Here is a 44,908-nt window from a genome sequence, read left to right as displayed (position 1 = left end):
GTCCAGGTCGTCCCGGGCAGCGTGGTGAGCGCGTGTTCGATGAGTACGAGCTCGTCGCCCTCGTTGGTGGTCGTTATTGACGGCGCGGTGACGCTGGACTGTCCATAGGCGGTGCCCGCCGCCGAGGTGGTGTCGATCGGGTTGTTGGTGTCGACGCCACGGTAGATCAGTGCGATCACGGTCTTGGAGTGGATGTTGAGACCTTGGTTGAAGGTGACGGTGGCACCGGTTTCGTTGCCGGTCGCGGTGCGCCGGTAGACGACCGTGACCTCCCCGGGATCGGTCGCCGGGTAGCTCCCGACCAGCGTGTAACCGGCGGGTGTCGTGGCGTCTTGGTTGTTCTCCTCGTTCACCGCGAGCAGGATCTGATCTCCCGCTTTCGGGGCCGGGCTGAAGGTCACGGACAGGCTCGTCGCGGTACCAACCGAGTCAGCCTTGGTAGCGGCACCGACAAGGGTGATCGGAGCCGGGCTCCCGACCTGCTCGATCGGCATGTCGTTCGGCCCGTAGATGAAACTGTCGGCACCGTCGCCGGTGACGAGAGGCACGTCGCCGGAGACCTGGTCGTAACTGAAGGCGCTGGCGGTTCCGTTCACGGTCTTGGTGGTGCGAAGACCGTCACCGTCATAACCGTAAGTTGCGGTGCTGGCATTGCGGGTGAATCCGGGTGAGCTCGTTCGCAGCGTTGTAGCTGTAGCTCGTGGGCGCTCCAACCGCCGGCGTGTATCCGGTGCGGTCGCCACGGGCATCGTAGGTGTAGGCAGTGCCGCCCGCAGAGCTTGCTGTTTGGGTGAGCTCGTCGGCCGGGTCATAGGACAGAGTCGTGCCGTCCGGGGTGCTGGTGAGGTTGCCGTCCGCGTCGTATGAATAGGCACCGCTGCTCACCCCTGGCGTGTTCGTCGTGTACTGAGCGAGCTGATCGAGGGCGTTGTAGCCGTAGGACTCGGCGGGTGGTGCGGTCGTCCCTCCGGCGGTGACACCGGTCAGGTCGTTGTTCGGGTCTCTGGTGTAGGCGTAGTCGGCGAGAGTCGAGCCTCCACCGGTATCGGTCAGGCCAGACATCGAGTCATCGGCCCGATAGGTATCAGCCTCGACAACCCCATTCGGATAGTCAGTGTCGATGAGATCCCCATCAGGGTCATAAGCGAACGACGTGGTATCACCCTCCCAGTCGGCAACCGAAACCAACCGACCCGCGGGGTCGTAGCTGCGAGTCACGTTCTTGCCGTTCGGGTAGGTGATCGTCGTCGGATCACCATCGAGGTCGTAGCCGTAGGAGCCGCTCTTTCCAGCACCGTTCGTTGTCGAGGTGAGCCAGCCCGCAAGGTTGTAGCTGTAGGTGCTGGTGCCGCTTCCATCGGTCATCGCGGTCCGCCTGCCATCGGCGTCGTAGCGGTAGACGACGGCGGGCGTGTTGTCGCTGTAGGCAACAGAGGTGAGCCGACCGGTTGAGTCGTAGCCGTAGCTGGTTGTTAACGACCCGGCCGTGCCCGGTTGGGCTAAGGTGCTCAGCCACCCTGCGGTGTTGTAGCCGTAGGAGGTGGTGATCCCGTTCGGGTTTGTCGCTGTCGGGGGTGTGGTGCTCGCGGTTAGCTCGCCGAGCGCGTTGTAGCTGTAGGTGGTGGTGCGCCCGAGGCCGTTGGTCTGGCCTGTCACCTGACCATCGCCGTTGTAGGTCGTTGAGGTCGTCGTGCCGTCGGGGCGACCTACTGAGATCTGCTCACCGTCCCCGTCGTATCCGTAGGTGGTGGTCTGTCCACGCGGATCGGTTGAGGACGTGAGGTTTCCGTTGGCGTCGTACCGATACGACGTCGCGTTGCCGAGCGCGCTGGTCTGTGACACGACGCGGCCGTCTTGGTCACGGGTGTAGACGGTGGTGTATGCAGCAGGATCCCCGTCCGGAGCGTTGCCGCGTGGACTGACCGATGAGTAGAGCCACCCGAGTCCGTTCGCGCACCCACTGGCACATGAGTAGGAGTACGTCGTCTCATCGCCGTCCGGATCGGTCACCGAGGTCACGTCGCCATCGCTGTCATAACCGATGTGCGTCTGGCTCCCGCGCGGGTCGGTGATAGTCGTGGGCATCCCGGGATTGGCGCTATCCGCGTAGCTGTAGGTCGTGGTCGCGGTGCGCTGACCGTCGACCGGTTGCGACTCGGAGATCAGGTTGCCGTTCGAGTCATAGGTAAAGGTCGTGGCGACACCCATGGGATCGGTGACGGTGAGTGGTTCGTCCAGGCTGTTGTAGGTCGCCTGTGTGACCTCGCCGTCAGGGTCAGTCACCGATGTTTGATTGCCCTGGGAATCATAGGTGGCCGACCAGACATGGCCGCCGGGGTCGGTCACGGTACTCACCTGGAGGGCGCCGGGGTTATAGGTGTAAGTGGTGGTTTCGGGGTTCGACGTGCCCACGCCGACCGTGTCCGCGATGAGCTCGTTGTTGCTGTAGGTCTCCAGACTCTGGTTCCCGTCAGGATCGGTCACCGTGACGGTGTTGTCGCCGTTGTAGCCGAAGGCGTAGCGGCGTCCGGCACGGTCGGTTTGGCCGATGACTCGGCCGGCGTCGTCGTAGGTGTTGGTTGCGACGTTGCCGTCGGGATCGGTGTGGGTCAGGAGCTTGTGGTCGGAATCGTAGGTGTACTCGTTCGTGGCGCCCGACGGGTCGGTCACGGAGGTGAGGTTCCCGTCGCCGTCATATGTGTAGGTGGTGACGCGGCCGGCTGGATCGGTCAGCTGCGTAACTTCTCCGGAGTCGTTGTAGGCGAGCCTGATGGCTCGGCCGTTGGAGTCGGTGATCGTGGCAAGCTCGCCATTCGTGTGGTGCAGCGTCAGAGTGTTGCCGTTGAGATCGCTCATCTCGACGAGTGTCCCGGCGTCATCGAAGGTGTAGATCGTCTGTGCCTGCTGGATGTAGGTGAACGATCCGTCTGCGCCTTGCGCAAGCGTGCCGAGGATCGGTTCCGGTGCGGTGTACGTGCCGTCCGCGTTGCGGGTGAAGGGAACGATGCCACCGTTGGTCTCCCCCAGATCGACGATGCTCGCCGTGTCCAACGAGCTCCCGGTCGCGACCGGGTCCACTGACAGAGTCAGCCCGAAATTGCTCGTCCAGCCGTACCCGAACGGACTGGGAAGCTCCGAGTCGAAGCTGTCATACGTGCGGTCGAGATCCAGCTGCGGCCCTCGACCGCCGATCGTCTCATCGGCCTGGGTCAGCAGCATCTGGCCGGTACTCGGATAGACCGGATCGCCGTCCGGGCAACCGCAACCTCCCGATGGGCCGTCGGATGGCGCCCACACGACCCCGGAGCGCGCCACGAATGGCGCGGAGAACTGTGCGGGAGTTGCCTTGACCTCCGCTACGTACGGCTGGCTGCTGCCCTCAACCTGTGCGGTGCAGATCGAGCCACTGCCACAGACTGCGGCAGTTGTCTCGCCGTTGGTCCGGTAGATCACGATCCAGTACGGAGTGAAGTCGACGTCTTGATCGGCGACCGCCGTCAGTGTCGCCTTTCCAACGCCCTGAGGGTGCACATAAAGCCTGACCGTCCATGGCGTCGGGCTGATGGTGATCGGATTGCTGACAGCGACCACCGTGTGTGAGGTCGGGGGCGCACCGTTGGGACTGACATCCGCGACGTACGTCTGGGGTGTCGCCGACCAGCCCACATCGGCGATCGTCGCGATGTCATGGACGGTGGTGCACGGAGTGTGGTCGCCGTCGCAGTAGCCGACGCGATCGCCGGTGGTGGTGTCGTAAATCGCGATGAAATAGGGGGTGTCGTCGATCGTCTGATTCGCCGTCGCTGTCAACACAGCCGTCTGCCCGCTGCCCACCGCTGCGGCAGTCGTCGTCAGTGTGACGGACCAAGCCGCCGGACTGATGATGACGGGGTCGCTGATGGCCACGACATCACTCGCCGTCGGCGGGTCGCCGTGCGGGCTGACGTCTGCTACGTAGGTTTGAGGCGCATCCGACCAGCCCACGCTGGTGGTCGCAGTTGTGTCATCGACGGTACACGGCGTGTGGTCGCCATCGCAGTAGCCCACGCGATCGCCGGTGGTGGTGTCGTAAATCGCGATGAAGTAAGACGGGGTCCCGTCGATTGTCTGGCTTGAGACCGCGGTCAGGGTCGCCTGCTGACCGCCAGTCAATGATGCGGTAGAGGCGGTGAGCGTGATCGACCACCCACCCAGAGGGGAGATCGTCACCGGATCACTGGTCGCGACCACGCCAGCCGAGGTTGGTGACACACCTTGGGGACTGACATCTGCGACGTATACCTCGGGGTCGTCGGTCCAGTCCACGATCGCCGTCTCTATCGTGGCGGTGACATTGCACGGCGTGTGGTCGCCGTCGCAGTAGCCGACGCGATCGCCCGTGGTCGTGTCGTAGATCGCGATGAAGTACGGGGTGTTCGTAATCGGCTGATTCGCCGTTGCTGTCAGCGTCGCCTGCTGCCCGGTCGTCAGCTGCTCGGTCGAACTCGTGAGAGTGACCGCCCATGGCTCAGGCGAGATGGTCACGGTGTTACCAGTGACCACCGCGCTGCCGTTAAGAGTAATCTCGGCCCGATACGTCTGTGCCGTCGCCGTCCAGCCCACCTGAGCGACATAGGCGGTGTAGTTATCCGCGCACGGCGTGTGGTCGGTGTCACAGAACCCAAGACGTACCCCGGTGGTGACGTCGACGATCGCGATCTCGTACGGCGTGTTGTTCAACGTCGATGAGGCCGTCGCCGTCAACGTCGCCGAGGATATCGACGTCACCTCGGCGCGATCAGAGGTCAAGGTGATCGAGGACGGAGGAGGCGGAACGCTGTCTGCTGGACGCGCTGTCCCGCGAGGCTGTGTGAGATCGGGCACTCGTGTGCCCGACCGCTGCTCACGTTGCGCCCTCGGCGCCGCGCTTGCGGCTGCGATACCGCTACCGGCGGCGTCGGCAGGCGTAGCCGCAACAACGAACGACGCGCCGACCACGGCCGAGACCGCAACCACGACCGTCGCGCCCCGAACCAAGCTGTGCTGCGGGCGAAAGGCGGTTCGAATCTGCGTAGCGTTCATGCGATCCCCCAAGCGTTCCGGACCCTGCGCGCGCCCTTCGTTGTGATTGCGTGCACGAAGGAAGTGGCTACGTAGTACCAGGGGGAGCGAGGCCAGACAACGATGGTCCGGCAGGCAAACGGGCTAACACGGGTAACGCCAGACGGCGCATGTGACCGACCACTCCGACGCGGACAGGGGCAGGAGCCCGCTGATTCGCGGCCGTGCGCACGGTCGCCGCTGACTCGGCTTCGCATGCCACGTCACGGAGTTCCTGGCCTAGGTTTGACGGAGTGATTGTCTCGCCGACCCTGCTCCAGCGTCCGGCCACTCGCCGACTGGGTGTGCTCGTCCTGCTCGGCGCGCTGCTGATCGTGCTGACACCCGCAATGGGCTCGACCGCCGCCAGGGCCAAGGGTCGCGCCGAGGCGTGCCGGCGGATGTCACACGGGTACTGCGTCGGGCGCCTGGTCGGCCCGCTCGCGGTGTCAGGTCGCAAGATCCTCGATAAGGGGCAGGGCGGCGTGCCGGTCCTGTTCCAAGGGGTGATGTTCGACGGTCCGGGATGGCTGAAGGGTCAGCCGTCGTACAACGTCCACGGCTTCCCGGACACCGGCGCGATCAACACGCTCAAGGCGTGGGGCGTCAACTTCGTGCGGCTCGCGTTGTCGTCGGACATCTACGACCAGACCTGCCACGAGGACTACGCCGGCAGCTACCCGGCGCCCGGCTATCGCGATGACGTCACGAACAGCATCAAGGCGCTGACCTCGGCGGGAATGTACGTCGAAGTGCTGCTCTACACCTCGAACCCATCGTGCAAGCTCAGCGGCGGCCCCAACACGAGCGGCCTCGCGCCGATGCCGGGGCAGGACGCCGTGACGTTCTGGCAGGCGATCGCGAAAGAGTTCGCGGACAACCCGCTCGTCGGCTTCTCGCCGTGGAACGAGCCTGAGGTCTGCGCGACGGGCGCGTCCACTGCCGAGCCGGTGACGTCGACGTGCAGCCAGAGCGACCTCGACGCGGGCTGGGCGAAGAGCCTGACGATGAAAGCCGACATCACCTATGCCGACGTCGGCATGGACCGGTTGTTCCAGGTGATCCACAAGGCGGCGCCGGCGAGCCTGGTGTTCCTCGACGCCAACGGCTGGGCCGCGCAGCCCGAGACCTACGCGTCGCTGCCCGCCGACATGGCGACGGCGAACGACCTCGTCGACGTGCTCCACCCCTACGACTGCCAGGACCGTACGCCGGCGGACAAGACCGCGAAGCAGAAGACGACCGCCGTCTGCGTCAACTCCTCACCCGAGCTGTGCGGCACCATCGCGCCGCGGCTCGCGACGTTCGACTCCGACCTGTACACCCACGCACGGCTCGCGCAACCGGTCGTGTACGACGAGGTCGGCTTCCCGGAGGGCGAGCAGGTGTACGAAGCGGCCCGCCGGTCGTTCGGGCGGACCGTCGAGGCGCCGATCAAGCTCTACCAGCACGGTCTCTACCTCAACAACTTCATCGCGTCGGCGGAAGCTCGCGGTGAAGGGTTCGCGGTCTTCACCTTCAACGACAGCGACACCGGCTCTACCTGGAACGGGCCGTATCTGCTCACGAAACAGCCGGTAGCACCCGGCGACAAGGGCCCGTGGCCGGCATCGGTCGACGGTGCCGTGGTCAAGCGGGCGGGCACCGGCGCGCCGGTGACCTGCCAGAGCCCGCCTTCCGGTTACGACACCTTCGGCTGACCCGGGCCGATGGCAGACCGGACGATGGACATCGACCGGCCGCGGGCGCGGCTGCGCGCCTGGCAGGCCGAAGCACTCGCGCGCTACCGCGAGGGTGCGCCGACTGACTTCCTGGTCACCGCCACGCCCGGCGCCGGCAAGACCACATTCGCGCTGACCATGGCGAGTGACCTGATGAGCCGACGGGCGATCGATCGGGTGATCGTCGTCGCTCCCACCGACCACCTGCGCACGCAGTGGGCACACGCCGCGGACCGGCTCGGTCTGCGCCTGGATCCGACGCTCGCCAACGACGCCGGCCCCGTGCGCGTCGACATGCACGGCTACGTGACGACGTACGCGCAGGTGGCAGCCCGCCCGGCGATTCACGAAGCCCGCACCCGCGCGAAGCGGACACTGGTCGTTCTCGACGAGATCCATCACGCTGGCGACGGGCTGTCGTGGGGCGAGGCCACGATGCTGGCGTTCGACACCGCCACCCGCCGGCTCGCGCTGACCGGCACGCCGTTTCGGACCAGAGCCGACGAACGGATCCCGTTCGTCCGTTACGAGACGGACAGCGACGGGGCGCTGTGCAGCATCGCCGACTACACCTACGGCTACGCCGAGGCGTTGCGCGACGGCGTGGTCCGTCCGGTCGTTTTCGCGGCCTACACCGGCGTCTCCCGCTGGAAGAACTCGGCCGGCGACGTGATCGCGGCGTCACTGTCCGAGACGTCGACGCAAAGCGTCGAGGCGCGGGCGTGGAAGACCGCGCTCAACCCGGGCGGCAAGTGGGTTCCTCACGTGATCGCGGCCATGGACGAGCGGCTCACCCACCTGCGCGCGACGACCATGCCTGACGCCGCCGCAATCGTGCTCGCCAGCGACCAGGACGACGCGAAGGCCTACGCCGACATCGTCGCTCGGATCACCGGCCACAAGCCGGCGCTGATCGTCTCCGGAGACCCGAAGGCGAGCGAACGCCTGGAACGCTTCACCGCTTCCGACGACCGCTTCGCGGTGTGTGTCCGCATGATCAGCGAAGGCGTCGACATTCCCCGCGCCGCCTGTCTGGCATGGATGACCAGCTACCGGACGCCGCTGTTCTTCGCCCAGGCCGTGGGTCGCGTCGTACGGTCGCGGCGCCCGGGTGAGGCGGCGACGGTGTTCTTGCCCGCGGTGCGGCCGCTGCTGGCGCTGGCGGCAGAGATGGAAGTGGCGCGCAACAGCGTGATGCCACCGCGCACCAGCGACGGTGACGCTCACGACCTCGACCCGTTGGTCGCCGACGAGGACCGCATCGCGACTCCCGACTCGTGGGAGGCACTGGACTCCGACGCCGAGTTCGCGCACGTGGTCGAGGGAGGGCGCGCGGTCCTCGCGACCCAGGTCGTTCACAACGACGAGGACCAGGACTTCATCGGGCTGCCCGGCCTGCTGAGCGCTGAGCAGACCGCCGCGTTGTTGGCGCGCCGCGACGAGGCGCATCGGCGGCGCGCGACGCAGGACGAGCTGTTCGGCGTGCCGCGCGACACTTCGTGGCAGTCGATCGCCGGGCTGCGTAGCGAGATCAACGACCTAGTGCGCAAGCTCGCGTCACGGCAGAAGCTGACGCCGGCTGTGGTGCACGGTCAGGTCCGCAAGGCGGTTCCCGGTCCGGCGTCGGCGCAGGCATCCGAAGAGGTCCTCGCCGCGCGCCGCGACTGGCTCATGGAGCAGCTCTTCTAGGTCTAGGTTGACCCGATGGGCCGATCCGACGTGCTGGTCGTCGCGGCAACGCGCGAGGAAGCGCGCTACGTGCCGGACGACCTGCCCCTGCTGGTCACCGGGCTCGGCAAAGTCGCAGCGGCCTCCGCGGTCGCCGGTTGGCTCGGCGCCGCCACGCCACTGGAGCCGGGCTTCGAAGTGATCAACGTCGGTACGGCGGGAGCCCTCCGCGACGGCGTGTCCGGGCTGCAGATCCCCGGCCGCGTGATCAACCACGACATCGCAGCCAACCTCCTCGCCGAGATGGGGGTGCGGGTGGAAGACGAGATCGTGCTGTCCGACCAGTCCGACGTCGTGCTGGCGACGGGCGACGCGTTCGTCGCCGACACGGTGACCCGAGCCGCCCTCGCGACTCGGGCGTCGCTGGTCGACATGGAAGGTTTCGCCGTCGCCTGGGCGTGCCGGCAGGCGCGGGTGCGAAGCGTGCTGGTCAAGCACGTCAGCGACAACGCGGACGCCACCGCGCTGGACTGGCCGGAGCGAATCGACGTGAGCGCGCGCGAGCTCGGCGCCTGGCTCGCCGACTACCTCGCTTAGAGCGCCGACTCCACGCGCTGCGCCGTCGCGAGCAGCAGCGGCTCCGCGCCGTGCGGCCCGACCAGCTGGAGGCTGGCGGGCAACCTCGAGCCGGCCGCCGGCACCGGCACCGGCTGTGCGGTGCACGGCGTGCCAGCGGCGTTGAAGACGGTCGCGTACCTGGTGACGTCGATCGTCAGCGGCAGCAACGTGGCGGGCGTGATCGCGTCGATCCGCGGCGGGAAGATCGGCATCGTCGGCAGGGCGAGCAGCTGCACCCGCTCGAAGATCTCGGCGAACGACCTGCGCCAGTCCGCCAGCTTCGTTCGCGAGTCCGCCGACTCGCCTCCCGACCCGGAACCCATCGCGATCAGGCCCGCGACGTCTTCGCCGATCCCCTCGGGATCGCTTTCCAGCAGCTCGTGGTCGGACTCCCACATCTCCTGCAGGTAGATCGAGGTCCACAGCTCGTTTGCCTGGGCCAGGTCGTGCCACCCGAGCTCGGTGATCTCGAAGCCGGCCGCGCGCAGCGCCTCATCGACCGCGGCCTCGATCAGTGGGTCGCTGTCCGTGCGGATCCGGCCGATCGAGGTGGCCGGCGTGGCTGCGGCCTCGAAGCCGGGCTCGAGAAGGCGCATGCCGGCAACGACTCCGGCCACGTCGCGCGCCATCGGACCGATCGTGTCGAAGCTCGGCGCAAGCGGCCAGACCCCGTCGAGCGACACTCGCCCGTACGTCGTCTTCAGACCTGTCGTGCCGCAGCAGGCGGACGGGATGCGGACCGATCCGCCGGTGTCCGAGCCGAGCGCGACGTCGGCCTCACCCGTGGCGACCGCGACCGCGGAGCCGCTCGAGGAGCCACCGGGGATGAGGGCGGGGTCGAACGGGTTCGCCGGCGTACCGAACCACGGGTTCGTCCCGAAGGCGAGCGCAGCGAGCTCGTGGGTGTTGGCCTTGCCGACGATCCGGGCGCCGGCCGCCCGCGCCCCCGCGAGGCACGCCGCGTCCTCCGCTGCGGGCTTCGCGATGCGCTCCAGCGCTCGGCAGCCTGCCGTCGTCGGCACGCCCGCGACGTCAATGATGTCCTTGACCGCGAGCCGCGGGCCTGCCCCGGTGGTGTCCAGCCGCGTGATGAACGTCGTCATGCGGTCAGTATTCAGACTCGCCCGCGCCGGGCGAATCAGGAGAACTCCCTATCCGCGAGGGAGCCCCAGCATCCGGCGGGCGATGATGTCGCGCTGGATCTCGTTCGACCCGCCGTAGATCGTGTCCGCCCGGCTGAACAGGAACAGCCGCTGGAGGCCGTCGAGCTCGTCGGTGTCGATGTCGAGATCGAGGGCCGCCTCACCGCGCACCGCCATCGCGAGCTCGCCGAGGCGCTGGTGCCAAGGCGCCCACAGCAGCTTCGAGATCGACGCCTCGGCACCCGGGACGTCGACGGCCAGCGTGCGCAACGCCGTGTAGCGCATCACGCGAAGCTCGATCCACGCCTGCGTCAGCCGGTCGCGGATCACGGGGTCGTCGGCGGCGCCGGTACGCCGGGCGAGTGCGATGACCTGGTCGAGCTCGTGGGCGAACCCGATCTGCTGGGCGAGGGTCGCGACGCCGCGCTCGTAGCCGAGGGTTGCCATGGCGACGCGCCAGCCGTCGCCCACCTCGCCGACCACGTTGTCAGCCGACGTGCGCGCACCTTCGAAGAAGACCTCGTTGAACTCCGCCGTGCCGGTCATCTGCACGATCGGCCGGATCTCGATGCCGTCCTGGTGCATCGGCACCAGCAGGTACGACAGGCCCGCGTGCCGCGAAGAGTCCGGATCGGTGCGCGCGACGACGAAACACCAGTCGGCGATGTGCGCCAGCGACGTCCATACCTTCTGGCCCGTGATGACCCACTCGTCGCCGTCCTTCACGGCCCTGGTCTTGACACCGGCGAGGTCGGAGCCGGCGCCGGGTTCGGAGTAGCCCTGGCACCACAGCTCGTCGCCGACCTTGATGGGCGGCAGGAACCGCCGCTTCTGCTCCTCGCTCCCGCACTCGAGCAGCGTCGGTCCGAGTAGGTTCTCACCGAAGTGGTTGATCCGGTGAGGGGCGCCTGCGGCGGCGTACTCCTCGGCGAAGATCACCTGCTGGATCAGGCTCGCACCCCGACCGTAGGGCTCTGGCCAGCCGATGCACGACCAGTCGGCCTCGCCGAGCACCCGCTCCCACGCGCGGCGGGTCTCGACACCCTCATGCTCGCGGCCCGGCCCACCGGCGTCGCCGAGCTCGGCGAACTCGCCGACGAGATGCTGCTTCAGCCAGTCGCGGACCTCGAGGCGGAAGGCCTCGTCGTCGGCCGTGAAACGAAGATCCACGTCGCTACCGTAACGTGCATCTGAAAGCCCGTCAGAAACGGAGTGGCGATGGACATCGAGCAGACGACGGTCGACGCCAACGGACTGACCTTCGGCGCGCTGACGTGTGGCGACACCGGGCCGCTCGCCTTGTGCTTGCACGGGTTTCCCGACTCCGCGCACACCTGGAGGCACCTGCTGCCCGAGCTGGCCGCGGCGGGTTACCGAGCCGTCGCGCCATGGACTCGCGGGTACGCGCCGACGATGGTGCCGAGCGACGGTGACTACTCGGCCGTCGCGCTGGCCTCGGATGCGAACGCGCTGCACGACGCGCTCGGCGGTGACAGTGACGCCGTACTGATCGGTCACGACTGGGGTGCCCTCGCGACGTACAACGCGGCCGCGAACCAGCCCGGGAACTGGCGGCGGCTGGTCACCCTGGCGGTGCCGCCACCCGGCGTCGCGACGAACGCGTTCTTCCGCTACGAGCAGCTCAAGCGCAGCTTCTACATCATGCTGTTCCAGACCCCGCTCGCCGACATCGTGGTGGGTGCCGATGACCTGGTCTTCATCGAGAAGCTGTGGGCCGACTGGTCTCCGTCGTACGACGGCTCCGCCGACCTGCCGCACGTGAAGGACGCGCTGTGGGCGCCGGCGAACCTCGCCGCAGCGATCGGCTACTACCGCGCGATGTTCACCGTCGGGGGTGGTGACGGCACGCCCACCCAGCCGACGCTGTATCTGCACGGCACCGAGGACGGCGCCTTCGGCGTCGAGGGCGTGGCCGGGACAGAGCAGAACCTCTCCGAGGAATCACGCGTCGACATCGTCGAAGGGGTCGGCCACTTCCTGCACCTCGAGAACCCGACCGAGATCAACAAACGAATCCTCGACTGGCTGGCCTGACTCCCGCGTGATCATGGCGTTGGGGAACCGGGTGTGTCCGCCGATCACGTCATGATCACGCCCAATGGGCCAGCAGCTCCTGCGTGGTGAGGACCGTCGCGAGGTAGGACAGCGTGTTGTCGATCACGGCATCGGCGTACGACGGCGGTACGCCGGCGACGGCGTCGCGCACGACCACCGCTTGAAAGCCCCGGTTGACCGCCTCCATCACCAGGTTCGTGATGGCGACGTTGACCGAGACACCGACGACCACGACCGTGCTCACACCGAGATTGCGCAGAACCGGCTCCAGATCGGTACCCGACATCGGGTTGAGCCCGTGCATCCGCGACAGCACCAGGTCGCTGTCGACGACGCCGAACTCGTCGATGACCTCCGTGGCGCGCGTGCCGAGGACGTTGGACACCGATCGGCCGAGCAACGCCGAAAACAACCGGGCGTTGCGGTTGGAGCCCAGGTCGTCGGTACGCCGACCGGCCACGCAGTGCACGACCGCCACGCCAGCCTCGCGCGCCGCCGCGCACACCCGGGCCCCGTTGGGGATCACGGTCGACGCGGCAGCAGCCGCCAGATCGGGCAGCAGCGCGTCGACGCCCAACACGCTGTTCTGGCACTCACTGGTCACGACCGCGGTGCGCGCCGGAGCCACGAGCGCCGCGACGTCGAGAGGCATCGCCGAGGCCGGAACGCTAGGCGATCTGCAGTACGCCGCGAGCCGCCAGCTCGCCTGACTCCATCGCGTGCACCGCCTTGGCCATGTCGGCGAGCGGGTACTTCGCCGACACCAGCTCGTCGAGCTTGAGCCGACCCTGCTGGTAGAGCTCGACGTAACGGCGGATGTCGCGCTGCGGCTGCGACGAGCCGTAGCGACAGCCGAGGACCCCCTTGTCGAGATACATCGAGGAGACGTTGAACGACGCCTCGTCGGCAAAGCCCGGTACGCCGAGCATGACCGCCGTACCGCCCCAGTCCAGGGCCTCGATGGCGGCGCGAATCAGCTTGACGTGACCGACGCATTCGAAGGCGAAGTCGACACCGGTCTTTGCGACGTCCTTGACCGCCTCGACGCTGTCCACGAAGTGCGTCGCGCCGAACGTCTTCGCGATCTCGGCCTTCAACGGGTTCGTGTCGACCGCGATGATCGTCGAGGCACCGGCGAGCGCGAGGCCCTGGATCACGTTGAGGCCGATGCCGCCGACGCCGATCACGAGCGCACTTGCCCCCTCCGGGACACGCGCCCGTTGCAGCACCGCGCCAACCCCGGTGAGCACGCCGCAGCCGACGAGGGATGCCGCCTCGAGCGGGACGTCCGTGGGGATCGGCACGCACTGGTTGGCCTTGACGACGGTGCGCTCGGAGAACACCGACGCGTTGGCAAACGCGTACGCCGGCTCACCGCGCCACGTGAACGGTTGCGGCCGCTCGCCGAACGTGGAACGGCACATCGTGGGCTTGCCGGCGTCGCAGTACTGGCAGGCGCCGCAGTTGCCGAGGGTCGACAGGACGACGTGGTCGCCTTCCTTGACCGTCTTCACCTCGGAGCCGACCGCCTCCACGACCCCAGCACCCTCATGGCCGAGCACGACGGGAGTGGGGAACGGAATCGTGCCGCTGATGACCGAGAGGTCGCTGTGACACAGACCCGCCGCGGAGATCCGCACCACGACCTCACCGGGACCGGGATCCTTCACCGACAGATCGTCGACGACCTGGTAGTCTTTGCCGTCGTATACGACGCCGCGCATGAGTTCGCTCCTCGCTGTCAGCCGGGCCAGACGATCGCTTGCATCTCGCTGTACGCGTGCAGCCCGAACGAGCCGCGGTCGCGCCCCACACCGCTCTGCTTGAAGCCGCCGAAAGGCGCCTCCATCTGCTGCGTGACCGTGTTGAGGTCGACCGTGCCGGCCTGCAGCTGACGGGCGACCCGATAGCCGCGTGCGAGGTCGGCGGTCCACACGTAGTTGATGAGCCCGAAGTCCGAGTCGTTCGCGAGGGCGATCGCCTCTTCTTCGGTCTCGAAGGGTAGGACAGCAACGACCGGTCCGAAGATCTCCTCGCGCACGATCGTCATGTCGTTGCGGCAGTCGGCGAACAGCGTCGGCGCCACGTAGAAGCCGGTGTCGAGGTCCGGCCGCTCGCCGCCGGCCAGCAATGTCGCGCCTTCGGCCTTGCCCTTCTCGATGTAGGCCTCGATCCGATCGCGATGCGCCGCTGAGATGACAGGGCCGACGACGGTGTCGGCGGCCGTCGGGTCGCCGACCTTGATTGCGGTCGCGTAGGCCTTCAGGCCCTCGACGACCTGGTCGTAGACGGAGCGCTCGGCGTACACCCGGGTCGGGGCGGTGCAGATCTGTCCCGAGTAGAAGGAGAAAGTCGTGCCGATCGCTCCGATCGCGGCCTGCAGGTTGGCGTCGGCGAACACGATCGCCGCGCCCTTGCCGCCCAGCTCCATCAGAACGCGCTTCATCTGCCCGCCCGCCGCGGCGCCGATCGCACGCCCGACGTTGGTGCTGCCGGTGAAGGAGACCATGTCGACGTCAGGTGAGTCGACGCTGGCCTCACCGACCTCGATCGACTGGCCGTTGACCAGGTTGACGACGCCGGCGGGCAGCCCGGCCTCCTCCAGCGCCTCGGTCATGAGTACGACGGACAGCGGATCCTGCGGCGCGGGCTTCACGACGAGGGTGTTGCCCATGGCGAGAGCCGGCGCGATCTTGCCGGACGGATTCGCCCACGGGTTGTTGTACGACGTGATGCAGGTGACGACGCCCACCGGCTGGCGGATGACGAGCGCGCCGGTGAGCCCGCCCTTCGACAACGGGGTGCTCTCGCTGACCGTCGGCGGCAGCGGGATCTGGTTCGACTCGAGCGCGCCCTGCGCATAGCGGCGGAAGCGTTGCATCGCCACGTTGACCTGCAACGACTTCACTGTCGCCGAGGTCGCCCCGGTCTCGGCCTGCGCGATCGCGGCGTACTCGTCGGCGTGCTTGCCGATCACCTCGACCACCCGATTCAGGATCTCGGCGCGCTCCGCCGGAGACGTTGCCGACCATGCGGGCAGCGCCGCCTTGGCCGCCGCGGCGGCGTCGTACACCTGCTGGCGGCTGGCTTCGGGCGCTCGGCCCACGACCTGCTCCGTCGCAGGGTTGATCACGTCGTAAAAGCCGCGCTCAGGCTCGACCCATTCGCCGCCGATGTAGAGGCGGTATGAACGCTCTTCAGTCACGCCGCGCAGATTATCTGACGGGTCGTCAGACCCGGCAGCCAATGGGCGGTGGGCGGGGACGTGGACGGCTGACGGGTCGTCAGACCCGGCAGCTGATGGGACGTGCACGGCTGACCGGACGCTTCCTCGTGGCCGGCGGCATCACACTGCTCGCGAGCTTCGGCGCCGCGGGCGTCGCCGCTGCGGCCACCACACCCGCGCCCCAGATCAGCCCGCCGCCGCAGTGCTTCGTGCAGCAGGACGGCGCGCTCCCGCTGTGCACCGAGAACCCCGACGGCACCTGGACCGTGACCTACCCGACCGGCGGCGGCAACCTCGACGACGGCAAGGGCAGCAACACCAACCAGGACATCGGCCTGGCAGTCGTCATCGTCTGCGTGGTGGGCATCCTCGCGATCGTCTACTGGCAATGGGTGCTGCCGCGCCAGCGCGACCGGCGGCTGCGCGGTACGCCGCCGACGGTCACCGGAGTGCCCGCCCGGCAAGCCACCGTCACGGCGTACTACCCCGAGGACCATTCGGCGAGCACACCGCCGCCGGCGCGTCCCCCGGCACCGCCGCCCGAGGCCTTCTCCCCGCCGGCAGCGACACCCGCTCCGGCACCGGTGATCCCGCCTCAGCCGCCGGGCGCCGACGGCCGCCTCTAGGGCGGGTCGACCTCAGGGGTGCTGGCTACTGGCCGAGATCACCTCGCCGGTGAGGTAGGACGCGTAGTCGCTGGCCAGGAAGACGATGATGTTCGCGATCTCCCATGGTTCGGCCGCGCGACCGAACGCTTCGCGGGAGGTGAGCTCGGCCAGCAGCTCGTCCGTCGTGACCTTCGCAAGGTTCTCGTGCATCGCCAGCGACGGGGCCACCGCGTTGACCCGCACTCCGAAGGCTGCGGCCTCGACCGCGGCCGTTCTGGTGAGCGCCATGACCCCCGCCTTCGCGGCCGCATAGTGCGCCTGGCCGGCTTGGGCGCGCCAACCGATCACGCTCGCGTTGTTGACGATGGCGCCGCCCGCGCCACGGCTGCGCATCCGCTTCAACGCCTCGCGGGTGCATCTCATCGTCCCGTTGAGCGTGACGTCGAGCACCTTCGTCCACTGCTCGTCGGTCATCTCGGCGAGCTCCACGGTGCCGCCGAGGCCGGCGTTGTTCACGAGGACGTCGAGGTCGCCGACGGCGTCGAACATCCGCTGCACGTCTTCTTCGACGGTCACGTCGCACGGGACGGCGACCGGCTCGGCACCCATCACATCGGCGAGCCGCTCGGCGGACTCGGCGAGGCGTCGCTCGTGCCGGTCGCTGATCGCGACGAGTGCGCCTTCTTCGGCACATCGCTTCGCGGTCGCGAAGCCGATGCCGGTCCCGGCGGCGGCAGTGACGAGGACGCGCTTGCCCGCGAGCAGGTTGTGGCCCTCGAGATAACGCGGCGCGGAAGGGCTCATCCTTCGGACGCGCCCGCCTCTGCCGCACGCTTCTTCATCATGTCCATGTAGTCGAGCATCGGCAGCCGGTCGAACCCGACCTCGGCCGGGATGCGCTCGGCGAGCTCCTGCGGTGTCCAGCGGCCGTCCTTCGTGATCTCCTTGATCTCACGGGGCTGGCTCCACAACGCGATTCGCCCACCGACGACGGTGTAGGTCTGACCGGTGATCTCGCGGGCCGCGTCGGAGAGCAGGTACACCACCATCGGCGCGACGTCCTCGGGCTCGCCGGTCTCCGCCGTGCCGCCCGGCACGTTGGCCTGCATCCGGGTGCTGGCGACGGGCGCGACCGCGTTGGCGTTGATGTTGTACCGGGAGAGCCCGAGCGCCGCGCTTCGCATCAGCGCCACGATCCCACCCTTCGCGGCCGCGTAGTTGGCCTGCGCGACGCTCCCCCACATCCCGACACCGGAGGTGAACGCGACCATCGAGCCGCCGGTCTCCTGCTTGCGCATCACCGCGGCGGCGGCGCGAAAGACGGTGAACGTGCCCTTCAGGTGGGTGTCGATGACACCGTCCCACTCGTCTTCGGACATGTTGAACAGCATCCGCTCGCGCAGGATGCCGGCCACTGTGACCACGCCGTCGATGTGCCCCCACTTGTCGACCGCCGCCGTCACGAGTCGCTCGCCGGCCGCCATCGTGGAGATGTCGTCGGCCAGCGCGATGGCCTCGCCGCCTGACGCCTCGATCTCGGCCACGACCGCTGCCGCGACCTCACTCGACGGCTCGGCGCCGTCCATCGCCACGCCGTAGTCGTTGACGACGACTTTCGCACCCTCGGCGGCGCACGCCAGCGCGATCGCGCGGCCGATTCCGCGGCCCGCGCCGGTGATCGCGATGACTTTGTCTTCGAGCATCCCTGGCATGCGCGCGAGAATATCTGACGGGTCGTCAGATATGGCCGGGCCGTTCGGCCGCGCCCCGACGACAGCGTTCGACCGAACGGTCGACGGGTAGCACAGACCGGCCGAGGGATGTCACATTGCTGGGCATGATGGGGCTGGGGCTGTGCTGGGGGACGGTGCCTCGCGCGCCGCTGCTGACGCACATCGACGCCGCCGCCGACGCCGGCTTCACGAGCATCTCTGTCTCCCCGGAGCAGTACCTGTCCGCACATCGGTCGCCGGCCGAGCTGCGGTTGCGCCTTGCCGACTGCGGCGTCGTCGTCGACGCCGTCGATCCCGCGCTCACCTGGCTCCCCGGCATGCCGCCCACCCCCGACGGCGGGTTGCTCTCCTACGACACCGCGGACGTCCTCACGACTGCGGAGGCGCTCGGTGCGCGCTGGATCAATGCAGCGGTGGCGTTTCCCGGTCCGTGGTCGCAGGCCGAGATCACCGACGCGTTTGCGGCGCTGTGCCGGCGCGGTGCCGAGGCAGGGGTGGGGGTGCTGCTCGAGTTCGTCCCATGGTCGACGGTCGGGGACCTTCCCGCAGCGGCACGCGTCGTACGAGCCTGCGGCGCGGCCAACGCGGGAGTCACCTTCGACACCTGGCATTTCCACCGCGGCGGCAGCCGACTCGCCAGCCTGACCGCCGAGGACCTCTCCGTCGTACGGGCCATCCAGATCAGTGACGCGGTGGCCCAGCCGGCGACCGACTCGATGACCGAGTCCATCAGCGCACGACTGTTGCCGGGCGAGGGCGTCATCCCGCTGCTGGAGCTGTTGTCGCTGCTCCGCGAAGCCACCGCCGAGGCGCCCCTGTCGGTCGAGGTCTTCAACACCGACCTGCGCCGGCAGCCTGTCGACACCGTCGCGAGACTCGCGGGCGACGCGGCCCGTCGGGTGATCGCCGCCAGTGCGATCTGACCGGGAGGCAGGCGTCACGCGGTAGCGAGCGCCGCCAGCTTCTCGAGGGCGCCCTCCATCCCCGCGACGGCGGCGCGAGGCGTGCGGGTGGTCGAATCCGGGACCCCGGTGCAACGATCAGACGTGGACCGCGAGATCCGAGCCTGGCTCGACGCCGGGGCCGACGCCACCCCGCTGTGCGCACTCGACGCAACGACCGCGCGGCGGGTGATGGCGCAAGCCTTCGCGACCTGGTGGGGGCCGGTCACGATGCTCCCAACGGTGGCGAACCTCGCCGTGCCGACGCCGGAAGGCGACGTGCCGGTCCGGCTCTACCGACCACGGGACGGCGTCCTGCCCGCGATCGTGTACTTCCACGGAGGCGGCTGGGTGATCGGCGACGTCGACACCCACGACGGGTTGTGCCGGCAGCTCTCGTACGACGCGCAGGCCGTCGTCGTCTCCGTCGACTACCGACGTGCCCCGGAGCACCCGTTTCCCGCAGCCGTCGACGACTGCGCGGCGGCCGCCTCCTGGGTGCTCAGCAATGCCGCCCAACTCGAGATCGAGCCGTCCCGCGTCTCGGTCGCCGGCGACAGCGCCGGTGGCAACCTCGCCGCCGTCACCTCGCAACGCCTGCTTGCTGACGGCCGCCGCATCGCCTCGCAGGCGCTCGCCTATCCGGTCACCGACTCCGACCTCGACACCGGGTCCTACCGCCGCTGCGGCGAAGGCTTCGGGCTGACCGCCGCCGACATGCGCTGGTACTTCGACCAGTACGCGCCGCCCGGTGTCGACCGCTCGCACCCCGAGCTGTCGCCGCTGCGCTCAGCGGACCTCTCCGGACTGCCGCCGACGTACATCGCCACGTGCGAGCTCGACCCGCTCCGCGACGAAGGTCTGGCGTACGCCGAGCGGCTGCGTGCCGCAGCCGTCCGGGTCGTCGCGGACGACCGCATGGGCATGGTCCACGGGTACCTGTGCCTGCGCGCGGTCACCCCGGCCGCGGACGAGCTACGCGCCAAGATCGTCGGCTTCCTGACACAGACCTGGCAGTGACGGCCGCCGAGGCAGTCGCGCGCATACGATTCGCAGGTGCCACCGCTGCTCGGGCCCCTGTCGAAGAACTTCTCGCGTGATGCCGGCGGGCTTCTCACCCGAGCCGGGCACGGCCGGCTGCTCGTGATCTGTGACCCGAGCTACGACCTGCCCGACGGCGCGCACGAGTTCTACTACCTCGGCAACGAACGTGGCGACCTGACCGCTGCCGCGGCACTGCGCGAGATTGCGGCGGCATGCCCGCTCGACCGGGCGATCCCCGGTCGTTACATGGCACCCGATGCCGACGACCCGGGTACCTACTCCGCGCCGGCACGCAACCACGCCGTCCTCGAAGAGCTCGGCTTCCGTGCTCAGGGCCAGCAGCGGCTCGGCGCCGACGGGATGTACACCTACCTCAAAGGCAAAGACCCGGCCAAGCCGCCTCTGCACTGCCTGGTCGCCAGCGCGGACTCCTACGACAACATCGCGGTCGAGATCGGATTCTCCGGCACCTAGCGGTGAACGCGGCATGACCCAGGGCGACGCAGAGCTGCAACGACGGCTGGCGCCGTATGTGTCGAAAGTGGTGTCCGACTGGCTCGTCACCACGCCCGACGTCACCCACCGTTCGGTCTTCGGGACCTGCGTGTTCGCCGACGTCGTCGGATCGACCGCACTCACCGAACGCCTCGCCCAGCAGGGAAAGGTCGGCGCCGAGCTGACCGGCGATCTGCTCAACATGGTCTTCGAGCCGGTGCTCGCCGCCGCGTACGACTACGGCGCCAACCTGCTCAAGCTCGCCGGCGACGGCGCGGTCCTGTTCTTCGACGGCGATCAGGCCACAGCACGCGCCGCGCGGGCAGCCTGGGCGATGCTCGCCGAGCTGCGAACCCTCGGGAAGCTGCGGATCGGCAACTGGACGACGCGCATCGAGATGTCGTTCGGTATCCACACCGGCGAGTTCGACTTCATGCTGCTCGGTCCGGTCCACCGAGAGCTCGTCATCGCGGGTCCGTCGGCGTCGGTCACCGTCAGCACCGAAAGCCGCGCGGCGGCGGGAACCGTGCTGCTGTCGGCGGCTGCCGCAGCAGACCTTCCGCCGCAGTGCCTCGGCGAAGGGCGTGACGGGCTCACAGCACTCGTCGCGCCCCCCGAGGCGACAGCGATCGTGCCAGTGACCACTCGAGAGCTCGGCGCGCATCTCGCGACGGCCGTCTGCCCGCCGTTGCGCGAGCACGTGCACGGGTCAGAGAGCGACTACGAGCATCGCATCGTCACGGTCGCATTCATCGAGATGCTCGGCACGGACGATCTGATCCGCGCGCAGGGCGTCGAGGCCGCAGTCGACGCCATCGGGTACGTCGTCGACCTGACCCAACGCACCGCCGCCGACACCGAGGTCTCCTACTTGGCGACGGATCTGCGGGAGAACGGCGCGGCAATGCTGCTGGTCTCCGGGGCACCTCGATCACTCGGCGACGACGAGACCCGAATGCTCAGCACCGTACGTCGGATCGTCCGTCCTGGAGGGCGGCTCCAGCTGCGCGCCGGACTGACCAGAGGCCGCGTCTTCGCCGGGGACTACGGCCCTGCCCATCGGCGGACGTACTCGGTGATCGGCGATGCGGTGAACCTCGCGGCCCGCCTCGCCGGCGCCGCGGAGCCCGGTCAGGTCCTGGCGCTACCCGATGTGGTCGAACGCTCGAAGACCCGATTCGTGACGACCGCGGTCGCCCCGATGCACCTGAAGGGGAAGGCGGAGCCGGTTCACGTGCTCTCAGTGGGCGACGTGCGCGCTCGCGGAATCTCGGCGGACGGCCGACCGGATGCGCTGCTGGGCAGGGACGACCAGCTCGCCACGCTGCGGGGACTCCTCGACGCTGCCTGCGATGGCGCGGGTCAGGCCGTCGAGATCACGGGACCGGCCGGCATCGGGAAGTCCCGGCTGACCGCGGCGCTCGCCGCCGAGGCGAGCACGCGTGGCGTCCGGGTGTTGTGGGCCGAAGGCGAGCTCTACCAGCGGGCGAGCGCCTACCACCCGATGCACGGGCTGCTGCGCCGGACGTTGGGCTTCCCCGAGACCGCCGGCCGCCAACGGATCGCCGGAGTGCTCGTCGAGCTCGCCCGCGGCAGCGCGCCTCATCTGCTGCCCTGGATGTCGCTGGTGGGACGGGTCGCCAACGCTGCGATCCCCGACAGCCGGCAAGTGACAGCACTGACACCGACCGAGCAGAAAGAGCATCTGGAGACGGTGACCAGCGAGCTGATGGGCGCCACCCTCACGCGGCCGACCATGCTCGTGCTCAACGACGCCCACGACATGGACGACCTGACGCTCGATCTGGTGAGCCGTCTCGTCCGCGACGTGTCCGTGCGACCGTGGCTGATCGTCGTCACCCGCCGGCCCGAGCCGACTGCCGCACCAATGCCCGCGACGACCCGGCTGGAGCTCGGCCCGCTGGACGACGTCGCTTCCGCGAGCCTGCTCGCGCAGGTCGCAGGAACCGCCTCGATCCCAGCGGCGCTGCTGGCCGCTGCCGCAGACCGTGCGGCGGGCAACCCGCTGTTTCTCGAGGCGATCGCGGGCAGCGTCGCGGCCGGCGAGGACCTCGACGCACTGCCGGAGACGATCGAAGGCGTCCTGGCCGCGCGCATCGACCGCCTCGCCCCGCAGCAGCGCCGGCTCCTTCGTACCGCCGCAGTCGTCGGCGAGCGCATGTCACTGGAGCTGCTCGCGGCCGTCGTCGACGGCGACGCCGGACTGGAAGGACTCGACGACTTCATCGCGGTCGAGGACCGCTCCCAGGTGCGTTTCGTGCACGGCCTGGTCCGGCTGGCGGCCTACGAAGGTCTGCCCTACCGGATCCGTACGGCGCTGCACGCGCGGGTCGGCCGGACGATCGAACAGCGCAGCGAGGGAAGGATCGACGAGGTCGCCACCACGCTGTCGATCCACTACCTGCTCGGTGACGACTTCGAGCCGGCATGGCGCCACTCCTGCCGCGCCGCCGCGCTCGCCCGCGAGAGTGCGGCACTCCAGCAGGCGATCGACTGTTATCGCCGTGCTCTCGTCGCGGCGACGCATCTCGACCTGGTCGGCGCGGACGTCGCCGAGGTGTGGCTCGCGCTGGCGGAGGTTCATGCCGACCTCGCCGAGCTGGCCGACAGCGAGCAGGCGTTGCGGCAGGCACGCCGGCTGCTGCGCGGCGACCCGGTCCGGCTCGCGAGGGCACACCTGGCGACCGCCCGCCATCGCGAGTCGGGCGGGGCCTATCCCGACGCGTTGCGATGGATCACCCGGGCAAGACGGCTGCTCGACACCACCGCCGACGACGCCGCGCCACGCTTGCGCGCGGAGCTGTCCGACGCCTACGCCCAGGTCCGCTATCGCCAAGGCGACATCGCGGCCGCCGCGAGGTGGGCCGGCCGCGCCCGCGAGGAGGCGCTGAACGGCGGCGACGAGCTCGTCGCAGCGCGCGCCCAGGAGATCCTCACGCTGTGCGCCGCCGCCGCCGGCCAACCCTGGGAGGCGTCGACCTTCCACGAGGCCCTCGATCGCTACGAGGAGGCCGGGCAGCTCGCCGCGATGGCCCGCGCGCACAACCGGCTGGGCGCGGCGTTGTACCTCGCCGGCTCGGCAGAAGCCGCCGCCGAGCAGTTCCAAGCGGCCGAGGACGCCTATCGCACCCTCGGCCGCGAGGCTGACGCGGTCACCAACGCCGTCAACCGCGCGGACATCCTCATCGACGCCGGCCGCGTCGACGAGGCCCAGCAGATCCTCGATGACGTCATCCCGAGCTGGCAGGCGGCCGGCTCCGAGTCCTTCCTGGCGTTGGGCTATCTGCTGCTCGGCCGAATCGAGCTGCGCCGTTCCAACCCGCGCGGCGCGCTCGACCTGCTGCGCCGCTCGGCCGCGCTCGCGCCGGGTCCGGCCGTCGAGCACTGGCTCGCGGTCTGCGACGAAACGCTGCGCCAGAACGCCGAAGCACGCTGAGAAATCGATTACGATACGGATGTGGCGACCATTCACGACGTCGCGGCGCAAGCCGGCGTGTCGGTGGCGACCGTGTCGCGCGTGCTCAACGACAACGCCGCGGTCAACGCCGAGATGGCGGCCAGGGTCCGCGCCGCGATCGCCGAGCTGGACTACCGGCCCAGCCACGTCGCTCGCAGCATGCGCACGCAACGCACCAGCATCGTCGCGGTCGTCGTACCCGACGTCGAGAACCCGTTCTTCACCTCGGTAGTGCGCGGAATCGAAGACGTCGCGCGCGCCGCCGGCCTGCTCGCGGTCCTGTGCAACTCCGACGACCAGCCCGATGCGGAGATGCGCTACCTGCGCCTCGTCGAAGACCAGCGAGTCGACGGGGTGATCCTCGCTTCGGCGATGTCGGCCGCTCCCGAGGAGCTGGTCCGTCCGGGCAAGGCGCTGCCGCCGCTCGTCCTCATCGACCGTGAGGTTGCGGGGATCAAGGCCGACGTGGTGCTCGTCGACAACAAGCAGGGGGCGCGTGAAGCCACCGAGCATCTGCTCGACGGCGGCGCTCGTACCCTCGCCTGCATCACCGGACCCGAGAAGGTGTCGACCGCCGAGGAACGACTGGCCGGTTTCCTGGCCGCCGCGAGCGATCGAGGGATTCCCAGGCGGGACATCACCTTCCGTCACGCCGACTTCCGCTCCGCCGGCGCGCGCGCCGCACTTCGGGACATCCTGACCAGCACCCGGCCCGACGCGCTCCTGGTGTGCAACAACCAGATGACGCTCGGCGCGTTGCAGGAGCTCGCCGACGGCAACGTCCGGATTCCCCACGACCTGTTGCTCGCGGGGTACGACGACGAGCCCTGGTCGGGATCGTGGAAGCCGAGCATCACGAGCGTCGCACAACCCGCCCGCGAGGTGGGCAAAGCGGCGATGCGCCTGATGCTCGACCGGCTCGAAGAACCCAACCGGCCGACTCAGCGCATCACGATGCAGCCGTCCCTGGTGATCCGCGAGTCCTCGCAGCGCGCGGCGTAACGACCCGGCTACTCGCGCCCGGACATCGCGCGGACGAGCTCGAGCCGATCCATCGCCGCCACCGGGCGCTGCGTCACGACCCGGCCGCGGCCGAGCACTACGACCGAGTCCCCGACCTCGAAGACGTCCTCGATGTCGTGGGTGACGAGCAGCACCCCGCAGCCTGCTGTCGCGGCGGCGCGGATCAGGTTGAGGACCTCTTCGGTCTGGCGAGCGCCGAGCGCCGCCGTCGGCTCGTCGAGCACCACCAGCCGCACGTCGTCGCGGAGCACGCGTGCGATGGCGACCGCCTGACGTTGGCCTCCGGAGAGCTCCGAGATCGCGCGCCTCGGGTCGATGGTGCTGCCGAGCGAGCGGAGCCGGGCCGTCGCGAGCGCGGTCGCGGCCGCGTGGTCACGGACCGGCAGCAGGCCCGCCAGCCGGCGCCGCGGCTCGAGCCCGATCGTGACGTTGTCGGCGACGCTGAGATTGGGGAACAGCGCGAGATCCTGGAAGACGGTCTCGATGCCGCGCCGGCGTACCTCGGCCGCGGTCGGCGGCAGCGGCTCACCGGCGAACCGCAACGATCCGGCTTGCGGGCGAAGCACTCCGGTGACGGCCTTGACCAGCGTCGACTTCCCGGCACCGTTGTCTCCGACGAGGCAGACGACCTCGCCGGTGCGGACCACGAGATCGACCTGGTCCAACGCGGTGAGCGTCCCGTAGCCCACTGTCATCCCGGTGACCTCGAGCAGCGCCTCGCGCTCGCGCTCTGCGCTGCTCGACGGTGCGGTGCGCGGCTCGCCCGCAGCAGCGGACTCGGGGCGCTCGTCCCTCCGGCCGGCGTGTGCCCGTCGCCACCTGGCGAGCGCCTGATCGGCTGCCAGCGCCAGAACGAGCAACGCACCTTGCGCCATGCTCTGATACCACGACGCCAGCCCCTCGAACAGCAGCCCGGACTGCAGGATCGCCAACACCGCGACGCCGACGAAGACGCCGATCGGGCTGCCCAGGCCGCCGGTGAACGCGACGCCGCCGAGAATGACCGCGGTCAGGACCGACACTTCGAAGTCGACTCCGAGGTTCGCCGATCCGCTTCCCAGCTGAGCGCTCACCAGCAGCGCGACGAGGCCGATCAGCGCGCCGTTCACGGCGTACGTCGCCACCGCGAGTCGCCGCACGGGCAGCCCTTCCAGCCGGGCCGACTCCGAGTTGCCCCCCACCGCGTACAGCCGCAACCCGGTGACGCTCGTCATCAGGAACGCGGCGCCGACAGCGAAGACGACCAGCCCGACGATCACCGTCACCGGCACGTCGGCGACGCGTTCCAGCCCGATGCGCAGAAAGCCCGATCGGGCGACGACGACCGGATTGCCCCCGGAGATCGCAAAGGCGAGGCCGCGGTAGAAGGCCAGCATGGCGATCGTCACGATCAGCGGCGAGATCGAAAGCCAGACCACGAGCAGCCCGTTGAAAGCCCCCATCGCAAGACCGACCGCGATCGCGGCGAGCACGGCGACCGGCGCCGGAACGTGAACCGCCACATCGGCGGTGACGACGGAGGCGAGCGCGTACTGGCTGCCGATCGACAGGTCGACGTTGCCGCTGATGACGAGCGCCGCAGTCCCGATCGCCGCAATGAGGACGTCGGTGTTGTTCTGCGCGATCGCCGTCAGATTCGAGCCGGCTAGGAAGTTGTGAAAGCTCAACCCGAAGAACAGCAGCTGCGCGACGCCGAGCAAGGCCAGGCCGCTGCGCCGGCTGCCACCGGCGGGCGCCGAGATCACTTCGGCGTGTACTCCGTGGTCCAGTAGTCGGAACGGCTCGCGTAGCTGACATTCCCGAGCAGCGGCAGGTACTCCTGATACGCCGCCGGGTCGGCGAACACCGGAGCGGGATCGGCAGCCGCACGCTGGAACTTCGTCACGGCCGCGGCAGAGTCGAGATGCACACCCTTCGCGACTATCACCCGCGGCACCGACTTGCCCTCGATCCAGTCCGCGCCGAACTGCCCGAGGCCGTACCCCATCAACCCCCACGCGAACGCGATCGAGAGCCGGTACGGGCCGCCCTGCTTGACCAGCTGCTGGGCTTCGCTGTCGCCGTCGACGCCGGACAGGAACATGTCCGGCTCGAGCTTTCCGGCCTGCTGGATCGCGTGGTAAGCCCCCACCACGAGCGTGTCGCCGCCCATGACGATCGTGACGTCCGGATGTGCCTGGATGATCGTGTTCATCGCCTTGAAGCCGGCTTCGTTGCTGATGTCGGTGATCGTCTGGTCGCTGACCACGCGGACGCCGGAGCCGGCCGTCGCGAGCCCGGCCAACACGCCTTCGTGCCGGAGCTTGAGCTGTGGCGAGATCGTGTCCAGGTTGAAGTAGGCGACCTGCGCGGTGCCGCCGAGTCGCGACTTCGCCCAGTTCGCCGCCGCCACGCCCTGGTCGTAGCCGATCTGGTACTGGCTGGCGGCGACCTGAAGCGTGCACGGTGCGGTGATGATCCCTTGCACGCAGACGCCTTTGCCGATGGCGCCGGTCAGCACGGGCTTCTCTGCCGCCTCGTCGAGCGGTTGCATCGCCAATGCGCCGACGCCACGCGCCAGGAAGGAGTTCATCTGGTCGACGTGGGTGCTCGGGTCGGTCCCGGTCGCGGTGAGGTAGCCGACGCCACGAGCGTCGGCCGCCGCCTTCATCCCTGCACTGAGCGCCAGGAAGAACTCCGAGTCGGCAGTGCTCGCCCACGCCACCCGCTTGGGAAGCCCGGTCGGGGACGACGCGGTGCCGGGCACGAACGCGGTCAGCCGGGCGCCGCTGCTCGTCGCGGCGAGCGGGGTCGAGCTGGCCGAGCTGCAGGCGGCGATCAGGTCCAGACTCGCGAGCCCTCCCGCGCCCAGCATGGCGAGCTTGATCGCGTCACGCCGTGAGATGCCAGCCATGCGCGATGTCCTCCCCGTGATCCCCGTCGCGCGCGGAGGGCAATCGCCGCCCCCGTTACTCCATTCAAGCGATCCTCAGGAAATTTCGCCACGGCGCTTGACGTGACATGAGAAATCGTTATCTTAGAAATCGTTATCTGGATGGGTCACGGGGAGGGGTCGGACCAATGTCGAAAGCTCAGGTAGCCGCCGAGTTCGCGGCAACCAGTGGGTCGCGCACTGGTGGTTCGCCCCGACCCATCTCGACCGAGCGCGGCGATTTCCGTTCAAAGAAGGGCCACGAGTACCGCGGTCCGCGCTCCCTGGCGGCAGGATCGCTTCCGCTGCTGAGCCGTTGAGCCGGCCCGGTCGCCCCTCTTGACAAGCCGCAGCCCGGTCGTCATTCTTGAGGAATCGTTTCCTCACCTTGCGCCGCGGGCGCGATACTGACTGGATTGGAGTCGCCGTGACCGGCAGGCACCTACCGGGGGTATCGACCACTGACGCACACCTGCGTCGGCCGCAGGCCTCCGGACGCTGGAGCGCCCCCAATGGCTGCACGATCGGTTCGCTTCATCACGGCTCGACCGGCCGTTCGTTGCCCCATCCGCTGTGCACGGCCTCCGGGCGGGCGGCCCTGATGTCGGCCGGTGGAGTGCTGCCTCGCCGCCAGATCGGCAGCAGCGGGCTGTTCGTGACCGAGCTCGGCTTCGGTGGCACCGCGCTGGGCAACATGTACTCCGCGGTCAGCGACGAGGACGCGTACGCCGCAGTCGAGGCGGCCTGGGCCGGCGGCATCCGCTACTTCGACACCGCTCCGCACTATGGGCTCGGCCTGTCCGAGCGCCGGCTGGGCGCGGCCTTGCGAACGAAGCCCCGCGACACCTACGTCGTCTCCACCAAGGTGGGGCGCCTGCTCGTGCCCAACCCGGCGCCGTGCGGCTCAGATCTCGGCATTGCCGGCTACGACGTCCCCGACGACCTCACCCGGCAATGGGACTTCAGCCGCGACGGCGTGCTGCGCAGCATCGACCAAAGCCTCGATCGGCTCGGTCTCGATCGCATCGACATCGCTCTCGTACACGACCCGGACGACTTCCTCGACCAGGCGATCGACGAGGCGCTGCCCGCGCTCATCGAGCTGCGCGACCAGGGCGTGATCAAAGCGGTCGGGGCCGGGATGAACTACGTCTCGCCGCTGTCCCGGATTGCTGCCGAGACCGACGTCGACGTGCTGCTCGTAGCCGGACGCTGGACCCTGATCGACCGTTCGGCGAAAGCGCTGCTCGACGACTGCCTGGAGCGAGGGGTCTCCGTGCTCGCCGCCGCACCCTTCAACAGCGAGCTGCTGGCCAGCGACTGGCCAGAGGTAGGCGCCCGGTTCGACTACGTGGCGGCGCCGGCGTCGGTGCTCGCCACGGCCCGGCGGATGGCTGAGCTGTGTCGGTCGCACTCGATGCAGATGCCACACGCCGCACTGCGCTTCCCGTTCCAGCACCCCGCAGTCACCTCGGTGATCTGCGGCATGCGCAACGTCACCGAGGTGGCCACGGACGTCGAATGGGCATCGACCGCGCTGTCCAAGGACATCTGGCGCGAGATCGACGCGCAGCCCTGGCTGAACGCGGACTAGGCAGGGCCGTCGTCAGCTCGCGTGGCCGCGGATCGCCGCGAGCGGGTCGCGCATCACGGCGTCGAGATAGCTGAGCAGGGCGGTCTCGTCGCGGTCGAGACCGCGACGCGCCCGGCCCCGCCAGCCGCGCAGGAACCGCTCGAGGCCGCCGTCGAGATACCCCTCGACGACGGCGGGATGAACGTAGTGGGCGCGCGCCACCGCGCGAGTGTTCCCCAGCTGTTCAGCCGCGGCATCGACCGCCGCCACCACTTCCCCCTCCCGCTCGTCGCTGTCGAGATGAGCGCGCAGGTACCCGAACGCCTCGCGCGTGCCTCGCCACGTGCGGAAGTCCTTCAGGGTGACCCGGGCGCCGGCGAGCGCCGCGAGCCGCTGGTTGACCTCGTCCGCACCGAGCGTCGTACCGTCCACGACGAACAGCCGCCGTCCCGGGCGGGCCAGCAGCTGTCGGACGACCCGGGCGACGGCGGCGTCCTCGATGCTCACCTCAGCGCGCCGGCCGGACTTCGCCGGGAAGCAGAACCTCACCTGCCTCCCGCGCACGCTCACGTGCCGTCTCGCCAAGGTGCTCAGGCCGAACGAGTCGTTCTCCTCGGCGTAGATCTCAGATCCGGCGCGGATGCCGCAACAGTCGACGATGCGCAACATCGCGGCGATCACCAGGTCGCGGTCGACGGTGCGCCGCCGCAGCTGGGCCTCGATGTCTGCGCGCACCATCGGCAAGCGCTCGCCGAAGCCGGCCAGCCGGCAGAAGTTGAGATGGTCGCGGACCTCCCGCCACCGCGGGTGGTACAGGTACTGCCGACGGCCGCGATCGTCGGTGCCGACCGCCTGGATATGGCCTTGTTCGTCGCGACAGATCCACACGTCCTGCCAGGCCGGCGGGATCACCAGCGCAGCGATGCGTTCGCGAACGGCAGCACCGACCACCATGCCGTCGGCGTAGCGATAGCTGAAGCCGCGGCCATGGCGCACTCGGCGGATGCCCGGCTCGTCCACGCTCACGTACGTCAGCCCGGCGACCTCCGCGCACCGGGCAGGGTCGTCGTAGAGCTCGGCGAGCTCGTCGTGGCTTCGGGTCACCCCACCTAGATGCCCACGATTCCGACGAAGCTGACCATCTCCCCGGGATAGCCGCCGAGGTTGTGCGTCAGCGCCAGCGACCGCTTCCCGTAGGTCGCGATGCGCCGTTCCTCGGGTGCCTCACCCCGCAGCTGCAGCCATGCCTCATACATCATTCGCAGTCCCGAGGCGCCGACCGGATGACCGAAGGACTTCAAACCGCCGTCGGGGTTGACGGGCAGCTCCCCGTCTCGCTCGAAGGTGCCCGCCAGGACCTCTTTCCAGGCCGTCCCGCGCTCGCAGAAGCCGAGGTCCTCCATGAGCACGAGCTCGGTCGGGGTGAAGCAGTCATGGACCTCGGCCATCGCGAGCTCCGAGCGCGGATCGGAGATGCCGGCCTGCGCGTAGGCGTCGGCGGCGGAAGCGGCCACCTCCGGGAACTGGGTGTAGTCGTAGGACGGGTCCTCCAGACCGGACCCGTTGCCGGCGACGAACGACAACGCCTTGATGACCAGCGGCCGGTCCGTGTACCTGGCTGCGTCCTCGACCCGGCACACGATTGCGGCGGCGCAGCCGTCGGCGACCCCGGCACAGTCGAAGACGCTCAGCCCGCCGGCGACGGCCGGCATCGCGACCAGCTTCTCGACCGGCATCTCCTTGCGGAACTGCGCCTTAGGGTTGCGAGCGCCGTTCGCATGGTTCTTCGAGGCGATCCTCGCCAGAACCGTGCGCATCTCGTCGGGATCGACCCCGTACCGCTTGGCGTACGCCGGCGCCACCATCGAGAACATGGCCGCCGCGGTCAGCGACCGCTGAGTGCCGTCGTTGGGGATCGGGAAGGCGTTGAGTCCCTGGTAGCCCGAGTCCTTCACCTTCTCCACGCCGACGGCCATCGCCAGGTCGTACGCGCCGGAGGCAACGGCGTACGCCGCTTGCCGCAGCGCCTCCGAACCGGTGGCGCAGAAGTTCTCGACCCGGGTCACCGGCTTGCCGTCGAGCTGCAGCGGTCGCGCGAGCGTGATCCCGCTCATGCCGGACTGAGCGGTGCCCAGCCAGTACGCGTCGACGTCGTCCTTGGTGACGCCGGCGCCGGCAAATGCCTCGGTCGTGGCCTCCCGAAGCAGGTCGTCGGTGCCCTTGTCGAAGTGCTCGGCGAATCGCGTGCAACCCATCCCGACGATGGCGACGCGATCGCGAATCCCATGAGAGCTCAAGACGGATCCTCCGCTCGTGTCGGCCGCGCCTTCCAGAAGTAGTTCGCGATCCCGTCCGCGGTGAACAGGCGACGGAAGGTCATCTCCACCCGCATGCCGATCGCGACCTCGTCAGCGTCGACGTCGGTCAGCTCGACCGGCAGCCGGCGACCGTCGTCGAAGTCGACCACCGCGAAGACGACCGGCGGGCTCTGCGAGTACGCGAGCCGGTCGACCGTGAACGTCGTCACCGTGCCGCGCTGGTCAGCCAGGGCGCCTCCGGCACCTTCCAGCCCGAACTTCCAATCGGTCGACCGCCCTGCCGCGCTCGCCGAAGGCCGGGCCGGCTCCGGGCGCCGCGGCGGCTCCACTTCGAGCAGACCGCGCCAGGACAGATAGCGACCGTAGGAGACCGGGGCCCCGGCGATGATCTCGGCGCCGACGAGGCGGCGCGGGGCGTACGTCGCAATCGCCGCGGTGGTGGTGAGCACCAGCGCGTCCGCGCCGTCGGAGAGCACCAGGAGCACGATCGTCTGGCCCGGCTCGGCTTGTTCCAGGGCGCGAGCCAGCAGCAGGTACGGCTGGGCGGCGCCCGGGTTTCCGACCGAGGCCGCGAGGCGGTCGACGACCTTCTCCGCAGCGACTCCCGATGACTTGGCCGCAGCTGCGCAGGCCCGCTCGTGCAGCCCGGCGACCACGAGCGCGTCGACGTCCTCCGGACCGATCCCGGCGTAGCCGAGCGCCGTCTTCAGCGCCTCCGCGGCCAGCGGCGCGTACTTCGTCTCGCCGAAGCGCTCCTCCCAGACCTTCGACCCGGCATCACCGGGCACCCGCCAGCGGTCGATGAACTCCTCGGTCACGCAGGCGTAGCCGCGCAGCTCCGCGAGCAGCGGCCCGTCCGCTTCGTCACCGACGAGCAACGCCGCGGCCGCGTCGCCACCCGCCGCCTCGTCGGCAGAGCCGGGCCGTCCGATGCGGACGTCACCGGCGACGGCGAGTGCCGCCTTGCCTGCCTCGAAACAGCCGCGCAACGCGGCGACGGCGGACCGTACCGACCCGATCGAGTCGTAGGCCGCCGCGGCCCGGTCCAGGCGAAGTGCGGCGTGAATCGCCGTGGCGTTCGTCTTGTCGAGGTAGGTCGGGCTGGTCGTCGCGAACCACAGCGACTGCGGCGACACGTCGACCGACGCGAGGCACGCCCGCCCAGCCTCGACCGCCATGGTCGTGGAGTCCTCGTCGTACGACGCGACCGCGCGGGTGCCCTTGCCGCCGCCGGTCCCGGCGACCGCCGCGATCTGCGTACGGTCCAGCCGCCGATGCGGGACGTGCACGCCCCATCCGAGAACCCCGCGCATGCACCCCAGGCTACGCGAATCTGACGACCCGTCAGAAACCCCCTCGGTGCGTCTTCGGGGACGCGGCGGCTAGGCAGCGGGGGTGGCAAGCTCCCGGTCGGTGTAGCTGAACTGGGCGTCGATATCGTCGCGGCCGTGGTCTGCGGCGAGCTTCTCGAGGCGACCGCCGAGCAGGGGAATCGACACCTTCGCATCGATGTCGATCGTGTGGTCGGTGCCACCACCGGGGGCCGGGCGCAGCGAGTGGGTGCCCTCGACGCGCGACGGCACGCCCTGCACCTCGACCCGGTACCTGCACTCCCGCACGCCCGACGAGTCGGCCGCGGCCCACGTCTCGGTCTGTACGGCGGTCTGGCTCGGCGTCAGCACCTTCTTGGCAAACCCGGGGAGCTCGATGTCGACGGTGCGCCTGGTGACGACCTCGCAGCCGCCGGCGTCGTCGTCGGTTCGGTCGACCGCGACGCCACGGCCGCCGAGCGCGACGTACTTGCGCTCGATGAAGCCTGGGTCGCTGATCAACGCGTACACCGTCTCGACGTCCGCGTCGTAGTGGTGCTCCAGCCGCAGCTTCACGGCTAGTGCGTCTCTGCGTAACGGGCGAGCCGGACCACCAGGTTGCCGATGAAGCGCTTCAGTCCCCAGGCCGTCGCGGCGCCGGCGCCGGGGAACTTCCCCTCGAAGCTCGCGGCCCACGTGATGCGGCAGCCGTCCCCTTCGGGATCGATCGACACGATCGCGCGGTAGTCCCTGACCGGCATCGGCGTGAGGATCGTGTACGCCATGTAGTGCGGCGGGTCGTACTCGATGATCTGCTCGCGAGTGCCCAGCTGCTTCGAGCCGAGCTTGCGGATCGCACCGACGCCGCCGGGAGCCGGCTCACCTTCGACGACCCAGCCGCCCCACCGGATCACCGGACCCGCCCACTTCGGCCAGCTCGTCGCGTCCGCAACCAGATCGAAGACCTTTTGCTGCGGCGCCTTGCAGCTCACCCGAACGTCGTACGTCGACGGCATTGCTCACCAGCCCCTGAACGAAGTCTCGCGGCGCTCGACGAATGCACGAACGCCCTCCTGAGCATCCTCGCTGGTCATCACGAGCTCCTGACCCCACGCCTCTTCGGCGAGGGCAGCCTCACGATCGACGTCCATCGCGTGGTTGACCAACCGCTTCGTCACTGCCAGAGCCCGAGTAGGCCCGCTTGCCAGCCGGGTCGCCAGCTCGGTGGCGACCTCGACGGTCCGCTCTGCCGGAACCAGCTCGCTGACCAGACCCCACTGCGAAGCGCGGGCCGCCGGCACGTCGTCGCCGAAGAGGTAGATCTGCTTGGCGCGCATCGGGCCGACGAGCCGGCTCAACAGGTAGGCGCCCGCCGCGTCCGGCGCGATGCCGCGCCGGACGAAGACCGGTACGAGCTTCGCCGACTCGGACATGACCACGACGTCGCAGGCGAGTGCCAGGTGCATGCCTGCGCCCGCCGCGGTGCCGTTGACGGCGGCGACGACCGGCTTGTCACAGTCCAGCACCGCCGTCACCACTCGCTGCCAGCCGGTCGCGATGCCACGCGCAATGTCGCCTTGAGTGCGCGCCGGCGCACCTTCCGGCTTCGCGATCGAGGGCATCGGCACCCGCAGGTCCGCGCCGGTGCAGAACGCGCGATCGCCGGCACCGGTCAGGACGACCGCGCGCACCGCAGCGTCGGCGCTCGCCCGAGCAAACGCCGCCACCAGCTCCTCGCGGGCCTGCCAGTCGAGGGCGTTGTGCACGTCCGGCCGGTCGAGGGTGATCGTCAGCACGCCTTCCGAGCTTTCGGTGACCACCCCGTGGTGTGCATCAGTCATTCGGGGCCCCCGCGGAATCGTGAGCGGCGCGAGCGAGCTCGTGGGATGAGAACTGCTCGCGGAGCTTGAACTTCAGCACCTTGTTCAGGGTCTCGTTTCGCGGCAGCGATGCCACGATCTCCAACCGCTCCGGGATCTTCTGCGTCATCAGTCCGGCGTCCTTGCACCACCCCACCATCTCCTCGAAGGAGATCGGCTGCGCACCGGCCGCGGTCTCGACCACGGCGCAGACCAGCTCCCCCCGCTCCTCGTCGGGCACCCCGATGACCGCGACGTCACCCACCTTGGGGTGGTTGAACAGAACGTCTTCGAGCTCGCGGGCGGAGATGTTCTCGCCCTTGCGGATGATGACGTCTTTGAGCCTGCCCGTCAGTCGAAGATGGCCGTCGGCGCGCAGCACGCCCAGATCCCCGGTGCGAAACCAGCCGTCGGCGTCGAACGCTTCCGCGTTGACCGCCGGGTCGGTGTACCCGACGCAGACCACCGGACCGTTGAGACGGATCTCGCCCTCCTCGTCCGGGCCCGCAACCGTCCCGTCGTCCTTGACGATCCGGATCTCGGCGCCGAGCACCGGCTTGCCGTCGGTGTAGGCGAGCTGCTCGTCGGTGTCGTGGGGCGACCCCATCGCCATCATCGGCACCTCGGTCATGCCGTAGCCGTGAACCAGCCGGACGCCCATCTCCTTGGCCACGTCGTAGAACAGCTCGGGTGGCTTCGCCGCTCCGCCACCGGACATGATCCGCAGCGTCGGGATGATCGGCTCCCCTGGCGACTTGCGCTGCTCGGCGAGGAACATCTGATAGAACGCCGTGCTGCCGCCACACATCGTCACGCCGAGCTCGCGGTACGCCGCGACCGCCTCGGCGGGGACGAACGCCTCGATCAGCACCGCGCCGAACCCTGCCGACAGCATCATCAGCAGGTAGTCCGGTCCGGCGATGTGGGAGTACGGGAACGCCATCGACCCGATGTCGTCGGGCGACATGTCCAGTGCCGCCGCCAATCCCCGCCCGCCCGCCATCAGCGTCTGGTCGGTGTGCTGGACCCCCTTCGGCTCCGACGTGGTGCCGGAGGTGTAGTACACCCAGCGCACGTCGGTGCCCGAATCCGGAGGCTCGGGAAGCGCGGCGACGTCCCCGGTCGGAAGCTCGGTGCCGATCTCCAGGACGGTGGGCGCCGCCGCGAGGTCAGCCGCAAGGTCGCGGGCCATCTGCCCGAAGTCGCGGTCCTTCCAGACTCCGGGAACGATGAAGAACTCCGGCTTGCTCGCCCGCAGCACCGCGCCGACCTCACGCTCCCGGTACAGGTGCAGGATCGGATTCTGGACCGCGCCGAGCCGGGCGAGGGCCATGGAGACGACGATGCTCTCGACCCGGGTCGGCAGCTGCCAGGTGACCTTCGTGCCCGGGCCGATGCCCATCGCGTACAGGCCGGATGCCACCTGCTCGACGTCAGCGGCGAACTGTGCGAAGCCGACCGTGCGACCGGACGGTTCGAGCAGCAACGGCCGGTCACCGGACAGCTCCGCGCGACGGCGGACCAGCTCCCAGATCGTCGGCGCCTCCAACAAGGTGCTCATGCGCCGTACACCGGACTCGGCGCCGGTGCCTGCGCGAGCAGGTCGCGCACGACAGGACCCAGCTCGGCCGGCGACCATCGCTCGCCCTTGTCGACCTTGGGACCGTGTTGCCAGCCGTCCGCGACGCCCACCACACCGCCCTCCACCTCGAAGACGCGACCGGTCACTTCTCGGGACTCCGGCGATCCGAGCCAGACGACGAGCGGGGAGACGTTCTCGGGAGCCATCGCATCGAAGCCTTCCTCGGGCGCCTTCATCATCTCCGGCATCGCGACCTCGGTCATCCGGGTGCGCGCTGCGGGCGCGATCGCGTTGACCGTCACGCCGTACCTGGCCAGTTCCGCCGCAGCGACCAGAGTCAGCCCGACGATGCCGGCCTTCGCGGCGCTGTAGTTGCCCTGGCCGACGCTGCCCATCAGGCCCGCGCCGGAGGAGGTGTTGACGATGCGCGCATCCCGCTGCGTGCCGGTTTTCGACTGTTCTCGCCAGTACTCGGCGGCATGCCGCAACGTGCAGAAGTGTCCCCGGAGGTGGACGCGTACGACGGCGTCCCACTCCTCGATCGAGGTGCCGACGAGCATCCGGTCGCGCAGGAAGCCGGCGTTGTTGACGAGCACGTCGAGCTGACCGAAGGCGTCGAGCGCGGTGTCGACGAGCGCTTTGGCGCCCTCCCAGTCCGCGACGTCGGAGGTGTCGGCGACGGCTTCGCCGCCCGCGGCACGGATCTCGTCGACGACCGCCTGCGCCGGCCCGGCCGAGCTGCCCTCACCCTCGCGGGAGGTGCCGATGTCGTTCACGACCACGGCGGCGCCTTCCGCGGCGAAGGCCAGCGCGTGTGCTCGGCCGAGTCCCCCGCCGGCGCCGGTGACGATGACCACCCGGTCGTCGCAGATCCCCACAGGTGTTGCCTCTCTGTCCGTCTGAGCTATCGGAGATAAGCCTGACCGCCGTCGACCATCAGGGTCGAGCCGGTGACGTACGCCGCGTCCTCGCTGAGCAGGAACGCGACGGCGCGCCCGACGTCCTCCTCGAGGCGGCCGACCCGGCCGAGCGGGATGGTGTCGACGAAGTTCGCGTACTCCTCCGGAGCGAACTGCGACCACATCTCGAGACCTGGCGACATCCCGTTCGGGATCATCGCGTTGACACGGATGCCGTCCTTGCCCCACTCGAGCGCGGCCATCCGCGACAGGGTGCGGATCATCTCCTTGGTGCCGGCGTACAGCGCGAACCCGGGGAGGTCGTTGCGCAACGCGGACCCGGTGCCGAGATTGACGACCGAGCCCTTGCTCTGCACCAGAGCGGGGTGCGCGGCCTGCATGAACCACAGCGAGCCGAGGAAGCCGCTCTCCCAGGTGCGGCGGGCGTCGGCCTCGGTGATCTCGAGCACCGGACCGAGCGAGACCATCTGGGCGTTGTTGACCAGACCGTCGATGCGACCGAACCGGTCGAGCGTGGCCGCGACCGCGGCGCCGATCTCGTCCTGGCGGCGGACGTCACAGCGCAACGCGAGGCCTTCGCCACCCCGCCCGACGATCGTCGCGATCGTGCGCTCGACCTTCTCCAACGTCCGCCCGGCGGCGACGATCTTCGCGCCTTCGGCGGCGGCAGCGAGCGCGATCCCCTCGCCGATGCCCTGACCGGCGCCGGTCACGATCACGACCTTGTCGTCCAGCCTGCCCACGCCACCACCCTCGTCTTCGACCTTGCTCGTCGGGCCCCCGCGGAGTCGTGAGCAAATCGAGCGACTTCGTAAGAGATCTGACGGGGCGTCAGATTAGTCTTGCGCGCGTGGACCTGCGCGACTCGGACGCCGAGCGGGCCTTCCGAGAAGAGCTGCGCGACTGGCTCGCGCGCACGCTGCCGACGCTCGGGGACAAGCCGCATCACACGGACTGGCCGGGCCGCCGCCGCTATGACACCGCCTGGCAACGGTTGCTGTTCGACGCCGGGTACGCCGGGATCAACTGGCCGACGGAGTACGGCGGACGCGGCGCGACACCCACCGAACACCTGATCTTTCTCGAGGAGACCGAGCGCGCCGGCGCGCCGTACGTCGGGGTCAACTTCGTCGGGCTGCTCCACGCCGGTCCGACGATCGTCACGGAGGGCACGCCCGAGCAACGCGCCGACCACCTGCCGAAGATCCTGTCCGGTGAGGAGATCTGGTGTCAGGGCTTCAGTGAGCCGGGATCGGGCTCGGACCTGGCGTCGATGCGGACGCGCGCGGTACGGGACGGCGACGAGTACGTCGTCAACGGGCACAAGATCTGGACGTCGCACGCCGAGGTCGCCGACTACTGCGAGCTGCTGGTGCGTACCGACCCGGATGCGCCCAAGCACAAAGGCATCAGCTGGCTGATGATGTCGATGGACTCTCCCGGCCTCACGGTTCGCCCGCTCAACACGTTGCTCGGATCGAGCGAGTTCTCCGAGGTCTTCTTCGATGACGTCCGGATCCCGGTGGCCAACCGGGTCGGCGAGGAGAACGACGGGTGGCGAGTGACGATGGTCACGCTGTCGTTCGAGCGGGGTACCGCGTGGGTCGACCAGATCGTCGACTCGGTCCGGCTGGTCACCGATCTCGCGGCGATCGCCAAGAAGGTCACGTCATCCGCCGGCGTCGCGTGGGAGGACCGCGGGCTGCGCCGCGACATCGGCCACATGGCGGCGGAGTTCGACGCGCTGTGGGCGCTGACCAAGCGTGGTGTGACGGAGGCGGGCTCCGGCGTACCGGGGGTGAGCGCGTCGGTGCTGAAGCTGCGCTACACGGAGGCACGACAGCGGCTGATGGATCTCGGCGCGCGGGTGCTCGACCGGGCGGCCGTGTCGCGCACCGACATCGCCGGCCTGCCCGTCGGCGAGTGGACGACGGAACGGCTGAACTCGCTGTCCTACACGATCGCCGCCGGCACCTCGCAGATCCAGCGCAACATCATCGGCGAGCGCATCCTCGGCCTGCCGAAGGAGCGCTAGGTCGTGCCGCCCTGTCCCTGGCCGTCGCGAGCGGTGTCCGGATGGCCGCTCGCAAGGCGGAGGAGGAGTGCGGTAGCGGCGCTACCGCCGACGACGACAACGAAGCGAGCGGGCATGCCGGGCGCCGCGCAGCAGGGCAAGGGATAGGGCGGGACGACCTATGTACTTCCTGCCGACCGAGGACCAGCTCGGGCTGCAGCGCGGGGTGCGCGAGGTCCTCGACTCCGCGTTTCCGTTGGAGAAGCTGCCCGCCGGATTCGACGCGGCCGTGTGGAAGACGCTGGAAGAGACCGGCGTGTTCTCGCTGCGCACCGAGCTCGGGCTGGGCTTCGTCGAGTCGGTCATGGTGTTCGAGGAGCTCGGCCGGGCCGCCGTCCCCGGTCCGCTCGTGGGGACGTTCCTGACCGCCGGCGTCTCGGGCGTGGTCGAGGCCCCGGTCGCCGTGCTCGAAGCTGATCGGCGACCGCTGCTCGCGGCTCATCTCGACGTCGCACGGTCGCTGCTGGTCCTCGATGGCGACACGGCAGCGATCGCGGCTGCGCCGTCCGGCGTCGCGCTCCCCGAGCCGATCGACCCGCTCAGCCCGTTGTTCGAGCTGTCGACGGTGCCCGACGGGTCGCCGTACGACGGACAGACTCCGCCGCTGCCTCAGCAGGGCGCGCTGCTGACCGCTGCGCTGCAGGTGGGGCTGGCGGCGCGGATGACCGAGCTGGCGGTCGACTACGCGAAGACCCGCGAGCAGTTCGACCGGCCGATCGGGTCGTTCCAGGCGGTCAAGCACCTGTGCGCGGACATGCTCGTGCGTACCGAGCTCGCCCGTGCCTCGCTGCACGCCGCCGCCGTCACCCTCGACGACCCGGAGGTCGGCGACGCGGCACGCGCGGTGTCAGGCGCCAAGCAGCTCGCCGACGAGGCCGCGTGCGGCAACGCCAGGTCGTGCGTCCAGGTGCACGGCGGCATGGGCTTCACCTGGGAGGTGCCGGTCCACTTCCTGCTCAAGCGCACCTGGCTGCACGCCACCGAGTTCGGCACCGCGGACAACCACGCCGACCACCTCGCCACCCTTCTGTGATGCGGCGCTCCAGCCTCGCCGAGCTCTCGGGGGTCGCCGACGACTCGCGGATCGCGGTCGAGGACGGTACGACGCGCCTGAGCTGGCGGGAGCTCGAAGACGCCTCGACCCGCTTCGGTCACGGCCTGGAGGCACTCGGTGCCCGCCCGGGCGCCCATGTGGCGATCTGCGTCAGCAACCGCGTCGAGTTCGTCGTCGCGCTCCTCGGCGCCTGGCGGGCCGGCTGCGCCTACACGCCGTTGAAGACCGGCTGGACCGCCGACGAGGTCGGCGCGGTCCTCGACGACGCGCGCACCGCCGTCGTCGTCACCGACCGCGACGGAGCTCGCGCCGCGGCGTACTCACGCGGCCTGCCCTGTGTCGACCTCGACGATGCGGATTACTCGACCTGGCTGGCCGCTGCGCCGGACGAGCCGCTCGGCGACGACCGCTGCGGCTACAAGATGCCCTACACCTCCGGCACGACGGGACGCCCGAAGGGCGTCGTCATGCGCGGCTCGGGCACCACGCCGTTCGCGACCGGCTGGGCCGGCGTCGCCTACTGGGCCGAGGCGCTGGAGCTTCCCGGCGACGGCGTACACCTGTTCTGCTCGCGGCTGTTCAACGGCGCACCACAGACCTTCGGCTTCGGCGCGATGGCGCGCGGCGCGACGATGCGGGTGATGCCGCAGTGGGATCCGCACCTCGCCCTCGACGAGCTGCGCCGCGACGACGTGACGTCGACGATCATGGTGCCGACGATGTTCCGGCAGATCCTCGCGCTGCCCGCCGATGTCCGAGGCGATGCGCGGCCGGCCGGTCTGCGGACGGTGCTGCACGGCGGCGAGCCGTGCCCGATCCCCGTCAAGGAGGCGATCGCCGAGGTACTCGGGGACGTCCTCGTGGAGTACTACGGCTTCACCGAAGGCGGGATGACCGTGGTACGTCGCGACGAATGGCGCACCCGGCCTGGCACCGTCGGTCGGCCACTTCCCGGCATGGCCGTCGAGATCCTCGACGACAACGGCGACGCCGTGCCACCCGGCACCGAGGGCACGGTGTACTTCGCACCGAGCAAGGGCCGAATGTTCCACTACCAAGGCGACGACACCAAGACCGAAGACGCACACGTCGGCGACGCGTTCACGGTCGGCGACATCGGCCGGCTCGACGACGACGGTTACCTCTACCTGTGCGGGCGAGCGGCGGAAGTCGTCGTTTCGGCCGGCGTCAACGTCTACCCCGCCGAGATCGACCAGGCCCTCAGCGACGTACCCGGCGTCGCCGACCTCGCCGCGGTGGGCGCGCCCGACGACGAGCGAGGCGAAGTCGTGGCGGTGTTCGTCCAGCTGCTGCCGGATGCGGACGAGATCACCGTGCTGCGCAACCTCGACGCCACCGCGACCGAGCGCCTCGCGCCGTACAAGCGACCCCGGTCCGTGACCGTGGTCGACGAGATCCCACGCGACCAGGCCGGCAAGCTGCTGCGCCGGGTGCTGCGAGACCGGACCTGGAGCGGCAAGCAGCAGTTCGCGAGCTGACGCCGGACCTACTGAGCGGCCAGCGTCGCGAAGCCGCCGACGTTGCCGGCGACGCAGGCGTTCTCGGCAGCCAACCCGGTGTCGAACTTCTCGGTGCTCAAGGTGGCCCCGTCGTTGCTGCTGTCATAGAGGAACCACGGCTCGTCGTCTCCGTAGGTCCCGACGACGCAGAACGCACTCGGGCCGGACGCGACGTTGATGACCTCGTTGAGGCCCAGCGTCGCGCTGCCCACGCCGAGGTCAGCGGTCGAAGCGGGATAGCTGTGATGGACGTCGTAGTACCGCGACTCGGCCGCCGCGACCGTGAGGATGTCCGCCCGCGCCCGCGCGGTGTCGTGGGCCGTCTCCTGGCCACCGAAGATGGTGCCGAGACTCACGATCAGAATCCCGGTGATCAGGCCGAACGTCCCGATGACCAGACCGGCCGTCGCCAACCCGCTGCCCCGCTCACCGGTCTGCTTGATCTGGTTGCGAGCGCGATAGCCGGTGTAGATGGCCACCGCGCTGGCGAGCCCGACGATCCAGAGCAGGCTCAGCGCGAAGCTCGCCACGGCCATCCCGTTGAGACCGGGACGCTCGGCGTAGGTCACCGCGGCAGCAGGCGGCTCGACCCGCGTGCCGCAGAAGGAGCAGACTGTCGCCCCCGCCGCGAGACCGGCGCCGCACTGCGGACATACGTTCTCCATCAGATGGTCAATCGGTACGACCTCACGTCGCCTTGACCGGAAACGATCACCACAGCCCGACGGACTCCTCGCGCAGACCGCGCACCTAGACTTCGCGCGGTGAAGGTGCTCGTCACCGGCGGGACGGGGTTCGTCGGCGCGCACACGGTGGCGGCACTGCTCGACGCCGGCCACGAGGTGCGCGTACTGGCCCGCCGACCTGAACGGGTGGTTTCGACGATCGGTGCGCTGGGCGTCGACGTGGCGACAGTCGACGTCGCCGAAGGCGACATGACCGATGCCGATGCGGTCGCGCGGGCCGTCAAGGGTGTCGACGCGGTCATCCACTCCGCGGCGGTGGTCGCAGCCTTGGATCGCCGGCAGGCGGAGCGATCCGTCGACACCAACGTCGACGGCACCCGGATCGTCATCGATGCCGCGGTTGCCGAAGGCTGCGACCCGATCGTGCACGTGTCGAGCATCGCCGCCGTCTTCACCCCGTCGGTCGAGGTCGTCACCGCCGACTTACCGCTCATGACCGCGGCGGACAACCCCTACACCCGCTCCAAAGCCCTCGCCGACCAGGTTGCCCGCGACCGGCAGTCGGCAGGCCGGCCGGTCACGATCGTGTACCCGGGAGGCGTCATCGGGCCACCCGTGGGCAACGTCTGTGGCGATGCCGCCGAAGGGTTCGCCTCGATTCTGCGGATCGGCTTCCTGGTGTTGTCCGAGGGTGGCATCAACGTCATCGACGTCCGCGACCTCGCGGCGGTGCTCGTCGCGACACTGACACCGGGACGCGGCCCTCGCCGCTACATGGCGGGCGGCACCCTCGTACCGATGTCCGAGATCATCGCGACGTTTCGCCGAGCGACCGGCAAACGGATACCCGCGGTCCGCGCTCCCGGCAGCGTCTACCGCGGCCTCGGCGCAACGCTGGACGCGATGCGCCGGGTGGTTGCGTTCAACAGCCCGTTCACCGCGGAAGGGATGCAGCTGCTCACCCTCGCGAAGGACACCGACGACTCGGCCGTCCATGACGACCTCGGCATCAGCTACCGGCCCGCGACCGACACGCTCACCGATGCCCTCCGCGGCCTGTACGCCGCCGGGCGTGTGACGGCCAGACAGGCCGGCAACCTCGCACGCTAGGGAACGTTCACGCCGCGCCGATCGTGCCGGGAGCGGGCGAGTACGGCTGGAAGAAGTCGTTGGCCGGCGCACCCTCGACGGTCAGCACGAGCGCCGGGATCGACGTCCCGTCGAGCTGCTCACGGATGATGTCCGCGTGGCCGGCGTGGCGCGCCATCTCCTCGATCTGATGTACGAGGAAGTAGCGCAGCCGGATCGGGCGGTCGTCGAAGCGGCCGTGCCAGGGCGCCGGCGGCTCGATCGCCGTCGCACCCGGGTCAGCCACCTGGAACACGCGCAAATAGTCGGCGCGCGCTGCGTCGAAGTCCGCGACGAGGGACTCGGTGCTCTCCTCGGGAAGCGGTGCGAAGCTCGCCAGGTATGCCGCGATCGCGTCAGCGTCCGGAGCCGCCGCGGTGCCGTTGAGCCGTGCCGTTGCGCCCCTCATGCCGTGAGTGACGTGCTTGAGCAGGCCGGCCAACGACAGCGCGCTTCGACACGGCGTCGCGCGGCTCTGCTCCTCGGTGAGGCCGAAGACCGAAGCGCGCAGCGCATCGAGCTGCTGGTCGAGATAGCGAAGCAGTCCAGTGCTCTCGTCGTCCTCTGCCGGCTCGTACATGCGTTGCCTCCTCGCGGCTTGCCCCCAGCAGACCCAACCGGATGCGTACGACAGGAACGGGGGCGGCGACGCAGACCGCGGCGCGGCTCGCTGTACGCGACACTGCAGGCGTGAGGTCCGCGCTGCCGAACTGTCTTCGGGTGCGTCGCCTGCTGCGGATGTTTTCGACCGCCTTTGCGACGACGGCGCTCGTGATGGTCGCGACCCCGAGCGGCGCGAACCCGCCCAGCTTCGCGCCGTACCGGCCGCCGACCTTCCATTGCCCGACGGTTCACTACTACGGCAACGGCGTCGCACCGCCGCTGGCCGGCCTTGCCGGCCGCACGCTGTGCGTCGTCTACGACAAGCGCGACATCACCGTCGACAACGGTGGCGCGATCCGGTTCGCGCTCGCCGAGCCGGCGCGGTTCTCCGTCGCGGCCAAGTGCCAGTACTGGCAGCGTGACCATTGGCGGATCCGGATCGATCGCGGGTACGGCGAGATCGTGCAATGGGACGGCAGCTACTGGTGGGATCTGCGCAACGGGTACGGCGGCGCGAT

Annotated in this window: 38 protein-coding genes; 16 read left to right on the top strand and 22 right to left on the bottom strand. The window is 69.4% G+C overall.

All coding sequences use genetic code 11. The annotated features are described in order from the left end of the window. Together VG899_09185 and VG899_09180 are read right to left on the bottom strand one after the other, a co-directional pair. Positions 1-596 (bottom strand): hypothetical protein (locus tag VG899_09185; GenBank protein HWA66525.1); only part of this gene is annotated, 596 nt, incomplete at its 3' end. A gap of 28 nt (positions 597-624) precedes the next feature. Continuing rightward, positions 625-4,743, bottom strand: a complete 4,119-nt coding sequence (locus tag VG899_09180) for a DUF6531 domain-containing protein (GenBank protein ID HWA66524.1) — start codon at positions 4,741-4,743, stop codon at positions 625-627. 590 nt (positions 4,744-5,333) lie between these two features. Between VG899_09180 and VG899_09175 the strand changes: the two genes are divergently transcribed. Genes VG899_09175 through VG899_09165 form a run of 3 tightly spaced genes read left to right on the top strand, consistent with a single transcriptional unit; the run spans position 5,334 to position 9,065 of the window. Next, positions 5,334-6,779, top strand: a complete 1,446-nt coding sequence (locus tag VG899_09175; protein ID HWA66523.1) for a cellulase family glycosylhydrolase — start codon at positions 5,334-5,336, stop codon at positions 6,777-6,779. A gap of 9 nt (positions 6,780-6,788) precedes the next feature. After that, positions 6,789-8,489: a DEAD/DEAH box helicase family protein gene (locus VG899_09170; GenBank protein HWA66522.1), complete on the top strand. Its 1,701-nt coding sequence runs from the start codon at positions 6,789-6,791 to the stop codon at positions 8,487-8,489. 15 nt (positions 8,490-8,504) lie between these two features. Next, positions 8,505-9,065 carry a nucleosidase gene (locus tag VG899_09165; protein ID HWA66521.1) on the top strand — a complete coding sequence of 187 codons (561 nt, stop codon included), beginning with the start codon at positions 8,505-8,507 and terminating at the stop codon, positions 9,063-9,065. On the opposite strand, the gene VG899_09160 is transcribed toward VG899_09165, so the two are convergent. Continuing rightward, positions 9,062-10,189, bottom strand: a complete 1,128-nt coding sequence (locus VG899_09160; protein HWA66520.1) for an amidase — start codon at positions 10,187-10,189, stop codon at positions 9,062-9,064. The genes VG899_09165 and VG899_09160 overlap by 4 nt on opposite strands. Before the next feature lie 48 nt (positions 10,190-10,237). Then, on the bottom strand, positions 10,238-11,398 hold the full coding sequence (locus VG899_09155; GenBank protein ID HWA66519.1) for an acyl-CoA dehydrogenase family protein: 1,161 nt from the start codon (positions 11,396-11,398) through the stop codon (positions 10,238-10,240). A 48-nt stretch (positions 11,399-11,446) separates the two neighbouring features. Between VG899_09155 and VG899_09150 the strand changes: the two genes are divergently transcribed. Beyond that, positions 11,447-12,283 (top strand): alpha/beta hydrolase, encoded by an 837-nt coding sequence (locus VG899_09150; GenBank protein ID HWA66518.1) that lies wholly within the window; start codon positions 11,447-11,449, stop codon positions 12,281-12,283. Positions 12,284-12,338: 55 nt separating this feature from the next. Here the strand turns inward: VG899_09150 and VG899_09145 are convergent, their stop codons facing one another. The 3 genes from VG899_09145 to VG899_09135 are packed head-to-tail and all read right to left on the bottom strand — an operon-like array spanning position 12,339 to position 15,509. After that, positions 12,339-12,956: an isochorismatase family protein gene (locus VG899_09145; GenBank protein ID HWA66517.1), complete on the bottom strand. Its 618-nt coding sequence runs from the start codon at positions 12,954-12,956 to the stop codon at positions 12,339-12,341. Between the two features lie 16 nt (positions 12,957-12,972). Further along, positions 12,973-14,028, bottom strand: coding sequence for a Zn-dependent alcohol dehydrogenase (locus tag VG899_09140; GenBank protein HWA66516.1), 1,056 nt, complete (start codon positions 14,026-14,028; stop codon positions 12,973-12,975). Positions 14,029-14,045: 17 nt separating this feature from the next. Then, positions 14,046-15,509 (bottom strand): aldehyde dehydrogenase family protein, encoded by a 1,464-nt coding sequence (locus tag VG899_09135; GenBank protein ID HWA66515.1) that lies wholly within the window; start codon positions 15,507-15,509, stop codon positions 14,046-14,048. Between the two features lie 95 nt (positions 15,510-15,604). On the opposite strand from VG899_09135, the gene VG899_09130 reads away from it, so the two are divergent. After that, on the top strand, positions 15,605-16,156 hold the full coding sequence (locus tag VG899_09130; GenBank protein ID HWA66514.1) for a hypothetical protein: 552 nt from the start codon (positions 15,605-15,607) through the stop codon (positions 16,154-16,156). Between the two features lie 12 nt (positions 16,157-16,168). On the opposite strand, the gene VG899_09125 is transcribed toward VG899_09130, so the two are convergent. Continuing rightward, on the bottom strand, positions 16,169-16,942 hold the full coding sequence (locus tag VG899_09125) for an SDR family oxidoreductase (protein ID HWA66513.1): 774 nt from the start codon (positions 16,940-16,942) through the stop codon (positions 16,169-16,171). Next, positions 16,939-17,850 (bottom strand): SDR family oxidoreductase, encoded by a 912-nt coding sequence (locus VG899_09120; protein HWA66512.1) that lies wholly within the window; start codon positions 17,848-17,850, stop codon positions 16,939-16,941. The genes VG899_09125 and VG899_09120 overlap by 4 nt, the downstream gene beginning before the upstream one ends. Before the next feature lie 125 nt (positions 17,851-17,975). On the opposite strand from VG899_09120, the gene VG899_09115 reads away from it, so the two are divergent. From VG899_09115 to VG899_09095, 5 genes are all read left to right on the top strand, one after another. Further along, the gene (locus VG899_09115; protein HWA66511.1) at positions 17,976-18,794 is read left to right on the top strand and encodes a sugar phosphate isomerase/epimerase; all 819 of its coding nucleotides are present in this window, start codon (positions 17,976-17,978) and stop codon (positions 18,792-18,794) included. Positions 18,795-18,917: 123 nt separating this feature from the next. After that, a complete protein-coding gene (locus VG899_09110) occupies positions 18,918-19,832 on the top strand; it encodes an alpha/beta hydrolase (protein ID HWA66510.1) in 915 nt (304 codons plus the stop codon). A 36-nt stretch (positions 19,833-19,868) separates the two neighbouring features. Next, positions 19,869-20,330: a hypothetical protein gene (locus VG899_09105; protein ID HWA66509.1), complete on the top strand. Its 462-nt coding sequence runs from the start codon at positions 19,869-19,871 to the stop codon at positions 20,328-20,330. 13 nt (positions 20,331-20,343) lie between these two features. Continuing rightward, a complete protein-coding gene (locus VG899_09100; GenBank protein HWA66508.1) occupies positions 20,344-23,808 on the top strand; it encodes an AAA family ATPase in 3,465 nt (1,154 codons plus the stop codon). 21 nt (positions 23,809-23,829) lie between these two features. Further along, positions 23,830-24,831, top strand: coding sequence for a LacI family DNA-binding transcriptional regulator (locus VG899_09095; GenBank protein HWA66507.1), 1,002 nt, complete (start codon positions 23,830-23,832; stop codon positions 24,829-24,831). An 8-nt stretch (positions 24,832-24,839) separates the two neighbouring features. Here VG899_09095 and VG899_09090 read toward each other — a convergent pair whose 3' ends face one another. Both VG899_09090 and VG899_09085 read right to left on the bottom strand, forming a co-directional pair. Beyond that, positions 24,840-26,597, bottom strand: a complete 1,758-nt coding sequence (locus VG899_09090) for an ATP-binding cassette domain-containing protein (protein ID HWA66506.1) — start codon at positions 26,595-26,597, stop codon at positions 24,840-24,842. Continuing rightward, complete coding sequence (locus VG899_09085) at positions 26,594-27,745, bottom strand: sugar ABC transporter substrate-binding protein (protein HWA66505.1); 1,152 nt, start codon at positions 27,743-27,745, stop codon at positions 26,594-26,596. Before VG899_09085 ends, VG899_09090 begins: the two co-directional genes overlap by 4 nt. Before the next feature lie 619 nt (positions 27,746-28,364). On the opposite strand from VG899_09085, the gene VG899_09080 reads away from it, so the two are divergent. Beyond that, complete coding sequence (locus VG899_09080; GenBank protein HWA66504.1) at positions 28,365-29,357, top strand: aldo/keto reductase; 993 nt, start codon at positions 28,365-28,367, stop codon at positions 29,355-29,357. A 12-nt stretch (positions 29,358-29,369) separates the two neighbouring features. Here VG899_09080 and VG899_09075 read toward each other — a convergent pair whose 3' ends face one another. From VG899_09075 to VG899_09035, 9 genes are all read right to left on the bottom strand, one after another. Next, positions 29,370-30,440, bottom strand: a complete 1,071-nt coding sequence (locus tag VG899_09075) for a DNA topoisomerase IB (GenBank protein HWA66503.1) — start codon at positions 30,438-30,440, stop codon at positions 29,370-29,372. Positions 30,441-30,445: 5 nt separating this feature from the next. Beyond that, positions 30,446-31,633, bottom strand: coding sequence for an acetyl-CoA acetyltransferase (locus VG899_09070; GenBank protein HWA66502.1), 1,188 nt, complete (start codon positions 31,631-31,633; stop codon positions 30,446-30,448). Further along, the gene (locus VG899_09065; GenBank protein ID HWA66501.1) at positions 31,630-32,967 is read right to left on the bottom strand and encodes an OB-fold domain-containing protein; all 1,338 of its coding nucleotides are present in this window, start codon (positions 32,965-32,967) and stop codon (positions 31,630-31,632) included. Before VG899_09065 ends, VG899_09070 begins: the two co-directional genes overlap by 4 nt. Positions 32,968-33,036: 69 nt before the next feature. Then, a complete protein-coding gene (locus VG899_09060) occupies positions 33,037-33,540 on the bottom strand; it encodes a DUF2505 domain-containing protein (GenBank protein HWA66500.1) in 504 nt (167 codons plus the stop codon). A gap of 2 nt (positions 33,541-33,542) precedes the next feature. Next, positions 33,543-33,956: an SRPBCC family protein gene (locus VG899_09055; GenBank protein ID HWA66499.1), complete on the bottom strand. Its 414-nt coding sequence runs from the start codon at positions 33,954-33,956 to the stop codon at positions 33,543-33,545. Positions 33,957-33,983: 27 nt separating this feature from the next. Then, on the bottom strand, positions 33,984-34,805 hold the full coding sequence (locus tag VG899_09050) for an enoyl-CoA hydratase-related protein (protein HWA66498.1): 822 nt from the start codon (positions 34,803-34,805) through the stop codon (positions 33,984-33,986). Next, positions 34,798-36,384 carry an AMP-binding protein gene (locus VG899_09045; GenBank protein ID HWA66497.1) on the bottom strand — a complete coding sequence of 529 codons (1,587 nt, stop codon included), beginning with the start codon at positions 36,382-36,384 and terminating at the stop codon, positions 34,798-34,800. The genes VG899_09050 and VG899_09045 overlap by 8 nt, the downstream gene beginning before the upstream one ends. Next, positions 36,381-37,283 (bottom strand): SDR family oxidoreductase, encoded by a 903-nt coding sequence (locus VG899_09040; GenBank protein HWA66496.1) that lies wholly within the window; start codon positions 37,281-37,283, stop codon positions 36,381-36,383. The genes VG899_09045 and VG899_09040 overlap by 4 nt, the downstream gene beginning before the upstream one ends. Before the next feature lie 26 nt (positions 37,284-37,309). Further along, on the bottom strand, positions 37,310-38,068 hold the full coding sequence (locus tag VG899_09035) for an SDR family oxidoreductase (protein ID HWA66495.1): 759 nt from the start codon (positions 38,066-38,068) through the stop codon (positions 37,310-37,312). A gap of 107 nt (positions 38,069-38,175) precedes the next feature. Here VG899_09035 and VG899_09030 point away from each other — a divergent pair, with 107 nt between their 5' ends. The 3 genes from VG899_09030 (at position 38,176) to VG899_09020 (ending at position 41,952) form a co-directional block, all read left to right on the top strand. Then, positions 38,176-39,360 carry an acyl-CoA dehydrogenase family protein gene (locus VG899_09030; GenBank protein HWA66494.1) on the top strand — a complete coding sequence of 395 codons (1,185 nt, stop codon included), beginning with the start codon at positions 38,176-38,178 and terminating at the stop codon, positions 39,358-39,360. A 160-nt stretch (positions 39,361-39,520) separates the two neighbouring features. Continuing rightward, positions 39,521-40,432, top strand: a complete 912-nt coding sequence (locus VG899_09025; GenBank protein ID HWA66493.1) for an acyl-CoA dehydrogenase family protein — start codon at positions 39,521-39,523, stop codon at positions 40,430-40,432. Continuing rightward, positions 40,432-41,952, top strand: coding sequence for an AMP-binding protein (locus VG899_09020; protein ID HWA66492.1), 1,521 nt, complete (start codon positions 40,432-40,434; stop codon positions 41,950-41,952). The genes VG899_09025 and VG899_09020 overlap by 1 nt, the downstream gene beginning before the upstream one ends. A gap of 8 nt (positions 41,953-41,960) precedes the next feature. On the opposite strand, the gene VG899_09015 is transcribed toward VG899_09020, so the two are convergent. Continuing rightward, positions 41,961-42,638: a DUF4190 domain-containing protein gene (locus VG899_09015; GenBank protein HWA66491.1), complete on the bottom strand. Its 678-nt coding sequence runs from the start codon at positions 42,636-42,638 to the stop codon at positions 41,961-41,963. Between the two features lie 99 nt (positions 42,639-42,737). Here VG899_09015 and VG899_09010 point away from each other — a divergent pair, with 99 nt between their 5' ends. Beyond that, on the top strand, positions 42,738-43,769 hold the full coding sequence (locus VG899_09010) for an SDR family NAD(P)-dependent oxidoreductase (GenBank protein ID HWA66490.1): 1,032 nt from the start codon (positions 42,738-42,740) through the stop codon (positions 43,767-43,769). 7 nt (positions 43,770-43,776) lie between these two features. Here VG899_09010 and VG899_09005 read toward each other — a convergent pair whose 3' ends face one another. Further along, entirely contained in the window at positions 43,777-44,367 is a 591-nt protein-coding gene (locus tag VG899_09005) for a DinB family protein (GenBank protein ID HWA66489.1), read from the bottom strand. A gap of 110 nt (positions 44,368-44,477) precedes the next feature. Between VG899_09005 and VG899_09000 the strand changes: the two genes are divergently transcribed. Next, a partial coding sequence (locus VG899_09000; GenBank protein HWA66488.1) for a hypothetical protein occupies positions 44,478-44,908 on the top strand: 431 nt, incomplete at its 3' end.

This window comes from Mycobacteriales bacterium, assembly GCA_035550055.1.
Lineage (GTDB): Bacteria > Actinomycetota > Actinomycetes > JAFAQI01 > JAFAQI01 > DASZTV01.
This window is presented reverse-complemented; position numbering and strand designations above follow the sequence as displayed.

Bases quoted from the DNA above. Each gene is read 5' to 3' on its own strand.
- VG899_09170 (HWA66522.1), top strand. From the start codon at position 6,789: ATGGCAGACCGGACGATGGACATCGACCGGCCGCGGGCGCGGCTGCGC.
- VG899_09165 (HWA66521.1), top strand. From the start codon at position 8,505: ATGGGCCGATCCGACGTGCTGGTCGTCGCGGCAACGCGCGAGGAAGCG.
- VG899_09160 (HWA66520.1), bottom strand. From the start codon at position 10,189: ATGACGACGTTCATCACGCGGCTGGACACCACCGGGGCAGGCCCGCGG.
- VG899_09150 (HWA66518.1), top strand. From the start codon at position 11,447: ATGGACATCGAGCAGACGACGGTCGACGCCAACGGACTGACCTTCGGC.
- VG899_09145 (HWA66517.1), bottom strand. From the start codon at position 12,956: ATGCCTCTCGACGTCGCGGCGCTCGTGGCTCCGGCGCGCACCGCGGTC.
- VG899_09140 (HWA66516.1), bottom strand. From the start codon at position 14,028: ATGCGCGGCGTCGTATACGACGGCAAAGACTACCAGGTCGTCGACGAT.
- VG899_09130 (HWA66514.1), top strand. From the start codon at position 15,605: ATGGGACGTGCACGGCTGACCGGACGCTTCCTCGTGGCCGGCGGCATC.
- VG899_09125 (HWA66513.1), bottom strand. From the start codon at position 16,942: ATGAGCCCTTCCGCGCCGCGTTATCTCGAGGGCCACAACCTGCTCGCG.
- VG899_09120 (HWA66512.1), bottom strand. From the start codon at position 17,850: ATGCCAGGGATGCTCGAAGACAAAGTCATCGCGATCACCGGCGCGGGC.
- VG899_09115 (HWA66511.1), top strand. From the start codon at position 17,976: ATGATGGGGCTGGGGCTGTGCTGGGGGACGGTGCCTCGCGCGCCGCTG.
- VG899_09100 (HWA66508.1), top strand. From the start codon at position 20,344: ATGACCCAGGGCGACGCAGAGCTGCAACGACGGCTGGCGCCGTATGTG.
- VG899_09085 (HWA66505.1), bottom strand. From the start codon at position 27,745: ATGGCTGGCATCTCACGGCGTGACGCGATCAAGCTCGCCATGCTGGGC.
- VG899_09080 (HWA66504.1), top strand. From the start codon at position 28,365: ATGTCGGCCGGTGGAGTGCTGCCTCGCCGCCAGATCGGCAGCAGCGGG.
- VG899_09065 (HWA66501.1), bottom strand. From the start codon at position 32,967: ATGCGCGGGGTTCTCGGATGGGGCGTGCACGTCCCGCATCGGCGGCTG.
- VG899_09050 (HWA66498.1), bottom strand. From the start codon at position 34,805: ATGACTGATGCACACCACGGGGTGGTCACCGAAAGCTCGGAAGGCGTG.
- VG899_09045 (HWA66497.1), bottom strand. From the start codon at position 36,384: ATGAGCACCTTGTTGGAGGCGCCGACGATCTGGGAGCTGGTCCGCCGT.
- VG899_09025 (HWA66493.1), top strand. From the start codon at position 39,521: ATGTACTTCCTGCCGACCGAGGACCAGCTCGGGCTGCAGCGCGGGGTG.
- VG899_09020 (HWA66492.1), top strand. From the start codon at position 40,432: ATGCGGCGCTCCAGCCTCGCCGAGCTCTCGGGGGTCGCCGACGACTCG.
- VG899_09015 (HWA66491.1), bottom strand. From the start codon at position 42,638: ATGGAGAACGTATGTCCGCAGTGCGGCGCCGGTCTCGCGGCGGGGGCG.
- VG899_09005 (HWA66489.1), bottom strand. From the start codon at position 44,367: ATGTACGAGCCGGCAGAGGACGACGAGAGCACTGGACTGCTTCGCTAT.